We start from the raw sequence: 55,984 nt of genomic DNA, 5'->3' as shown, positions 1-55,984 counted from the left end.
CGCTCCTGAATCGCAGGATTGCAAAGTGCCCAGTAATTGCGCTTCAGCGGCGACGCGTCGGAGAATGCCGGGTCATCGGCCTCGTCGACAAGACACGACCATTCGGGCCGGCCCAGTACGGCCACGAAAGCGCGTTTGAGCGTATCGGCGCTCGACATCTGGCTTAGGTTCAGAAACTCGAGGGCAAGGCCTTCCGCCTTAGCGCGGCCGTTGTTGAGCAGTTCCTCGATGTCGCTTGCGAGCGATTTGGCATATGTGCCCTCGGGCAGGCTGTCGAACGCCTGCACCAACCGCCCGTCGTTGGCCGCAAGGATGAAATATTCCTGCGGGTCCGGCTCCTGAACCGACCGCGCGAACCGGTTGATGAGGTCGAGCTTTTCTTCACTCCATTCCTGATCGGGCGCCGGGCACCAGCCGCTGAACTCGAAGATGAAATGGATACGCCGGGTGCCATTGGGTGTGTCCACGTCGAGCGGCAGATAACTATGGCGGTTCTTGCCCGTCGCGCGCTCGTCGCCGCCACCAAACCTCTGCCAAAGATCGTGACAGAGGGTCGTCTTGCCGTCACCGGCGGTCCCGGTCAGGATGACATTGGTGAGCCTCCCTTCGGCGGGCGCTAGAGCGCCTAGCAGTTTCTGCAGATACGGATGCTCGAACTGGATCGGCTCGAAGCCATATGCTTGCGCATGTTTTGGCAGCGACTCGGCGAACATGCCCTCTACCCGGTTGACCGGGCTATAGCCGCGCAGAAATCCTACCCAGCGTTCGCCAAGCGATTGGTCGGCCCTTTTGGCCGGCCGCGCGGGTTCAGCCTCCCTCACAGCTGACAGATGAGGCAGCCGTCGCGCGGGGTGTCGTCATACTCAAGGCCCCCCAACACGTTCGCTAGTGGACGATTGACCCGGCGCGCGCGCTTACGCTCCTGCGACTTTTGCCAATTTTTCTCGATCTCCGCCATGCGTTCGGGCTGCTCAAGTTCTTCGAGCGGCTCGTCACCCCAATAAAAGACCTGGCCATTGACCCGGTTTGGCTTTTCATAGGTTTTGGCTTCGTCAAAGCGTTCGGGGTAATGCTGCTTGAGGCGTACCCATTCGATCTTCTGCTGATAGAAGCAGAAGAAGCAGCCCGACCGGGTCCGACCCCATTCGGTGTAGGGTGGCATGCCGAGGCCGGCGTCTTCGAGAATCCGTACCACGCCTTCATAGTCGATGCCGTCTTCGCGAAACGGGAAGACCGCCTTGATGTTCGGCTTGTGGCTGACATAGCCCACACGGTCTTCGTCGGCGCGGATGCCGACATAATTGACGCAATATTCCTCGCCGATATAGGTCTCGAACGGCTTGAGCTTCAAAAGCTCGGTGCACCACCGGCGCTTGTTCGACGGCAGCATGCCGCCTTTGGTTCGCAGCACATCGTCGAAGCTCTCGCGCGTCGTGGTGCGAACGACGCGTTTGCCGAGATACGCCTCGAGCCGTTCGACATAATCGAGCGTGTCGGGGAGCTCCTTGCCGGTGTCATGGAAGATATATTCCATTTCGGGGACCCGGTCGCGCATGTAGATGGCGAGCGCGGTGCTGTCCTTGCCTCCCGAGAGGCTGAGGATGTGCCGGACCGGCTTGTCTGTCATGTCGTTCCCCTCCTTCACTTGATCCATTTTCGCGCCGCTCTCAATTTCCGTCTTCCGCCTCGGCTTCGCTGCGCGCCAGAATAGCGCGCGCAAAGGCGAGCAGCCCGGCCCTGCCGTGCGCATCGATCATCGCACCAATCTCCTGCTCGAGCGCGGCAACCGCCTCATCGTCGGTCGGCCCGCGGACCAGATCCTCCAGCTCGCGGCCGTCGCCCGATGTGATTACCATACGAAAAACCGATTCCCCGGCAATATTCTGGGGCTGAATCTCGCCTACTGTGGCTTCGACGCGAATGAGCCGCCGCGACAGCAGCTTCAGCCGGTGATGGAATTCGCGCTCGTCGGATTCGCCCCAACGCTCAGGCGGCTTGCGCGCAAGGAAACTCGCGATCGACTCCAGCCAGAGCTTGGGGCCGAGATTGTTGTCGGCAAGGCGCAGCACAAAACTCTTGAGTTCGGGTTCGGAGACCAAGTTCGAAAGCGGCAGCGCGCGCTGCGTCAACGTGTCCTGCAATCGCTCGGCGGGCCCGCCCGCTTCGGTCGCCTGCGCCAATGCGGCGCTGATCCGAACAAGAAGGTCCGGATACGCGTTCTGCAGTTCGCGCACCGCGTCGGCGATCGCTGAGACGAAAACGTCGAGCTGCTCTTCCTCCACCGCCTTCTCTGCGCTGAAGGGCTCGAGGCCGCACGCCTTTGGAAGATCCTTGAAGAGCATGGCGGAAGGGTCCTGCACCCGCAGAAGCACCGTGCGCACCGCCGCGGTCGTCACCTTGATGTTGCGCGTGCGGCGCGCATGATCGGGAAGCCGGGCTATGAACTGCATCAAGGGCCGGACCACGTCCAGCAGATCGGGTACGTCCGCACTCATCGGGACGCCCACCGCCTTGGCGAGGCGGGCGAAGACCGCCGTGCGAACCCCTTCCACTGCGCAATGCTGGAGCGTGAAATGCTCGGGCTCTTTCAGGATGCGCATGAATTCGGGGCCACCCACCTGCTCGAGGTAGGTGCCGTCTTCATAGACTGCGGTGTGATGCCAATAGGCCGCCAGATATACGGCGATCAGCAGCGGGATGAGCCCGTCGCGAATGCCATAGCCCGGGCCGCGGAGCGCGGCGGCCACTTCGAGATAGGGGACGCGGCGATCTTCCTCGGCGCGCAAGACCTCGCCGATCCGGTCGAGTGCGGGTGCGATATTCAGCCGGTCGACATCGGGTCGAACGATCTGCCAGCGGCCGCCGCGTTCCACATGGACATTGCCGGCTTTGAGGATCGAGAGATAGGCCGCCATTTCGGGGGGCATATGCTTGTCGTCGAGACCGAGCGCCGCTACTTCGGGGGCCTGCGCCAGCGCTTCGATCAGCGCCGAGCGCGCCCGCGCTGCCGCCGAACTGAGTTGGCGGCGATTGAGCAACTCATTTTTGATCTGCGGCGCCTTTTTATAGGCTTCCTCGCAGACATCGGAGAGCGCTTCGCTCAAATCACGGCCCGAGCGGATAGCGAGCGTCTCGCCGCGCCAGACCCAGCGCGTCGCCACCGAGCTGCCGCCGCGAAAGTCGATCAGCGTGACAAGCGCGCGGCGCAGACGCTCTTCGGCGGTCGCAATCTGACGCGCCACTTCTTCACGCGCCAACCGGTCGCCGGCGAGCGCAGGCGTCTCGTTCGCGACCCAGGTCCAGGCATCAAGATCGCGGAGCAGCGGCGCCACATCGCCCACGGAGGGCGGAATCCCCACCACGAGCGTATCGGGCCAGCTCGTCCGCGCGCCAATAATCTCCTGCGCACTGTCGCGCTCGCGCTCATTGCGGCTCAGCACCATCAGCAGCCGGCCATCGGCGCCTTCCTCGAGCTTCTGGTCAAGCACATCGGCCAGGGTGGCCACCGGGGCATAGAGCACCTCGAAATGGCGCATTGTGCCCGATTTGACATAATGACGGCGCGCAACGAGCGGCTCATTCGGAAGCACCGCGCGGACGGCGGTCAAGATATCGCGCCCTTGCGCCACCGCCTCCAGCGCATCGTCGAACGCTGCCTGGAGATCGACGCTCGTATGCGGCCAGAGACAAAGACCGCCGCCTGCTCCGCGGTCGTAGAGAATGCGCGCTTCGCCGCGCAAGCGCGCGATCGCTCCGCCTGCCTCTTTGGCGCCAGCGCCGAGCGCGGCGACGAGCAGGTCCGGCGTCAGCGCCAGGCCTGGGTCGTCAAGCAGATTGATCAGTCCGACGGTCTTGAGCGCATCGGTTTCGAGCGGCGACTGAACCGCCGCTGACCGAACGACGCCGTCAATGAGATGCCAGCGGACGCCGCTTGGTCCGCTCGCCAGCGTGGCGCTCAGATTCTGGGCGATATAATCGTAGAGGTCGGCAAGCCGGTAAGGGCGGTAACTGTCGAGGGACTGGCCGGCATGGCCAAGGAGGCCGCCGGGTTCTGCCGACGACAGGAAGCTGAACAGCGAGCGTTCATTCTGTCCCAAACGCCGCAGGATGCGCCCGAGGATAGGCAGCGTAAACGCATCGAACGGGGCTAGCGCCGGCGCAAGCTCCTCGAGATTAGCAAGGCTCGCGCCGGCGCCATACCAGCCTGCCTCCACCGCGCTGCGCATTTGCGCCGCGCTTGCCGACGCGAGCTTCTTCGGAAGCTTGCCGGTGTCGATCCCGAGCGCCGCCGCGATGAGCGCGGCCGATTGTTCGATTGGGGGCGCAAAGACGATTTCCTCGAAACGTCCGCTGACCTTTTCCCATTCCTTGCGCTCGAGGCTCGAGAGTTCGCTCGCGTAAGAGGTGAGCGCTTGGTGCAGAACCGCTACGGTGACGAGCGGTTTCGTGCCGCTGCGGGCCGCTGCTTCGGCGAGGTTCTGGAGGAGTTGGATATCGCCGTCGGCAGGGGTGGCGGCCGCATGCTCGAAATTCTTGCCGAGCTCGTCGAAGATGATGAGGAGACCCGAACCCACCTCTTTGGCGCGCACCCAGTCGCCAGCCGCCTCGACAAGCGCGAGCATTTCCGCGGCGCCGAGCGCCTCTGCGTCCGCAAGCGATTTTACAAGCGCGCGCGAAGGCGTGAGGCCCGTGCGCGCGATCGTCTGGCGCAAAGCGCGCAACAGGCTGCGGCCGAGCGGCTCGCGCTCGCCGACTACGAGCACAGGCTCCAGCCGGAACGGGGGCGCATCGTTCGCCAGCGCCGCCGGCAGCGATGCGTCGGCGCGCGCGGCATAGCGCGCGAATGCCAGCATGAAGCTCGACTTGCCCGAGCCATAGTCGCCGGTAAGGCGCCACGCGCGCGCGGTGCTGCAATATTGAAGGCCCTGCGCCAAGCGTTCGAACGTTGCGGCCACAAACGGCGTCACGACATAATGCGTCGATGATGCGGGATCGTTGTAGTCGCGCTCAATCTGGACCGAACGCAGATGCTGCGAGCGGACATGAAGGAGGTCGAGCATTGTCTTGCGCAGGCTGATCTTGTCGATGGTCATGCCGCTTCCGCCTGCTCACGCGCGTAAATGGCTGCAAGCCGCTCGCGTTCGGGAGGAAAAGGACGGATCCGCTGGACCTGCTGTTGGTTGAGGCTCTGCCGCAGATCGAATTCACTCTTCACCAAGGTCAGTTTCTCAAGCCGTTCGCGAACCTCGCTTTCGGGCATGCGAAATATTCGGCCCGGGCTTCCCGCGCCATTGACGACATCCTGAAACGGCACCGTCTCTTCGCTGGCAGACCGGCGCTCCCACCAGCTCATCAGCGTGTAGCGGAACAAGGCCTGGCTTATCGTGCGCTTGGGTCCAAGGTCGATGCCATAGACCTGTTCGCGCCGCCCGACATCTTCCACTTGCCCAAGAGGCCGAATGAGACCAAGCGAAACGAGCGGGCTGTCGAGCCCGTCTTCGCCCATGCGGCTTGCGCCGGGAACACAATAGGTGCGCAACCATACGTCGAAATGCTGTTTGAGACTGACATCGGCAAGATTGCGGCCGCTCCGTTCGGCTTCCCTGGCGAACGCCGCCAGCACCGCAGACGGCGTGAAGTTCGGTTCATTCCAGCGGTTGAAAATGAGCTCCCATGCAAAGAAGCGGTTTTCCGCCTGCGTCGCAATCTTCCAGTGAAGCCACCAGAGGGTCTGGCTGTCCTCCAGATAGCGATCGAAGCCGTCCTTGCCGAATATCTCCTCGCCCTCGGGGGTGAGGCGCCATCCGTCGGTACCGCGGGTGGCGACGCCATAGGCGTCGGCCCAGCAGCGAAGGGCTTCGACCATATTCTTGCCCAGCCCCAGACCCACCACGGCCTCGAGCATATCGCTCAAAATATCATGACCCTCGCTCAGTTTCTCAGCGGCTTTCGGGAGCCAGCTGATGCGCAGCGGGAATGTCTGATGGCCGCCAAAGCGGTAGTTTTCGGCGGTTTCATTTGCGGCGGGCATAGAATCTCTCAATCGTGAGCCGCGACGATAGGCGCTATGCCAACCGAGTTCCACAAGAGATAAAAATAGTCTAACTTCATGGCCTTAATCGGTGTCGCCTTTCTCGCGATCAAAGTTCGAAGCGGCGCCGGTGCCGCTCGCTTGGTGGTTCGGAGCACGCCCAATTGTACGCGGGAGGCGCATGGCGGCCGAGCCGATCCGTCCCGAGATTTTCCGGAAAGGCATGCAAGCCTTCATCTCCCCTCGTCCCGGCGTAATTGCTATCCGCAAAGCATAGGACGTGGCAAGTGGGCGTGCAGATCACATCCATATTGGAAGCTATTAAGTTTCCGGCGTTCGGTTAGTCGATCTTGCGAAATAGATAAGCGCGCCAAATGAAATCCGGGCGTGCCAACTGATCGGGGTTTTCGCTCCGATGGACCAGGTCAAGATTTGCCCGTCTAGCAGCTTCGAGAATAGCCTTTTCCGAATGGTTGTGAAAGATGGCGGAGGGATCCTGCGAGCCGCGGTCGCGCACCGACATTGCGAAATGGCCGCGCGGCGTCAGAAGCGCCGATAGCGTGGCGACGCTTCGGTCGAGCGCGTCGGCAGCCACGTGCATGAGGACAGCAGAGCAAAGAATGAAGGCGTAGCGGCGCGGCATCGCGGTGACGACCGGCAGGTCTGGCAGTGCATCGTCGATCCATATTATCTCGTGATCGGGGTAATGAGCCCGTCCCCAGTCCGCGAGCGCCTGCGCGGGCTCTACGGCCACAACCCGATAACCGCGTGCCGCGAGCGCTGCGGCGTCGCGGCCGCTCCCGGCGCCAACGTCCAGAATGTCGGACCCGGTCGGTGGCAGATGGTCCAGAATGTCGGCGTGAATATCCTCAAAGCGTGCGCGGGCATAGCGCGCGCCGCGCTCTGCCGCATCGAGGTGATAATATTCGGCGCTGGCGAGGTGGGCTATCATGGGCCGGGCTTTGAAGCTGGCAGGGCATTCGCCGGAGGGGCGGCCGGCTTCGCGAGATGCAATACCGAGACCGGTCGGGGCGTGGTCGAGGCCGCGTTTGCCGATGCAGCGTCGTTTGTTTTGCGGATGAAATAGGCCGAAGGGTTGCAGCTCACCCACAAAGCACCCGCGGCCGCGACCAACAGGAGCCCCGAGAAAGCAATTTGGATGCTGCGCGCCCTTCCCGGCGCTTCAGTGCCCTGAAATCTATGAATGTCCTGAAGTAATCCCTGCATGACGTTCCGCAGACGGTGGAGGCCGTACGTCATGACAATATTGGCGACGACGGCAAAGCCGAGCACTCCCCGCTGTGCACTCTCTGAAAGATCGAGGCTTGCAACCGAGAACCAAAGGCCGCCGTTCAGCGTCATCATGATCAACGGCACCTGCCAGAAAAACCCGTTGAGCGATCGAAATTGCTCACAATTTTGGGTATATATGAGAGCTTCCTTATCGGTCACCTTTGCCTCCTGGCCACGAGATTGAGGGGCGGAGATTTGCGCGTTGTCCCAGTTCTCACCACGATTGTTTGGCCTTTGGTACTCGAGTTGAGTTAAGGCGGTAGCAGTCCTTGGCGGAGGGGCATAGTGACGGCCTGCTTGTCACGATTGAACGCCAGAAGCCGACTGTCTTCTATCAGCAGCTCCCGATGCGATTGCGATTATTTCGAACTGGCGGAAGCGGTAACGGCCGGTGAGCCTCCAGGCGCGCTTCACAAGGTCAGTTGCAACTGATCCGGATCGATCTCAGCAAACAGCCGCGTGATCGTCAGCGCAAGCTCGTGCGCTGCCGCCTGACGCACACTTTCCTTCGGTGCGGTAATGCCAATGCGTGCCCAACCGGGAGCGGCGAGGAGGGCGTCTGCGACTCGGTCGGGGTTCATTTCGGTCATTCGGCCTATGGAACATAATGAGAACATGATCGCAAGCGTGTCGAGGCGGGATGCTGCGCTATCGGCGATGAGAATTTGCAATTCAGGATTGGGCGTGCGCCATCGAAGCACGCCGGTGCGTCGTGGCGACAATGTAAGTTTGAGGCTTCCGGCGCGAATTTGAGGGCTCGAAGCTCGCGGCGCATCCGCCCGGGCGGGAGCCCCGGCATGACCCCCACCAGATTGCTTGTCGGCCAGATATTGATCGTATTCGCGATCATGATGCTCGGCGTCTGGGCGGCGACGCAGTGGGCGGCGGCAATGCTCGGCTATCAGGCGGCGCTCGGAGCGCCCTGGTTTATGGTTTGGGGCGTTCCCGTCTATCGGCCGTGGGCGCTGTTCGGCTGGTGGTATCATTATGAGGCCTATGCGCCGCATGTCTTCGACCGGGCGGGGGCGCTTGCCGGCGCGAGCGGCTTTCTCGGCTGCGCGTCGGCGATCGGCGGTTCGCTCTGGCGCGCGCGGCAGCGCGGGACCGTCACCACCTATGGTTCGGCGCGCTGGGCGCGTGAGCGCGAAATCGCGTCGGCGGGCCTGCGCGGCGACGGCGGCGTCTTCCTTGGCCGGCTGCGCGGGCGTTATCTCCGCCACGCCGGACCCGAGCATGTCATGGCCTTCGCGCCGACGCGTTCGGGCAAGGGTGTCGGGCTCGTCGTGCCGACCCTGCTTTCCTGGACCGGCTCGGCGGTGGTTCACGACATCAAGGGCGAGAATTGGGCGCTGACCGCGGGCTGGCGTTCGCGCTTCTCGCACTGCCTCTATTTCAACCCGACCGATGCGCGTTCGGCGCGCTATAATCCTTTGCTCGAGGTGCGCCGCGGCGTCCACGAGGTGCGCGACGTCCAGAATATCGCCGACATCCTCGTCGATCCCGAAGGCGCGCTCGAGAAGCGCAATCACTGGGAGAAGACGAGCCACGCGCTGCTCGTCGGCGCGATCCTGCATATCCTCTACGCCGAGGAGGAGAAGACGCTCGCGCGCGTCGCGACCTTCCTGTCGGACCCTTCGCGCAGCTTCGTCTCGACGCTCGCCGCGATGATGCGCACCAATCATCTGGGGACCGACGAGGCGCCGCTCGTGCATCCGGTGGTCGCGTCGGCGGGGCGCGAGCTCCTCAACAAGAGCGAGAATGAGCGCTCGGGCGTGCTCTCGACCGCCATGTCCTTCCTCGGGCTCTACCGCGATCCCACCGTCGCCGCGGTGACGTCGGGCTGCGACTGGCGGATTTGCGATCTTGTGTCCGCAGAGCGGCCCTGCTCGCTCTATCTCGTCATCCCGCCGTCGGACATCTCGCGGACCAAGCCGCTCGTCCGGCTGATCCTCAACCAGATCGGCCGCCGGCTCACCGAGAAACTCGACGATCGTTCGTCGACGGTACGCCGTCACGAGCTGCTGCTGATGCTCGACGAGTTTCCGGCATTGGGGCGGCTCGATTTCTTCGAGACCGCGCTCGCCTTCATGGCGGGCTACGGCATCCGCGCCTTTCTGATCGCCCAGTCCCTCAACCAGATTTCGAAGGCCTATGGCGAGAATAATGCGATTCTCGACAATTGCCATGTCCGCATCGCTTTCGCGACCAACGACGAGCGCACCGCGAAGCGCATTTCGGACGCTTTGGGGACCGCGACCGAACAGCGCGCGATGCGCAACTATGCCGGGCACAGGCTCGCGCCCTGGCTCGCGCATGTCATGGTCAGCCGGCAGGAGACGGCGCGCGCGCTGCTGACCCCGGGCGAGGTGATGCAGCTTCCCGCCGATGAGGAGCTTGTCCTCGTCTCGGGTCTCGCGCCGATCCGGGCGAAGAAGCTTCGCTATTATGAGGACGGCAATTTCAAGACCCGGCTCGATGCCGCGCCGCCGCTCCTGGAAGGCGATTTTGCCGACCGTCCGCCGGCGCAGGGCCATGACTGGCATGACATACTCGCGCCGGTCGACGCGCGGCTGGGCGCAGGCGAGGAGGAAGAGGGCGAGGGGGCGGGCGGCGGCGTCCAGCAGGCGCGCGAGCCCGAGCTTCCCGATGCCACGCGCGCCGAGCCGACGGTGGCCCCCGCGAGCGACCCGCTCGGTCTCGACGAGGATGTCGACCCCGCCGCCGACAAGCGGCTGATCGACGCCGCGCGGCCGCTCGCGCCGGTGCTCGCGGGCCATGCGATCGACGAGGCGCTGCACCGCAGCGGCAGCCAGTTGGATCTCGGGCTGTGAGCGGCGAAACGAAGCTCCGTAAGGGCGAGCGTTCCGGCGCGCGCCCAGTCGCGTCCTCGAGTGCGCCCTTGCGTGCGCGCTCGGCGCTGCGGAGCGAGGCGGTCCGGCACCAGCTTTTCCTCGCCGCCGACCTCAGCGAGCGGCTCGAAGCGCTCGCGCGCCGGCCCGGCGTCACCAAATCGTCGATCCTCGCCGAGGCGCTCGCCGCCTGGCTCGACCGCGAGGCGGTCAACGACCTCGATGCGCGCTTCGCGCCGCGCCTCGATCGGATGGGGCGCCAGCAGGCGCGGATAGAGCGCAACAGCCAGATCGGTATCGAGGTGCTCGCGCTCTTCGTGCGCTATATGCTCGCCGCGGTGCCGCCCGCCGCCGACGGCGACGCGGTCGCGCGTGCCGAAGGCCGCGCACGCTTCGAGCATTTCACGATGAAAGTCGCCGAAGCCTTTGCGCGCGGCGCGGGCAGCTTCGGGGTCGAGGTGACGCCATGAGCGTGCCGGTTTCTGGTGTGCCGGCTGGCGGCGTCCGGTCGGATGATGGCGTGCGTGTCGGCGCGAGCGGGGACGTCGGCATAACCGAAAGCGAAGACCGCCGCCGCACGATGCTGCGCTCGGCGATGGGGCCAGCGATCGCAAAGGCGCTCGCCGATCCGGCGGTGATCGAGGTGATGGTCAATCCCGACGGGGCGCTACGCCTCGATATTCTCGGGGAAGGCCGCGTCGATACCGGCGAGCGGCTCGCGGCGGCGCAGGTCGAGCGCATCGTCCGCCTCGTCGCGAGCCATGCGCGGACCGAGGTGCACGGCGCCGCGCCGATCGTCTCGGCCGAACTGCCGCCGCACGGGCAGGGCGCGGGCGAGCGGTTCGAGGGGCTGCTGCCTCCCGTCTCGACCGCGCCCTGTTTCGCGATCCGCAAGCCCGCGGCGCGCGTCTTCACGCTCGCCGATTATGTCGCGGCGGGCATCTGCAGCGCCGAATGCGCGAGGGCGCTTGCGCTCGCGGTCGCCGAGCGGCGCAACATTCTCGTCGCGGGCGGCACCTCGTCGGGCAAGACGACGCTCGCCAACGCGCTGCTCGCCGAAATGGCGTCGCACGACGAGCGGGTGATCCTGATCGAGGATACGCGCGAGCTGCAATGCCCCGCGCCCGACCGCGTCGAGCTTCGGACTCGCGCGGGATGTGTGTCGATGGCCGACCTCGTGCGCTCGACGCTCCGCCTCCGCCCCGACCGCATCATCGTCGGCGAGGTGCGCGGACCCGAGGCGCTCGACATGCTGAAAGCGTGGAACACGGGGCACCCCGGCGGGATCGCGACGATCCATGCGAACAGTGCACCCGCAGCGCTCACCCGCGTCGAGCAACTCGTCGAGGAGAGCGTCGCGACCGTGCCGCGGCAGCTGATCGCCGAGGCGATCGACCTCGTCGTCTTCATCGCCGGGCGCGGGCTCGCGCGCCGCATCGCCGCGGTGGCGCGCATCGAGGGCGTCGCCGCCGACGGCACCTATGCGCTCGCCGAGCTTCCCATCGATCCGATCGATCCCGCCTGAAGGAGAAGAACCATGTCATCCGGTCGTCCATCTTTGCGTTCCGTTGTTCATCGCGAAGGGGCTTTCGCGCGCGGTGGATTGCGCCTCGCTGCCGGCGTGTCCGCCGCGCTCTGCCTTGCCGCATCGGCGCTCGCGGCGGGGTCGGGCATGCCGTGGGAGGAGCCGCTCCAGCAGGTGCTCGAGTCGGTGCAGGGGCCGGTCGCCAAGATCGTCGCGGTGATCATCATCATCACCACCGGGCTGACGCTCGCCTTCGGCGAGACCGCGGGCGGCTTCCGGCGGCTGATCCAGATCGTCTTCGGCCTCTCGATCGCCTTTGCCGCCTCGAGCTTCTTCCTCTCCTTCTTCAGCTTCGGCGGCGGGGCGCTCGTCGCATGAACCGGCACATCGAAGGCTATGAGGTGCCGGTGCACCGCGCGCTGGTCGAGCCGATCCTGCTCGGCGGCGCGCCGCGCGGGCTCGCGATCGTCAATGGCACGCTCGCCGCGGCGATGGGGCTTGGGCTCCAGCTCTGGATCGCTGGCCTCCTGCTCTGGGCGCTCGGGCACACGGGGCTGGTCTTTGCGGCAAAGCGCGACCCCGATTTCGCGGCGGTGCTCGCGCGCCATCTGAGGCAGCGCGGCGAGCTTGGATGCTGAAGGAGCGGTCATGCTGAATCTCGCCGAATATAAGCGCCGCACCGACCGGCTTGCCGATCATCTCCCTTGGGCGGCGCTCGTCGCGCCGGGGATTGTTCTCAACAAGGACGGGAGCTTCCAGCGCAGCTTCGCCTTTCGCGGTCCCGACCTCGACAGCGCGACCGAGGCCGAACTCGTCGGCGCCGCGGCGCGTGCGAACAATATGCTCCGCCGTTTCGGGTCGGGCTGGGCGCTCTTCTTCGAGGCGGCGCGCACGCCGGCGCCCGGCTACCCCGCCTCGCGTTTTCCCGACGCCGCCTCGTGGCTCGTCGACGAGGAGCGCCGCGCCGCCTTCGAGGGCAGCGAGGCGGCGCATTTCGAGAGCCGCTTCCACCTGACCTTCGTCTGGATGCCGTCCGCCGACCAGTCCGACCGCGCAGGGCGGGCGCTCGTCGAGCGGCCCGAGGCGGCAGAGGGCACGCGTGACTGGCGCGCGGCGCTCGCCGCCTTCGCGGCCGAGACCGAGCGCGCGGCCGATCTGCTCGCGGCTTTCATGCCCGAGGTGCGCGCGCTCGACGACCGCGAAACGCTGACCTTCCTTTACCGGACGGTCTCGACGAGGCGCCATGCGCTGCGCGTGCCCGAGACGCCGATCTATCTCGACGCCATTTTGGCCGACACGGTGCTTGTCGGCGGGCTCGAGCCGATGCTCGGGGGCGAGCATCTTCGCACCCTGACGATCCTTGGCTTTCCATCGCTCAGCCGCCCCGGCGTCCTCGATGCGCTCAATCGGCAGGATTTCGCCTATCGCTGGGCGAGCCGTTTCATCGCGCTCGACAAGACCGAGGCGACGTCGACGCTCACGAGGCTCCGCCGCCAATGGTTCAACAAAAGAAAGTCGGTGACCGCGCTGCTGCGCGAGGTGATGTACAACCAGCCCGCAGAGTTGCTCGACAGCGACGCCGACAACAAGGTCGTCGACGCCGATGCCGCGCTCCAGGCGCTCGGCGGCGATCATGTCGCCTTCGGCTATTTCACCGCGACGGTGACCGTGTCCGATCCGGACCGCGCGCGCTGCGAGGAGAAATTGCGCATCGCCGAGCGCGTGATCCACGGGCTCGGCTTCACCTGCATCCGCGAGAGCGTCAACGCCGTCGAAGCCTGGCTCTCGAGCCTGCCCGGGCATCTCTACGCCAATGTCCGCCAGCCGCTCATCCATAGCCTCAATCTCGCGCATCTCGTCCCGCTCTCGTCGGTGTGGGCGGGACCGGCGCGCAACGAGCATCTCGGCGGTCCGCCGCTGCTCCATGCCGAGACGAGCGGTTCGACCCCGTTCCGCCTTTCGACGCATGTCGGCGACGTCGGCCATATGATGGTCGCGGGGCCGACCGGCGCAGGGAAATCGGTCCTGCTCGCGCTGATCGCGATGCAGTTCCGCCGCTATCCGGCTTCGCAAATCTATATCTTCGACAAGGGCTGGTCGGCGCGCGCCGCGGTGCTAGCGATGGGTGGGCGGCATCATCCGCTCGGGAGCGGTGATGGCGCGCTCGCGTTCCAGCCGCTGCGCCACATCGACGATCCCGCCGAGCGGGCGTGGGCGGCCGACTGGATCGCCGCGCTGCTCGCGCACGAGAAGGTCGCGGTCACCCCCGAGGTCAAGGACGCGATCTGGTCGGCGCTCGGCAGCCTCGCGAGCGCGCCCGCCGCCGAGCGAACGCTCACCGGCCTTTCGCTTCTTCTCCAGTCGAACGCGCTCAAGACCGCCTTGCTCGCCTACACTTTGGAAGGGCCGCACGGGCGCCTGCTCGACGCCGCCGAGGACGGGCTCGCGCTCGGCGATATCGAATGTTTCGAGACCGAGGCGCTGATGGGACAGGCGGGGGTCGTCGAGCCCGTGCTCACCTATCTCTTCCACCGGCTCGACGCGCGCTTCGACGGGCGCCCGACCCTGCTTATCCTCGACGAGGCGTGGGTGTTCCTCGACAATCCGCTGTTCGCGGCGCGCATCCGCGAATGGCTGAAGGTCCTGCGCAAGCGCAATGTCGCGGTGATCTTCGCGACGCAGAGCCTCGCCGATATCGCGTCGAGCAGCATCGCGCCCGCGATCATCGAAAGCTGCCCGCAGCGCATCCTGCTCCCCAACGATCGCGCGGTCGAACCGCAGAGCGAGGCGGCCTATAAGGCGTTCGGGCTCAACGAAGCGCAGATCGAGATCGTCGCAAGAGCGACCCCCAAGCATCACTATTATCTGCAGTCTTCGCGCGGCAACCGCCTCTTCGAACTCGGGCTCGGCCCCGTCGCACTCGCGCTCTGCGGCGCGTCGGGACCCGCCGCGCAGGCGCGCATCGACGCAGTGCTTGCGGGCGGTGCCGGCGCGGGCTCCGGTGAGGGGGCAGGCGATTTCGCGCGCGCCTTCCTCGCGGCGTCGGGGCTCGACTGGGCCGCCGACCTGCTTGCCGCCTTTCCGGTTTTTGACGCCCCCCATGAAGGAGAAGGATGATGACGAAGACGAAGACGAAGATTCTGGCGACGCGGCTCCGCTTCGCGCTTGCGATCGGGCTGGCCGCGGCGGGCACCGCCTTGCCCGCGGCGCCGGCGCTCGCGGTGCCCGTGTTCGACAGCGCCAATTATTCGCAGAATCTGCTCACCGCGGCGCGCACCCTCCAGCAGATCAACCAGCAGGTCCAGTCGCTCCAGAACGAGGCGCAGATGCTGATGGCGATGGACAAGAATCTGAAGCGCTTCGACTTTCCCGAACTCGAGGCGCTCAAGGCCAACCTGCAGGAGGTCGAGGCGCTGATGAAGCAGGCCGACGGCATCGGCTTCGGCGTGGACGAGATGGAAGCGCGGCTCGGCGCGCTCTTCCCCAGGGATATTGCGGCTGGAAGCCGCGGGTCGCGCGTCGCCGACGCCAAGGCGCGCCTCGAGGCGGCGATGGCGAGTTTCCGCCGGTCGATGGCGGTCCAGTCGCGGATCGCCACCAATGTCGAGGGCGACGCGCGGCTGCTCGGCGTGCTCTCGGCGCGCGCGAACGGCGCCGAAGGCAGCCTCCAGTCGCAGCAGGCGACGAACCAGTTGCTCGCGCTCGCCGCGAAACAGCAGCTCCAGCTCCAGTCGATGATGGCCGCCGAATATCGCGCCGCGAGCCTCGATCGCGCCCGCGCCGCGCAGATCGAGGCCGAATCGCGCGAAGCGACGCGGCGCTTTCTCGGCGACGGCAAGGCTTACTCGCCGCCGCGCTGACGCCTTGGCTTGCGACACGGACGGCGCGCGCTGCCTCTCTCATGCGCGCCGTTCGCCGCGGGGTCCCGCCCGCTCCCTCGGGGCCCCGCGGATCGTGCCGGTCAATCTTTCGGCGATCCGTTTCTCGGCGTCGCATTTTCCGGCGCCCTAGTTTTCGCCGACCTGCTTTTCGCCAATCCGCGTGTCGTCGACCCGCCTTTCGAAGCGAGTGCTGCCTTATGGACGAGCTCAACATCATCGACCGCTTCATGGATGTGTTCATCCGCTACATCGACAGCGGCTTCGGGCTGCTCGGCGGCGACATCGCCTTCCTGACCTCCATTCTCATCGGGATCGACATCACGCTTGCCGGGCTGTTCTGGGCGATGGGCGGCGAGAATGACGTGATCGCAAAGCTTCTGAAGAAAATCCTCTATGTCGGTGTTTTCGCGTTCATCATCGGCAATTTCTCCGCGCTTGCCGACATCATCTTCCGCTCCTTCGCGGGGCTCGGGCTGACCGCGGGCGGCGGCGGGATCAGCGCCGACGATCTGCTGAGACCGGGGCGGCTCGCCGGCGCGGGGTTTGCGGCCGCGCACCCGCTGATCGAGCAGATCGAAAATCTCGTCGGGCCGATCGGCTTCTTCACCAATTTCCTCCAGATCGCCGTGCTGCTGATCGCCTGGGTGATTATCATTCTCGCCTTCTTCATCCTCGCGGTGCAGCTCTTCATCACGATCATCGAGTTCAAGCTCGTGAGCCTCGCGGGCTTTACCCTCGTGCCTTTCGCGCTCTGGGGCCGCACTGCCTTCCTCGCCGAGCGGGTGCTCGGCAGCATCGTCACCTCGGGCGTCAAGGTGATGGTGCTCGGCGTCATCGTCGGTATCGGCTCGGGACTCTTCTCCGAGATGCTCGGCGGGGCGGCGGGGTCCGACCTCGACGTCGAGCAGGCGATGGCGCTCGCGCTCGCGGCGCTGGCGCTGCTCGGTCTCGGCATTTTCGGCCCCGGCATCGCATCGGGGCTCGTCGCCGGCGCGCCGCAGCTCGGCGCGGGCGCGGCGGTCGGCACGGTGGCCGCGGCGGCGGGCACGATGGTCGTCGCGGGCGGCGCCGGCATGGCGGCGGCGCGGGCGGGCGGCGGCGCGGCGCTCGGCGCGGTGCGCGCGGGAACCGCGATGGGCAGCGCCACAAGCACCGCCTGGTCCTTGGGGCAGGAGGTGCGCGGTTCGAAATCGGTGGGCGCCGGGCTCGCGGGTCTCGGCACCGCCGCCGGCGGCGCGGCGGGCGCGGCGATGCGCGGCGCCGCCGCGCGCACCGGGCTTGGCGCGGCGGCGGCGCGTGGCCGCGACGCGGCATGGAATGCCGGGACGAGCCGGACGGCTGGCGGGCAGGCGAGTGCGACGCAAGCCGGACCCGCAGCCGAGACGCCTGCCTGGGCAAGCGCGATGAAAGCCGACCAGCGGCGCCGTTCGGCGCGCCAGGCTGCGATCCACACCCTCTCGAGCGGCGATCGCGGCGGCAGCGGCGCCAACCCCGAAATCAGCGAAAAGGAGGATTGAGGTCATGCGGTTCAAACGATCGGTCGAGCGCTACGGGCACACGCCCGAGCCGGTGACCCCCTATCAGCGCGCGGCGCAGGTCTGGGACGAGCGGATCGGCTCGGCGCGCGTCCAGGCGCGAAACTGGCGGATCATGGCGCTCGGCGGGCTGTTGCTCTCGGCGGGGCTTGCGAGCGGGCTCGTCTGGCAGTCGGTGCAGAGCCGCGTCACTCCCTATGTGGTCGAGGTCGACCGCCTGGGCGAAGCGCGCAGCGTCGCCCCTGCGACAGAGGCGTATCGCCCGACCGATCCGCAGATCGCCTGGCACCTTGGCAGGTTCATCACGCACGTCCGCGCGCGTTCGCTCGACCCGGTGCTGATGCGCGAGAACTGGCTCGCGGCCTATGATTTCGCGACGCCGCGCGCCGCGCTCTTTCTCGGCGAATATGCACGGAGCGCCGATCCGTTCGCCGAGGTCGGCCGCCGCACCGTGTCGGTGCAGGTGACGAGCGTCGTGCGCGCGTCGGAGCGCAGTTTCCAGGTCAAATGGACCGAGCAGGCCTATGAGCGCGGTAGCCTTGCCGGAACGTCGCGCTGGACCGCGATGCTGACCGTCAAGCTGCAGCCACCGCGGTCGGCCGATGTGCTGCGGAAGAACCCGCTCGGTCTTTATGTCGATGCGATCGACTGGAGCCGCGAGCTCGAAACCCCCGCGGATCGCGTGGGCCCCGCGCAGGCGATGCCGGCGCCGGGCGAAATCCTGCCGCCCGGCCCGCCGGCCGATGCCGGTCGCATTCCGTCTACCCTCCTCGATCCGCTCGAAAGGAGCCAGCCATGATCCGCATCCTTCTCCTGTCGGCGAGCGTGCTGTCGCTTGTCCTTCCTGCTTCGGCCCAGCCCCCCGGGGCCGTGGCGGCCGCGAACAAGGCCGCGCTGCGCGAGCCGTCGCGCGCGGGCTATGTCGATGCGGTGCAGGTCTATCCCTATGCCGAGGGCGCGCTTTACCGGCTCTATGCCGCGCCCGGGCGCGTCACCGATATCGCGTTGCAGCCCGGCGAGGCGCTGACGTCGGTCGCCGCCGGCGACACGCTGCGCTGGACCGTCGGCGACACGACGAGCGGGAGCGGCGAGGAAAAGCGCACGCATATATTGGTGAAACCCTATTCCGCCGGGCTTCGCACCAACCTGATCATCACGACCGACCGCCGCGTCTATCGTCTCGAACTCGAAAGCCGCGCCAGCGGCGCGATGGCGGCGCTCCAATGGCGCTATCCGCACGACGAGTTGATTGCGCTGCAGCGCCGGGAGGCCGCTGCCATGGCGGCGCGCCCGATTGCGTCGGGGCTCGCGGTCGAACATCTCAATTTCGATTACGCGATTACGGGCGACAAGCCGGCATGGCGGCCCTTGCGCGCTTTCGATGACGGACGGCAGACCTTCATCGAGTTCGCGCCGTCGATTGCGGTGGGCGAGGCGCCGCCCTTGTTCGTGATCGGCGACGAGGGCGAAGCCCAACTCGTCAACTACCGCGTCGCGGGGCGCTATTATGTCGTCGACCGGCTGTTCGGCGCTGCCGAACTGCGCCTCGGCGGCAAGAAGCAGCAGGTCGTGCGGATAGCGAGCGTCCGGCCCAAGCGGAGGAAGGGCCAATGACCGAGCCTCTGCATCCGCCTGCCGGCGCACCGCCCGCCAAGGTCGACCCCGAGACGCTGGTGCTGCGCGGCGCGCCGGGGCGCGTGACCCGCTTCCGCCGCGGCGCGATCGTCGGCGTCGCCGCCGCCGGATCGGTCGCGATCGCCGGGGCCGCGTGGCTGGCACTCAAACCCGCGTCGCTCGCGCTCGTCGCGGCGAGCGACGACAAGGTGCTGAACGCGAAGGCGCCGCCCGACGCGCTGGCGGGTGCTCCGGCGAGCTATGGCGATGTTCCGCTGCTCGGGCCGCCGCTCCCCGGCGACCTTGGAAGACCGATCCTCGATCATCAGCGCCGGACGGGAATGGCGCTAGGCGAGCCGGCCGACGAGGCGGCGCGGCGCGCGGCGCAGGAAGCCGAAACCGAGCGCCAGCGCCTTGTTGCCGAAGCGCGCGCGGCGCGGGAATCAGGCGTCATGATGCGAGCAGGCGGCGAGGCGGGGAGGTCGCCGACCGCGACGGCTTCGGTGGCGGCGGCTACCCCTGAGGGGCTGCCGCCGCCACCGGCGGGGACGGCGCCCGGCGCCGACGGACAGATAGCCAGGGCGGCACCGATCGGGGGCGCCAATGACGGCGCCGACACCAATCCGCACAGGTTGACCACGCCCGCTTCGCCCTGGACCTTGCAGGCGGGCAGCATCATCGCCGCGAGTCTGGTCACCGGCCTTAACTCCGACCTGCCGGGGCTGGTCACTGCGCAGGTCACCGAAAATGTCTACGACAGCGTCACGGGGCAGTCGCTGCTGATCCCGCAAGGGTCGCGGCTGATCGGCCGCTACGACAGCGATATCGCGTTCGGGCAAAGCCGCGCGCTTGTCTTGTGGCAGCGGATCATTCTCCCCGACGGATCGTCGATCCGCATCGACAATGTGCCCGCGACCGATGCCGGGGGCTATGCCGGTCTCGCGGACCGCGTCGACCGGCATGGCTGGCAGCTCCTGAAGGGCGTCGCGCTGTCGACGCTGCTCGGCGTCGGCAGCGAGCTGAGTTTTGGCAGCAGCGAAAGCGATCTCGTCCGCGCGGTTCGCGAATCCGCGCAGCAGGGCGGCGCGCGCGCCGGCGACCAGCTTGTCGCGCGCAATCTCGAGATTCCGCCGACCTTGCGCGTGCGTCCCGGCTGGCCGCTTCGCGTCGTCGTTCACAGCGATATCATATTGCGGCCCTGGCAGGCGCGGGGGGATCGACGATGACCGGTATCAGCCTCAGGCAATTGCCCGATCGAACGCCGGTCAAGCTCATAATCCACCTCATGCCCGACCTTAACGCGTGCATCGCCGAATATGCCGCCTTCTATCGCGAGCAATATGGCCGCGAAGAATCCGTCGCCGACCTGATCCCGGCGATACTGGCGGCCTTTCTCGACAATGACCGCGCGTTCCAGCGGTTGCGCCGCGAACGGAGCGGAAAGGGGGGATGATGATAGCTTATGCTTCGCGTACCGGTACGCGCCGCAACCTCGATGCGCCGCGCCGCGCCGGGTGGAGGCTGATGGTATCGGCGCGTGGTGCGCTACGGACGGAAGGTTTCCGCTACGCTCTCGACAACGGCGCGTGGACCTCGTTCCAGCGCGGCGAGCCGTTCGACGAAGCCGCGTTCGAGCGCGCTATTGCCCGGCTCGGCGCCGACGCGGATTGGATCGTCGTGCCCGACATCGTCATGGGCGGCATGGCATCGCTGAAATTCTCGCGAACCTGGCTCGCCCGGCTCTGCAATCGTCGTTCCCTTGCCGAGGCGCGCTTCATGGTTGCCGTCCAGAACGGCATCGTGCCAGGGCATGTCCGCGACCTGGTGGGGCCGCGCGTCGGAATCTTCGTCGGCGGCAATACCGAATGGAAGCTGGCGACGATGGCGGGGTGGGCACGGTTCGCACACGCGCGCGGCGCAACATGTCACGTCGGCCGGGTCAACAGCGCGCGGCGTATCCGTCTTTGCGCGGCAGCCGGCGCCGACAGCTTCGACGGATCGGGCGTGTCGCGGTTTGCCGAGGCGCTACCGCCGCTCGATCTCGCGAGGCGGCAAGCCGATGTCGAAGGCTGGCTCTCGCGAGACGAAATCGCGAGCCTTGCTCCCCGTTCCTCGATGCCGAAACGCTGCAGGTAATGAGCATAGAGGAGCGCGGACGGCCTTCGAATGTCACCGCTATGGTGTCATTCTGACCGCCTTTTTGGACGTCCCTTCTAATCCGGTGTCCGAGACGGCATGCTATCATGTCCTCGCTTTTGGTCGCGATGGTGCGATGGGCGGAAGTCAATTACTGCCAGTTTGGCTGCGATCGCGGTCCGGTTCGGACGATTAATAAGCAGTAACCACATTCAAACTGGGGCATGTTGATGCCGTCGTTGCAAGCACGGGGGGTAGACTAATGCATGCAATCATGGGCGGAGCTTCGGGGGACTCGGGCGCACAAGACAAGCTTCAGATGATCGAGGCCGAAGTGGCCCGGCTGACCAGCCTCGTGTCGCAAATGGCGGCGCGAGATGGCGTCGCGCATGGCGGCATAAATTCCGTCGTGGAACGATGGTCTCATGTGCCGCCTGTTGCCATGCCGCAACCGGGGCCGGTGTCGTTCGACCGCGCGCGTGCGCGAATGGTCCGGCAGATCATCCGGGATCGCCGCAAGCGCGAGCGGCAGTTTCCTTCCTACCTCCTCGCCGATCCCGGCTGGGATATGCTCCTCGACCTCTATGCGGCACATTATGAAAGGCAGAAGGTTTCGGTCTCGAGCCTGTGCATTGCCGCGGCGGTTCCGGCGACCACGGCGCTGCGCTGGATAAAGACGCTGGAGGAGGAAGGCCATCTCGTGCGATCGCAGGATCCGCATGACGGCCGGAGGATATTTCTCGCCATGAGCGATACGGCGCGCGCAAAGATGGACGAATATTTCGACGATATCGAAGACTAGTTGGAAAAGTGGCGGTGCTGCAGCCGCTCGATGTCGGCCGGATCGGTGTGTTCGCCGAGACGGTCGTTCAGGACCTCGATCGCGGCATTGACCTCATTGCCCGCCATCCGGATTTCCAGCCGGTCGAGTTCGGCGAGCGCGACCCGCAACTGGTCCCTGACGGCACGGATGGCAATCTTGTCTTGCTCGCTGTCAGCCATGGTTTCCCCTCGCTGCCTCGCCCTCCTTCGCGGAAGAGGCGCAGCCGCTTAACAGATGCAAGCGGGCGGGGAAACCGGATTTAGGTCCCAGGTTGGGGCAGCGGTCCGCGGCGGATAAACGACAGCTCTACATCGCTTCCGACAAGGGTCGCTTTGATGATGCGGTCATCGGCCAGGATGGCCGCGGTCCGGATGACGGTGGTCACCGGCAGCGCCGTCGCATGGGATATCTCCGAAATGAGGTTCGCGCCCGCATCCATACTCTTCATGATCGCCATTGCGCGCAACAAATAGTCCGCCGACGGCTTCTCTCTATCAGGGTCAAACATTGTGAATTCCGTCCTTTGACGGTCTGCGGCTGCGCATCCATTCCCGAAGGAGTCTTCGGCGCGTCCTGTGCATATGGGCTGCCATCACGATCAGGATGATCTGGTAATAGGACCAATGGCCCTGACCGGCCACATAGGCGCGCGGGAGGATGTCCGGCGCGAGGAATTTGGCAATATGAGTGAGGCAGACAATCAGTTGAAGAGCGGGAAGGCAAAGTGTCCAGTAGCGGCGACTGGCCAGCGCCAGCCACAAAAACGCTCCGAAGAGGAGGAAGTCCACCAAAGCGACCAGACCGTTCGCCGTCTCATAATATTGGCCCGAGATATAGACCGTCAGGACAGTGAGCGCTGAAGCGCCGACCAGCGTGAGTATGGCAAGCCGGGCGTCCCGGTCGCCTGCGTAGAGAACATAACCGGTGGCGGCGAAAATCAGCGCTATGAAGATATAGCCCCAGATCATGGACGATCGTCCTTCTTATAATGTCGCACGACCTGGGGATATGTCGGGTCAGGCCGCCTGCGCGTCGGAGGCGGCGACGGCGTCGTCGTTGCGCCCTTGCGGCTCGAGAATCTTCACGGCGTCGCCCGCGGCCCTGACCCGGAAATTGCGAAGCCCGAGATGATTCTTGATGCCGTCCATTTCATGATGAAAGGCGACCAGCTTGGACCTGGCGGCGAAAAGCGACGCCACCGTGCCTTGGATATGGTCATAAGCAGTGTCGCCGACCACCGGCGAGAGTTTGACGGCCGCCTGGGCGTTGGGCAGCGAATTGACCAAAGCGCCGATCCTGGCGATCGCAAGATCGACCGCAGCTTCGGCTTCGGAGAGTTCGGTTGCGACCTTGTTCGCCGCAGCGAGACGTTCCTTGAGCATATTTTTACTCCCTCGACCGTCCCGCTCGGAGACGGCCCCCTCCGGGGCGTCAAGCATATCGGAAAGAAGGCTCAAACCGTTGACTACCGTGCCGAGCGCCACGACAAAGCCGAATGCGATGGCAAGAATGACGAGAATGCGCCGTCCCGCGTGAAGCTTGTTGGTGCCCCAAAAGAATGTAGCGATCGGATGGCTATCCTTCGACCGCATCTTCCCCCGGCGGGAATCTGCAAGAGAAACCAGCCTGCGAAGTCGTTCGCGGTCATATTCGTCGGAGCCGTCGCTTTCCCCCGTCGACGGCTTCTTGTTGCGTGAATTCGCAGCGTCCGGAATCCCCGAATTTTCATACCTCAATTTTGAGGTCTCACCATAAGATGCTGTATTATCTGTTGAAACTTCGGACCAATAGATTTTGGCCGCCTCGGCGCGATTACTTGCTCCCAGCTTTTCGCAAGCGGAGCGCACTCGGTCGTCGATTGTATGAGGCGAGAGATCGAGCGCGCGTCCGATCTGTTTGGAGGATTTGCCTTCGCCGACCAGCTTGAGGCACGCGCGTTCACCGGCGTTGAGTCGTTGCAGTCCACTGCCGGGTTGGTCCCGGTCTTCATATTCTCTAGGCATATCGTCCGACCCCCACAAACAGTCTCCCGTTCCTATACGGTGGTCCCTCAAGTCACTTAGGCTGTAGTTAAGTTGGTCGAAACCATTTTTTCTCGCGGCTGGCGCAGCATAGATTTACAGCATTGTTATCTATTGCGTATTTAAGGATTCCGTAGCGGAAAAATGACGTTCCCCGCCTAATCTCGGCTGCAGACGCGACGCGACAGGGGCGGGCGCTTGCGAATGCCCAAAGCGTGATTTGCAGGGCAGGATTCTCGATCTCCACCTCGACACTCGCACTCATATCCCTGTGGACACATGAGCGCGGCGGGCCAAGTCGGGACATCTGCCTTTGTGTGACCTGGCTCAAAGCCGGCCTGCTGTTATCGGCCGATGGGTCGCGAGACGTAGCCGTCGCAAAGGGGCGTTGATCAGTCTGCGCTATGGATTTTCACGCGCTCAGCTCTCGTCCTGAACGAGTTTGTTAGCCCCAAGGAGGGGCGGCGGTTCGGGAGCCCGGCGCATAGATGCCGACGACTCTGCCGATGAGGATATTCCGCACATATTCGTCTTCATAGGGGCCATCCATAAACCGAATTCGGTCGCCGCATGGCTTGCCTTCCAGCGTGATGAGCTGCTGGCCTGCGATGGATCCAACGAACCAGAGTTCTCTGGGCGTGGTCGAGCGATCCGGATTGCAGATATTCACCCACCTCTTGGTGAGTCCCGCAAGCGTTGCGCGCGAGCTGGTCTGCCATTGGATGAGATACATCTCCCCTTCATCCAGTTCGCGGTCGCGCGTATCTACGACCGCGAGTTCGCCTTTCCGGATGTGCGGAAAGCTCTCGCCCTCAATGTCTTCAAAGGCAATGCAACCGGGAGGGAGTTCGTCGTAAATGACGAACGAGCGCAGCCCCGGTTGTTGAGCATCGTGCGAAAATTCACCGGTCGTCATAGTGCCTCACTTTCGCCGCTCGAACTTTCAATCAGCGCACCCAACAACAGACATGGGATTTCCCGGCGGATCATCCGGGGGAAGCTGAGGTTGCTCGTACGGGGCGTGTCATTCAATATTGCACGATCCCGTTGGTAATCGTCCCGAAAACTGCCTTCCCTTTCCTCGGCCTTCCATTTCGTCGGCCTCTTCGATTGAGACGTCGTTGCCGAATGCCAGGAAGGACGTTTCCGAACGGTTGGTCGGCGAGGGGCGGCATTGGCGTGCCGCTGCTGTCGACACGCCAATGCCCCTTCGGCCGGGATATGGCGCCCGGCCTCGGTGGGCTCACTGCGGGTTCGCCGCCATTCCCACCTCCGCGCTTGATCCGCCCCAGCGTGCGGCGTCTCCCGCGGTCCCCGCGCTTTCGGGTCCGGGTCCCCATCGTTTACGGCAGGACCAGCTCGGTCCCCGCAGCGAGCGTGTCGATCTCGGCGATGCGCTGAAATTCCGCGAGATACTCCTGCCGATTGTGCGAGAGCCAGCGTACAACGCCTGCGTTTCCGAGGAGCTTCGCGACATAGCCGCGCGCGAGGGTCAGGTGCAGATTGTCGATGCCATAGCTGTCCTCGACCGACTTTATTCGCGTTTGCAGCACAGCCAGTTCGCGTTCCATGCGCGCGAGCTGCTGGCTGTTCGGACTCGCGTTCGCCTTGCCGTTCCTGCTCTTCGGTGGTTTTGCGAGCTGGTCGTGGGGCGTGGCGGCGAGGAGCGCCTTGGCAAAGGCCGCGGTGAAAACATTCTGTCCGATCATGAGGTCGGCGGCCTCGACTTGGCGCAGCGACGACATGCGGCGCAGCGTGTCGAAAACGGCCATCGGGCAGTTCGTCTCTTTCAGCATCTCGGCGGCGTCGGGGCTGATACCGTCGAGGAGCCGCGAGCGCCGTTTGACGGTCTGGATTTCGAGGCCGAGCGCATCGGCAATCTGGGCCGGGGCGACGCCGCGCTCGATCGCCCGGACGATCATCCGATGTTCCTGGACGGGAGGCAGGCGGTTGATGCGCTTGTTATAGCTGTAGGTATCCTCGTCCGTGGCGACGAGGCATTCGACCGATGCGATCGAAAGCTGCTTGAGGACCTCGATCCTCAAATGGCCGTCGAGCAGATAATATCGGCCGCAATCTCCCGGAGCCGCGATCACCACGGGCGCCTCGACGAGGCCGATGGCCTTGATCGAGCTCACGATCTGGGCATATTTCTTGCTCTCGTGGACGCCGTCGCGGAGCGTCTTCAGGGGGATGATCGATGCGATGTCCACGGTGACATAGTCGCGCTCGAAGGCGGCGCGCACCTGGCCTTCCGCTCCTGGTTCGGGGGCTTGAGGCCAGTCAGTCGAGGACATGGCCGGTCATCCGCAGTTCGAGCGCGCGCGGAATCTGCTCAAGCCCTTCGGCGCGAAGCAGCGTCGTAAATCCTTCGTCGGCGAGCAGGTCTTTGATCGCCTCGACGACGAACAGGAGCCGGGTCTGCGCGAAATCGGACTTTTTCACGAGGAGGCGCTGCTTTTCCGCTTCGCGCTGGTAAATATCCATGAGATCCGCTGCCGTCAGTTTGCGGCTGCTGCCTCGTCGCCCGAGGCGCCCCGGGTGCATGCCCTTATGTCCGCTTCTGAGGCGCATATCGAGGAGCCGGCGCGCGGCCGCGAGCTTCTTTCCGCGCAATTTGCCCGACTCATAGGCATCGAGCAGCAGGTTTTGCGCTTCGTCGCTTTCGGCGCGCGAAATCTCGACCGCGAGGCTCACCGGCAGGAGCCCGGTCTCGACCGCGGCGAGCAGCCGTTCTTCGCCGCGCTCGAGCAGTGTCAGGACGAGACCGACCCACGATACGCTGACACCGATCTTCCGGCTGATCTCCTGGTCGCTGTGCCCGCGCGCGTGGAGCGCCCCGATCTCCTTCATGATGTCGATCGGGCGATGGATGCGCCGCGCGATATTTTCCACGAGGCTCATCACGAGACATTCGCTTTCGGACGCCTCGATCACGACGGCGGGAATGTCGCTCTGTCCAAGCATCTGGAAAGCCTCGAGCCGCCCCTCGCCGCAAACGAGGTCGTAGCGCGGACCGCCGGGACCCTCGCGGCGGCTGACGGTGATCGGTCGTTTGAGCCCGATGGCCTCGATATTGTTCGCGATCTCGCGGTGCTGACGCTTGTTGCGCGCCCTTGGATTGAGGACGGTGATCCGCGAAATGGGCACCATCTCGATATGCTGAGGCGTCACGGCGTTCATCAGGCGGCCATCGCAAATCGGACCGGCGCCGCGATCTCGTAGAAATAGTCGAGACTCTCGAACCGGTAAGCGTCGAGGCCGAGGCCATTGTCTTCCGCGAGCCGCAAACGCCCGGCGGCAAGGTCAAGGTGCGGAAACAGATAATAGTCCAGCGGGACCTTGTTGGACTGGTCCATTCGCACCACGACCGTGATGTCGGGCGCCAAGGATGTATCGAAGCGCAGCTTCCAGCGCAGCAGCCCGGTGGGTGTCGGGTCGCAGCGCACGATCACCACGGAAAGGCTGAATTCGCCGTTGACCGTGACGTGGTCGGTCGCGGCGCCTTCGCCGACATCGCTCCCCAGGGAGCGCAGCCCATCGAGGACCTCTCGCAGAACATCGGGATGGAGCCGGCGCAGGGACCGGTTGATCTCGATGTAGCGATAGTCCCGGTCGGGCCTGAACCCGACCAGGCTGTAAGCGCGCAGCAGGCTTCCGAAACGCGAGCTGTAGGCGCTGCTCGAGGGCAGCGCATCGCTTTCGTCGATGATCAACCCCGAAAGAAGTCCGCGGTTTTCATACAGGCTGCGAAGCTCTGCGAGCATTTGCGCGTCGGACAAGCGGAACGAACGCGCGTTGATAATCGTGCGCGCGGCCTCGAAGATATCTCGCTCGACAATGGCGCGGAACACGCCGGGCGCGCGGATCCAGGTCTCGGGATCGTTCCGGACGCGCTTCTGTTTGAGCTTGAACGACTGCCGGTTCCAGACATTGTCGCCCACATATTTTTCGTTGATCAGAAGTTGATGAATGGTCCCCCGGGTCCAGGGACGACCAAGGTCGGTCTTGATTCCGCGAGCGTTCAGGTCATCGGCAATCTGATGCTCGGCGCGGCCGTCGTGAACGAATGCCTGATATATTTCGCGAACGATGGAAATCTCTTCGCCTGGACCCGGCGTCAGGATGACGCGATCGGTCTGAATGCTCTTCTGCTCGCCGCGTTTGAGCAGGCCTTTTTCGGTGCCATGTTCGTCGACGAGGGCTCGGCGTAAGCCAAAGCCGGCCGGCCCGCCCTGGCGAAATCCCTTCTCGATGAGGCGGCCCTGGCCTGCAAAAACCTTTGCTGACAACTCGCGACTATATTCACCCGCCATCGCGCGTTTGACGCCCTTGACGATCGTGGCGATGGGACTGCCATCATTGTCGAACTGCTCGGCACAATATTCGACGCTGATCCCGGCGCGTCGGCAAATATATTCATAATAGGCGCTCTCGTCGGCGTCCTGGAACCGCCCCCAGCGACTGACGTCATAGACCAGCACCATGGTGAAATCACTGGCTCCAGCCTGGACGTCCTCGATGAGCCGCTTGAGCGCATCGCGACCATGGATTTTGAGGCCGCTCTTTCCTTCGTCGGCATAGGTCTTAACGACCTCGATGCCGCGGGCTGCGGCATAGTGGCGGATCGCGTCGGCCTGGTTTTCGGTCGAATATTTCTGATGGTCCGTAGACATGCGGACATATTCCGCAGCGCGTATGATCGGGGACTTGCCTCGGTCTGGATCAGGATGATCGTGCCAGCTCGGCATTGTCGTCAGCTCCGTATCGGGGCGTCGGAATTGAACCAACCTCGACCCGTCGCAGCGCGTATTTCTTCGAGTCGATGTCGAGGAGCATCAACAAGTATAGGCTTGAAGGAGCAGCAACATGTTGCCGAAAACGGGCAGGAACCTGCACCAGGATAAGGACGAATTGGCGTTCGCAGCGATCATGTCTGAGGCGCTGACCGAAGGTCTCGGGTCAACGCACCAAGCCGTAAAAACCGCTATGCGCTGGACTGGCGCTAGCGAACGAAGCGTCAAGCACTGGCTCGCCGGCACGCATGCGCCGCGGGCCATACATCTATTGGGGCTGATCAGGCATTCCGATGAGGTGTTGAGGCGACTGCTGATCGCGTCTGGCCGCCGCGACGCGCTGATCGGCCTTGAGGTCTCAGCCCTGCGGTCGCGGCTTATTGACACGCTTGCCTTTCTCGACAAGCTGTTTCCTAATCTTCCGATCGCGACAGTTGGCGTTTCTGAAAGCCATGTTTCCGACGCGGCTGAAAACTAGATGCTTATGATTTCATCGCTTGCCAGAAGAGCGAGTCACTGCTGCGCTTCCTCTGACAATCCTGGAGGCGAAGCCATGTAGGTCTTGTCGACCTCGTCTTCGATAACGCGTGAATCTTCAAAGCTGTCGTTTGATTTCAGATGAGATCGCTGCCGAACGAACAAAAGGGAACAGGATGGCTAACATCTTGTTCTGTCATCGGGCGATCGTCCATCAATGTGCGGGCTTGGGTTCAAGAGGCCTCTCGACGGAAACGCGTTGGCAACACGCTTCACGACGTCAAGTTCGACGCGTTTCAGGTCGGCGAGCCGGGCTTCTGCGACGGGAATCGCCGCTTCGGCGGCGAGTGCGTCGACCCACGCCGCCTGCACGCGCGCGAGCCGGTCGAGCAGTCGAACACGGTTCTGCGCGCCAACGACCGCCACGTCGGCGCGCGCGGCGCCGATGCGCGCCTCGCGCTTGCCGCCGCGCTCCCAGGTTCGCTCGTACCAGCTGGTGGTTTGCGAGCGATTGAGCGGAGAATAGGGACCGGTGCCCGCAAAATCCTCGAAGTCGACCCCGACGACATCGCGCGGTCGGACGTCGGCCTGCAATATGGCGGAGTCCGCGGCCTCAAGGCGCGCGGCGTTCGCGGCAATGGCGGGATCGCTGAGCTCCACCCGCGCATGGCTGTGGGACTGAACAAGAAAGGGCCGGAGCCGCTGTGCGGTTCCGGCCCTTTCCTTTGAGCGTCGAGGCGTCAGGCGACGCGCTTGATGTCGCTGTGTGCGCCGCGAACCTTGAGGATCACGACGACATCGGCATCGCCGCGGTTGCGCCAGAACCAGCCATGGTTGCCGTCGAAGGCGGCCGTGACCGTTCCCTGGTCCTTGGAGAGGCCGCGCTTCTTCTCATAGCTGATCGAATTGCCGCCGCCGTCGCCGTGGAGGTCGGAGTTCACGGCGCCGCCGACGACTGTCCACACGAAGTCGGTCTTCTGGCCTTTCTTCATGACGAGCTTCACCTCGGCGCCTTCGCCGGGCTTCAGCGTGATGCGCGTCTCGTCCTCGCGGCCGGTGGCCGCGCCCGGAACCCCTGATGTCCCGGCTGCGTCCGGAGCTGCGCCTGCCTCGGCGACCTCGGCTTCGGCAGCGGGCTCGGGGAGCGTGGCACCCGATGCGGCCGCCTCGATGGCGGCCGACCGGTCCGCCGAGCGATCCGCATCGGCTTCGGCGGCGAGCTGGACCTTGATTTCGCCCTGCTCGGTAAAGCCGAGCATTTTGCCGATACCGGTGGGGTCGATGGCATATTCGGCGGGGAGCACGACGGTGACGAGCAGCGCGCCCGCGGTGACGATGGCGATGACGGTCGAGCGGATGAGCTGCGCCGTCGAGGGAAGTTCCGACTTGGACGGAATATTGGCATTATACATGGAGATTATCCTTCAATCAGGAGACGGCGTAGCCAGCGATCTGGTAGCCCATGAGACCGAAGCCCGCGGTCATCATCACGACGTTCGCGGTGTAGGCGTGCTTCCAGAAGCTCGCCGAACGGCGCCAGAAGCCCATCACGATCAGGATGGCGCCAAGCGCCAGCAACTGGCCGATTTCGACGCCCACGTTGAAGGCGAGGAGGTTCGGCAGCAGCCCGTCGGGCGAGATGTCATATTCGATGATCTTCGTCGCGAGACCGAAGCCATGGCAGAAGCCGAAGATCAACGTCGCGGCCTTGGTGTTCGGCTGGAAGCCGAACCAGCGCTGGTAGGCGCCCATATTGTCGAGCGCCTTATAGACGATCGAGAAGCCGATGATCGCGTCGATGATATAGCTGTTGATCCCGAAGTCGAAGAAGACCCCGAGCAGCATCGTCGTCGAGTGGCCGATCGCGAACAGGCTGACGTAGAGCGCGATATGCTTCATCCGGTAGAGGAAGAAGATGATGCCGAAGAGGAAGAGGATATGGTCGTATCCCGTCACCATATGCTTGGCGCCGAGATAGAGAAACGCGAGGATGTTCACCCCGCTGATCTCCTGGATATAGCCCTTATCGCCCTCGGCAACGGCATGCGCCATCGCCTCGCCGGTGGCGGCGAAGAGGCTGAGCGCGAGCAATGTGAATAATAGCGAGAGCCGTCCGCGCGCGGGTGTCCCGCGCGACGGCTCGGTGAAAGCCTGAATCATAAAATATCCTGTCTAGGTGAAACGGCCGCCTAAGAGGGCGGCATAAGGTCACGCGTCGGACAGGAGGTCGGGTGGGCGGTCGAGGCGGCCGCCGCGGCGGCCGTCCATTGCCGCATGACCCGCGGCGCTCCAGAGCGCGCGCGGATGGTCTGCGGCGAGCTTGAAGGTCGCAAGTTCGAGCGGCGGGTCATGATTATGATCGCCGGGATTATGCCCGTGCATATGGCCCGCGGTCCGCTCGCTATCCTCGTCGCTGTCGTGCGAATGGCCGCCGGGGCCATGCTCGGTCTCGAGGACGAGGTGTCGCTCGGCTTCCGCCGCCATCAGGGTCGCCGGGTTATGGCGCACGATGTTCAAAGTCGCCGAAAGCAGCAGCGCGAAGGCCGTCAGGCCCAGCAGCAGCCGGTGCAAGCCGAAGCGTCGCGATGCGGACGACGAGGAGACCATGGCGAGCCGTCTATCCTCGAACTATAAATATTTCGAGATGGCGCGAAACTCGGCCATCGCTTCGGCTCCGGCGGAGATCTCGCTGCCGATGCAATGTTCGACATGATCCTCGATCAGCGTGCGCTTGGCGCTCGCGACCGCGCGTTCGACCGCGCGCAGCTGGAGCGCGATCTCGGCGCAGGGCTTCCCGGCCTCGATCATCCCGACGATGCTGCTCAAATGACCCGCGGCGCGGTTGAGGCGCTTGATGATCGCCGGGTGCGTGGTGTGGACGTGCGGATGGGCGTGTGAATGGTCGTGCGGCTCTGACATGGGTTCAGTTTCCCCGCGGCGCGCGGCGATGTCCAGCCGCAATCTCGCGGTTCTGTCGCGAGGAAAGTCGGGATGCGACCGACAGGGTGGTTGACGAAATCATCATGGCGCCCCTATAGGCGCATATCCCCCCGGGGGGATAGTGGAAAATTGGAACCATGCTCGCCGTTCTCGCCAACCGTACATACCGGCACCTGCTCTTTGCGCAGATCATCGCCCTGGTCGGGACCGGGTTGGCGACGATTGCGCTCGGGCTGCTGGCCTATGACATCGCGGGCGGCAATGCGGGCGAAGTCCTCGGAACGGCACTTGCGATCAAGATGATTGCCTATGTCGGGATCGCGCCGATCGCTGGCGCCTTCGCCGACCGCGTTCCGCGCCGCGCCTTGCTCGTGACCCTCGATCTCGTGCGCGCCAGCGTCGCGATCTGCCTGCCGTTCGTGACCGAAATCTGGCAAATCTATGGCCTGATCTTCGTCCTCCAGTCGGCCTCGGCGGCTTTCACGCCGACCTTCCAGGCGACGATCCCCGACGTGTTGCCCGACGAGCGCGACTATACGCGCGCGCTCTCGCTCTCGCGCCTCGCCTATGACATGGAGACTATCACCAGCCCGCTGCTCGCGGCGGCGCTTCTGACGGTGATCAACTTCCACTGGCTCTTCTCGGGAACCGCTGTCGGCTTCGTCGCCTCGGCCCTGCTCGTCCTCTCGGTCACGCTGCCGCGCCCCGAGGCATCGGCGAAGCGCGACGCGGGCATCTACGACAAGACAACACGCGGCATTCGCATCTATTTGAAGACCCCGCGCCTTCGTGGCCTGCTCGCCATCACCCTTTCGGCGGCGGCTGCAAGCTCGATGGTTATCGTGAACACCGTCGTTCTCGTGCGTGGCGCGCTCGGCCTCTCGCAGCAGGACGTCGCGCTCACCATGGCCGCCTATGGCCTCGGGTCGATGGCAGCCGCTTTTGCGCTTCCGGCGATCCTCGACCGTATGCCTGACCGGCCGGTGATGCTCGGCGCAGCGACGATGCTCTCGGTCGGGCTTGGCGTAATGGCCTGGATCAGCGCCTCCGTACCGGCGGGGCCAGCCTTCTGGTATCTGCTGCTCGGCGGCTGGCTCATCCTCGGGGTCGCCTATTCGATGAGCCTGACGCCATCGGGCCGCCTGCTCAAGCGCTCGGCCAATGCCGACGACCGGCCCGCCCTGTTCGCGGCGCAGTTTGCGCTCAGCCATGTCTGCTGGCTGATCTGCTATCCGCTAGTCGGCAAGCTTGGCGCCAGCGTTTCGATGACGGCCGCTTTTGCCGCGATGAGCGCCATCGCCTTCGTCGGCACGCTTGCTGCCGTCCTGCTCTGGCCGTCGCGCGACCCCGACGTCGTGCCGCACGACCATCCGGAACTCGGCGGCGATCATGAGCATGTCCGCTCGCAACACGGGGCGGGCACGACATCGCACGCCTATGTGATCGACGATCTGCACCCCGAATGGACAAAAGCGGGATGAGGGGTGTCACTCTTACCCCGGCGGCCTCGCTCCGCCACGCGCCTTGGGTGCGCGGGCGCTCTGTCCGGCCGTCGCTGCGCTTCGTGCTGTTCGGCGCGCTGCTCGCCATGCTCGCGCTCACCAATATCGTCGGTATGAGCGGCTGGCACGGCGCGCTCGTCGGACATGACGATCAGGTGGTGATGACCGATATCATCGAGCATGACGATAGCGAACCATCGATGCCCGCTGTCGATCTCCACAAGACGACCCATGCCGTCATGCACGGCATGACCGACGCCGATCCCGGCATCACCCCGGTCGCGCCCATCCTGTTCGCTCCGATCATCTGGTCGCTGCCGATGGACATGAGCCGGCGCGGCATCGCGCCCGAAGGCCTTTTGCGACCGCCTAGAATCTGATGCTCCGCACGCCGTTCGGCGTGCCCTTTCTGCATCAATTCTAGGAGTTTTTTCCCATGACCGATCCGTTCGGCCGGCGACGCGTGCGAAACGTGTTGCTGAGCCTGCTCGGCGCCGCTGGCACAATGGCCAGCGCTGCCGCGATGGCGCAAACCGCGCCGCCTTTCGCTGAGCTTTTTCGGGAGACCGAGGATGCGCCGCGACAGGAAATCATCGAAGCCGACATCGCGCGCGCCGAAGGCCTTGCTCAGCAAGCCCGTGTGCGTCCCAACCCGAGCGTCAGCGCGCTCACTGAGAATATCGGCGGCCAGAGCCCCTACAAGGGCTTCAACCGCTCCGAGACGACGATCCAGTTCAACCAGCCGATCGAGCTGGGTGGCAAGCGCTCGGCGCGCATCGCAGCCGGCGTTGCCGGTGTCGAGGCGGCCAAGGCGCGCGGCGTCGATGGGCGGCTGGCCTATGCCTATGACCTCGCCCGCGCCTATGGTGCGGCCGAGATCGCCGATCGCCGTGTCCTGCTCGCGGAGGACGAGCTCGAAGAGGCCGAAGAGGATTTTCGCGTCGCGCGGGCTCTGGTGGAAGCGGGTAAGGAAGCCCGGCTCCGTAGCCTTCAGGCCGAGACCGAGACGAATTCGCTCCGCGCGGCGCTGAGTGCGGCGGTGGCCGAGAGGGTGGCGGCTTACGCCCGGCTCTCGGCACTCTCTGGCCAGGGAATGCAGTTCACTTCGCTCGCCGAGCCGCTCTTGAAGCGTCTCGATCCGGCGCCGCGCTATGGTCCGCTCGATCCGCTCCAGACGGCACCCTATCTCGCCGCGAAAGCGGAGCGAGAGGCTGCGGTCTTCCGGGTCGCGGTCGCGAAACGAGCGGCCACACCCGACGTCACCGTATCGGTCGGCGCGCGCCGTCTCGAAGGCGACAAGGCCAATGCGCTGCTCGTTGGTATCAGCGTGCCGCTGCCGCTCTTCGATCGCAATCGCGGCAACATCGCTGCGGCGCGGGCCGATTTGCGCGGCGCCGACGCCCGCGTCGAGGCTGCCCGGCTCGAGGCCGCGTCGAACATCGAAGCGGCCATGACGCTGAATGAAGCGGCGAACGTTCGCGTCACCGCGGCACAGCAGACGCTCGCTACCGCCGAGGAAGGTTATCGCCTCGCGCGCATCGCATATGAAAGCGGCAAATCACCGCTGATCGAACTGCTCGCGGCGCGGCGCGGCCTCGGCCTCGCGCGCGGCGTCGTTCTCGAAGCCGAAGCGGCGCGGCTCGATGCGCGCGCCGCCCTTGCCCGTCTCCAGGGCACCACCATCACGGGGGAAACCATCCAATGACTGAGAAGAACCGCCTTTACGCGGGCGCGGCCGTCGCGCTCGCTATCGCCGCCACGCTCGGCTTCGGCGTTGCGCGCATGACGCAGACTGATGTCGCGCCGATCGAAGCTGCTGCCGAGAAGAGCGCAGCGACGAGCAACAATATCGCCATCACACCGGAGGGGATCGAATCCTCGCAGATCAAGGTCGCCGCAGCAGCGGGAGGCGAACTCGATGCCGCTATCCCCGCTTCGGCGACGGTCGAGGCGACCCCCGATGCCGAGGCTGTGCTCACCGCACGCGCCGGCGGAACGGTCACGCGCATCTTCAAGCGCATCGGCGATCCGGTGCGGGCAGGCGAGACGATCGCGCTGGTCGAAAGCCGCGATGCCTCGGCGATCGTCGCCGATCGCAGCGCGGCCGCAGCCCGCGTCCAGCTCGCGCAGCGCCAGCTCGAACGCGAACGCACGCTGATGAAGCAGGGCGTGTCGCCGCGCGCCGACTATGAAACGGCGCAGGCCAATCTCGCGGTCGCGCAGGCCGACGCGCAGCGCGCCGCGGCGGCTGCCGGCGCCACCAGGGTAGCGTCCGATGGCCGGTCGGTGTCGGTGGTCAGCCCGGTGTCGGGCCGGATCACCGCGGCGCCGGCGAGCCTTGGCCAGTTCGTCGCCGCCGAAACCGAGCTGTTCCGGGTCGCCGATGGCAGCCGGCTCCAGATCACCGCGAGCCTGCCGCCGACCGACGCCGCGCGCGTTCGCGCCGGCGACCGGGTCGAGCTGACCACCGCCGACGGCATGGTCATCGAAGGCCGGGTTCGTTCGGAAACCGGCGTCGTCGATCCGACGACGCGTGCCGCTACGGTTGTGGTGACGCCCACCGGGGGCGTGTCGCAGATGGTTCCAGGCCAGCTTATCCAGGCGCGGATCTTCGCCAGCGGCGGCGCGGTCAGCGACGGTGTGATGGTGCCGCAGGATGCCGTGCAGACGATCGGTGATCGCACTGTCGTCTTCATCCGCACCAAGACGGGCTTCCGCGCCCAGACGGTGCGCGTCGGCAGCCGCAGCGGCGGGATGGTGGCGATCGCGTCGGGGCTGAAAGCCGGAACGCCGATCGCGACTGTCAATGCCTTCCTGCTGAAGGCTGAGCTTGAGAAGGAGTCGGCGGAATGATCAGCCGCATATTGAGCTTATCGGTCAGGTGGCGATGGGCCGTCGTCGCGCTGACCCTGCTCGTCGTCGCGATCGGCGGCTGGCAAATCACCAAGCTGCCGATCGACGCCGTGCCGGATGTGACTAACCGGCAGGTCCAGATCAACACCTTCAACCCGACGCTCGGTCCCGTCGACATGGAAAAGCAGGTCACGTTCCAGATCGAGACCGCGCTTGCCGGTGTGCCGGGCCTCACCATGACCCGTTCGCTGACGCGCAACGGCTTCAGCCAGGTGACGGCGGTCTTCACCGACGACACCGACATCTTCTTCGCCCGCCAGCAGGTCACCGAACGGCTGGCGCAGGCGAAGGACAGCCTGCCAGCCGGCGTCCAGCCCAATCTGGCGCCGCTCAGCACCGGTCTTGGCGAGATCTTCTTCTACTCGGTCGCTTTCCGTCATCCCGACGGCAAGGGCGTGAAGATCGTCGACGGCAAGCCCGGCTGGCAGTCGGATGGAGCCTATCTCACCCCCGAGGGTGAGCGGCTGACGACCGATCTCGCCAAGGCGGCCTATCTTCGGACCGTCCAGGACTGGGTCATCCGGCCGCAGATGCGCACCGTCGAGGGCGTCGCCGGCGTCGACTCGAACGGCGGCTATGTGAAGCAATATCTCGTCCAGCCGAACCTCAATGCGCTGGCGACTTATGGCCTCTCGGTCACCGAACTCGCCGACGCCCTCGAACGGGCGAACCTCTCGGCGGGGTCCAACTATGTCCGGCGCGCGGGCGAGAGCTTTCTCGTGCGCGCCGACGCACGGTTGAAGTCGATCGCCGAAATCGAGGAAGCCGTCGTCGCGACGCGTGGCGGCACGCCCGTTCGCGTGAAGGATGTGGGGGAAGTGGTGATCGGCGGTGCGGTCCGCACCGGTTCGGGCAGCCGCATGGGCTCGGAGGCGGTCATTTCGACCGTGCTGATGCTCATCGGCAGCAACAGCCGCATCGTTGCCAACAGCGCGGCCGACAAGCTGACCGAGATCAACAAGAACCTGCCGCCCGACGTGTTTGCGGAACCGGTCTATAATCGCTCGAAGCTCGTCAATGCGACGATCGCGACGGTCGAGAAGAATCTGGTCGAGGGCGCGCTGCTCGTCATCGCAATCCTGTTCATGCTGCTCGGAAACATCCGCGCCGCGCTCATCACCGCCGCGGTCATTCCGATCACGATGCTGATGACCGCGACCGGCATGAACCGGCTCGGGGTCTCGGGCAATCTGATGAGCCTCGGCGCCTTGGACTTCGGTCTGATCGTCGATGGTGCGGTGATCATCGTCGAAAATGCCCTGCGGCGGCTTGCCGAACGTCAGGAGCATGAAGGGCGCCTGCTGACCCGCGCCGAACGAATGGAGGAAACCACAATCGCCGCCCAGGAAATGATCCGTCCGACCGTTTATGGTCAGGCGATCATCTTCCTCGTCTTCGTGCCCCTGCTTACCTTCCAGGGTGTCGAGGGCAAGACCTTCTCGCCGATGGCCGTGACCTTGATGGTCGCGCTCGCTTCGGCCTTCGTCCTCTCGCTCACCTTCATCCCCGCGATGATCGCGATCGTCGTGAAAGGCAAGGTCAGCGAGACCGAGGTCAAGCCGATCCGCTGGTTCAAGGAAAAATATGCGCCGCTGCTCGACAAGGCGGTGGCACGTCCGTTGCCGTTCGTGGCGTCGGGCGCGGGGGTTTTCCTCGCGGCCGTCTTCGCCTTCGGCTTCCTCGGCCAGGAGTTCATGCCGCAGCTCGACGAGAAGGACATCACGGTCACCAACTTCCGCGTGCCCTCGGCGTCGATCGACCAGTCGACGCAGATGCAGCTTCGCATCGAGGATGCGCTGAAGACGCTGCCCGAGGTGGCGCTGGTCTTCTCGAAGAACGGCAACGCCGACCTCGGTACGGATCCCATGCCGCCCAATGCCTCGGACACCTATGTGATCCCGAAGCCCGAAAGCGAATGGCCCGACGAGGTGAAGAGCAAGGAGGATATCCTGAAGCGGATCGAGGAACGGATGAAACCGCTCATCGGTAACCGCACCGAAATCCAGCAGCCGATCCAGATGCGCTTCAACGAGCTGATCGCCGGCGTCCGCGCCGATGTCGCGGTCAAGCTCTATGGGGACGATCTCGACGCGATGAGCGCCGAGGCCACCCGCATCGCGTCCGTCCTCCGGAAAATCCCGGGAGCAGGCGATGTGAGCGCCGAGCAGACGTCGGGGGCGCCGACCTTCGATGTGAAGATCGACCGGCTCGCAGCGGCCCGTTACGGGCTGTCGGTCGAGGAGGTCGCGAACACCGTCGCGGCCGCACTCGGCGGACGCGAGGCGGGGCTGCTCTTCGAGGGCGATCGCCGCTTCTCGGTCGTGGTCCGTCTCCCCGACGCCCAGCGCGACGATCTCGAAACGCTCGGCTCGATCCCGGTCATGTTGCCGGCCGGGGAAGGGCAGATCGCGAGTTCGGTGCCGCTGCGCGAGGTGGCGCGGTTCAGCTACACGCAGGGCCTCAACCAGATCAGCCGCGAAAATGGCAAGCGGATGGTCGTCGTCCAGGTCAACGTTCGCGGACGCGACCTTGGCGGGTTCGTGACCGAGGCGCAGGAGAAGATCGGCGAGCTGACGCTGCCGGCCGGCATGTACACCGACTGGGGCGGCACGTTCGAAAGCCTGCAATCGGCACGCCTCAGGCTGCTGATCGTGGTGCCGATCTGCTTCCTCGCCATCTACGCTCTGCTCTACATGGCGCTCGGCGGCTTCCGGCCGGCGGCGATCGTGTTCAGCGCGGTGCCGATGGCGCTGGCAGGCGGGGTGTTCGCACTCCTGCTGCGCGGCATTCCCTTCTCGATTACCGCCGCGGTGGGCTTCATCGCCCTCTCCGGCGTCGCCGTGCTGAACGGGCTCGTGATGATGAGCGCGATCCGGCAGCGGCGCGAGAACGGGATGGGCGATGACGCGGCAATCGTCGGCGGCGCGATGGAGCGTGTCCGTCCGGTGCTGATGACCGCGCTCGTCGCCAGCCTCGGCTTCGTGCCGATGGCGCTCGCGACGGGCACCGGCGCGGAGGTCCAAAGGCCGCTCGCGACCGTGGTCATCGGGGGGCTCATCACCTGTACGGTGCTGACCCTGCTCGTCCTGCCGGCGATCACGGCCTGGATGTACCGCCGCGACACCCGCCGCCCGCAGCACGACCCCGTGCCGCTGGCTCCAGCAATGTGATGAACCGGTCCGGCGGCGCGGGACGCCGCCGGACCCACCCTTGTTCCAAGACATGAAGAGGTGGATCATGACTCAGATACAATATGCACAGCTACGCATCTTCACCGACGAACTGGCGCCGAGCGGCGACATCCCGCTCTGGGAAGATATCCTCAATCATGCGAAGTCGCACGGTCTTCTGGGGTTGACGGTCATACGCGGGTGGCTGGGATACGGCCCGCGCAAGCTCAATCACGAGCTGCATCTACCCGATCCCAAATATCCGCTGATCATCGAGATCATCGACGAAGAAAGCCTTCTTCGCACTTTTGCCGAAGAGGTCGGGCCGATGCACGGGATTGGCCTCGTGACCCTGTCGCCCGTCGACGTGCTGCACGGCAAGCGCCAGGTTGAGAGTTGACGGCGCCCTAACCCCTGACGGGAGAAGAACTATGGCCTCGGTCACCAATGAAACCCTGCTCAAAGAGCCTCCGGCGCGGATATGGACCGCGCTGACCCGCTTCGACGACTATGATCGATGGCATCCGTTCGTCCGCATCAGCGGCGAGGCCCGCGCGGGTGCGAAGATCAACATCAGCTTCATCGGGAGTGACGGGAAGCAGATATTGCGTCCGATGCTCGCACGCATCCTCGTGGCCGAAATGCATCTGCAACTCGCAATCCGCTTCGGGTTCGGCCGCTTCATCTCGTTCGATGAGCGCTATGAATTGGTGCCGCAGCCGGCCGGAACCTTCCTGATCCATAGCCTCACCTGCCGGGGATATCTTGCGCCGCTCGTGCCGAGCAAGGTCTTGCTCGGAAATTTCAGGAAGTTCCTCGAGGCGAGCGACCGCAATCTCGCACAGCTTCTGTCGGTGGAACGGCGCGGCGGCGTCAATCCGCCCCAAGCCAGGCGTCCGCGAACGCGGCGCTGAGCTTCAATCTTTGGCGGGGACGTCCCTGGGCCCCGTCACGCCGCGGGCGCAACATCCCCCCTGTGCCCGCGGCGGCAAACAAGGGACGGGCCGCCGGTCCCGGCGGTCCGGACGGAGCAAATTCAAGAAGGATTTCGCGATGCTCGCGCCAGAACGGAAATTATCGCTATGCCGGGCCGTCTTCGGCGTTCCGGTCTTCGCCCTGTTTCTGCTGGGTGGCTGCTCGCAGGGGCCGGAGGAAGAGACCTATCGTGACATCAACCGCAAGTCCGATATCGTCCGGCGCATCTATGCCTGTCCCGATGACCTGCGCCTGTCCGCCGAATTCTCCGATGGCGGCACGCGCGCGCGCATTCTCTATCGCGACCGGGCGCACGAGATGTCGGCCCCGGCCCCTCAGCTCACCTTCGTGGGCGACAATATCAATGTGCTTTTCAACGAGGATTGGGCGAATATCGAGGAAGTAGGGCAGCCGGCGCGCCGCTGCCGGCGCCTTTGATCTGCCCCGCTCTGAGCGTTGCGTCTCGATGGGGCGACCATCGAGGTGCACGGCCTGTCCAATAGTCTTGTCCCGCCGACCGCTTCCCAATTGCCGCTCTTCCTCACGCGTCGGCCGGCGACAGCCTGCCGATCATCGTACATCGCGGCCATCCCGGGCGTGCCAAAGGAAGCGAAAAGTTCGAACCTGCCCGGACATAACAATTTTTGTCCGGGCAGGTCGCTCCATGGGGTCCTGGGGACGATGCGTCAGAGCATGCGTTTGACGTCGCTATATTCGCCCTTGATGCGCAGCGTAATCGTCACTGGCCCCTCCGAACGATTGCGCCAGAACCAGCCATGCTTGCCGTCGAAGGCGGCGACGAGTTCGCCCTTGTCGCCGGTAGACTCCTTGCCCTTGCCATAGCCATGATAGGATATGCCAGGTGCGTCGGCGTGGGTGTCGAAATTGACGTGGCCGCCCTCGACCGACCAGTCGAACGATAGTTTCGCCCCGCTTGTCATCGTCGCCTTGATCTCGGTGGATTCGCCGGGGGCAAGGGTAAGCTTCATCGTGTCGGATCGCTGACTGGGGGCTGCCGGCGGTGTGGCGGTTTTGGCAACCGCTGCCACCACAGGGGCCGGTGCGGTCGTTTCGGCCGCGACCTCCTTCACGGCTTCCTCGACCGGGGGAGCGACCACGGGCGGCGCAGCGGTATCGGTGGCCGCCACCGCGGCGGGCGCCGGGACGGCCGCTCCGGCGGCGGCGTCGCGTGCAGCCTCCTCGGCAAGCTGCGCCTTGATCTCGCCCATATCGGTGAGGCCGAGCTGGCGGCCGATGCCCGTCGGGTCGATCGCATATTCGCTGGGGAGGACAACCGTGACGAGGATCGCACCGGCGGCGGCGATCGCCAGCGCGGTGGCGCGGAGGAGCTGGCCGGTCGTCGGCAGATCCTCGATTTGGGGACGCTGGGAATTGAACATGATGATTATCCTTTGGATTAGCTGATGGCGAGGCCGGCGAGCTGGTAGCCGACGAGCACGAAGCCCGCGGTCATAAGCAGCACATTGGCGGTGAAGGCGTGGCGCATGAAACTTGGCGTGCGGCGCCAATATCCCATGAGGATGAGGATGGCGCCGAGCGCGAGCAGCTGCCCGATCTCGACCCCAAGATTGAACGCAAGAAGGTTCGGGATCAGCCCCTCATTGGCGATCTCGAACTCGATGATCTTGGTCGCGAGCCCGAAGCCGTGAAAGAAACCGAAGATCAATGTCGCGGCCTTGGTATTCGGCTGGAACCCGAACCAGCGCTGATAGGCGCCGAGATTGTCGAGCGCCTTGTAGACGACCGAGAGGCCGATGATCGCGTCGATGACATAGGCGTTGGCGCTGATGCCGGTGAGCACCCCGAAGAGCATCGTGGTCGAATGGCCGATCGCGAACAATGTCACATAAAGGCCGATGTCCTTCATCCGATAAAGGAAGAAGATGACGCCGAAGAGGAAGAGCAGATGGTCGTAACCGGTGACCATATGCTTGGCGCCGAGATAGACGAAGGGCCAGAAGAGGATGCCGCTGCTTTCCTGGATATAGCCCTTGTCGCCCTCGGCGACATTATGCGCCCAGGCTTCGGTGCCGGCCGTGAGCAGGACAAGAAGAACGAGGCTTGCGGCGAGCAGGAGCTTTCGACTGGTCGCCCCGGGTGGGGCGATCGTGCGGATAAACATAGGGAGCATCTCCTGAAAACGAAGAAAAGAAGGACGCCCGCACAGCTCGCTGCGTGCGGGGAATGGCAGTCAGGCCGGGGACGGTTCGGGCGTCGCGGCGCGCGGGGGGCGCGTTCGGACCCGGAATCCGGCCCCGGACAGGCCGCGCGTTGGCAACCGGCCAAGGTGCGCGCTGGATGGGATGCATGGGACAAAGGCCCCGCTGAAAGGTGGAAAACACCCCGCGCGCCGGTAGCCAGCTCAGGCGATCAGCGAGAAACGTCTGGGCGGTCTTTCGGGGCCGACGGGTCGGAGGCCCGTGATCGATCGCTCTTTGCCAACGCCGTAAAGGTCGTCCGCGAGCAAGAGGGAGGAGGGCATGGGGGTTTCGCAAACGAGCATATTGGGGCCGGCATCGCCATGATGATGATGTCCGTCCGCCATCTCGCCGTCCGTCGGCTCGCCGGTATCCGCCCCATCGTCATGATGCGCGGATTGGTGATCGTGGTCGTCATGCACCGCATCGACCGAAAAACCGCCAAGACCATCGTGCGCATGCGGGACCATCAGCGCCGAGGAATGCTGGAGTTGGTCGGCCGCCTTGGCCGGCATCGTTGCCGCATAGAACAGCATCAATGCACCGCATATCGCAGCATGAATTCTTTCACGAGCCGAGAAGATGGTCCGGAGCACAGCCAATTCCTATCGGGCGCGCGGCGACTTGACAACGAACGTCGCGATCTTCCGGCCCCGACTGCGGCCAGGGACCGTCAGCCGCCGGTTCATGCGCGCAGCGCTCTCCTGAATGGCTGAGAAGGACGGTCTCATGCCGATACCCCCTGCCGCTGGCCTTGCGTGAGGCCCGGCAAGCCATGGTCGGGCCGCGCGCCGAACGGCGAGGCGGAATCCGGCGTCGGGGCGACATACTGACGACAGCGAGCAGGCACCTGCTTCAGAACGTCGCAACCTGCGGACGCCCGGCCTGCCCCCGGGGAGAGGGCCGGCCGAACGCCCGCATAGTCACTGCGGCTCTCCGGGGGACTGCTCCGCAGAAGCCGGACGGCGGATACAAATCCGCTTACCAATTGGGGTCCATGCTCGACTGGCCCGGGAAGTGGACGACCTTGTCGCCATAGAGCGGGTCATAATAATGCCCGCCGTCCTTATAGTCGGGGTTCCATTTCTTGCTTCCGTCGCTGCCGAGCACATAGAGGAAGGGCGACATGCGCAGCCGCTCGAGGTGCCAGCGTCCTGCGGCGCCCGACGGAATGTCTTCGCCCGAACCGTAGAGCATCAGGCCGCCGTCCGCGAAAATTTCGTGGGCTGGGCTGGTCTCCTTATATTCGTGGCTGACATTCATCACCTTGTGACCGAGTTCGTGCGCGATCGTCCGCCGCTGGCGGCTCGGCGTCGACAGGTTGGTGATGGTGATGACGCCCCGAAACTGGTCGGGGAGGCTCGTGTAGTACGAATAGGTCGGGAAGGAGAGGCCGCCCGTCCGCACCATCTTGACCGTCCAGTTGCGCTTGTCCGACGGATCGAGGAAGGGCATGACCACATCCTGGAGCGCAACGAGGTAGATCGTCCGTTTGTTATTCTTGTCCGGCTCGATGATCGACCCGAAGGCGTCGCGGGCCTGGGCCGTCAGTTCGGTCGGATGCCGCTTCGATGCCTCGTAGGAGTTCACATATTCGGTGTCGGGAATGCGCGGAATCTCGTTTGCCTGGAGTGCCAGGAAACGCGGATCGATCGCGCCCGTCTTGACCCAGAGCAGATTGATCTGGACGCCCGCCGGGCGGTAGATTTCCTTCGCAGCCCGAAGCCCTTCGAGCATTTTCGGCAGGTTCAGCTTGTTGAAGGAAGGGTCGAAGTTGGACGGCATGTAGATGGCGACGTCCATCGTCAGCTTGCCGGGCACGATATCCTTGTTGAACTCGGCAAGATCGACTGACGAAACCTGCTGCCAGGCGACGGGCTTCTGCTTCGCAGGGGCGGCGGGCGCCCCTGCGGATGCCGGAATGGCCTGATAAAGCGGCAGCGCAAGAAGCGCTGCCGCCAGGGCGAATTTACGGTACATGGGCGGTCCCCCGGTTCAATATTTGATGTTCTTCAGCACCGTGTCGAAGTCGGGGTTGACGCTGCGCGCGAAAACGATCGCAGGATGATTGGGCGCCAGCGCGTTATAATAGAATGCGGTGCCTTCCTTGCGCTCCTTGTCGACCGCCGCCTGCATCGACAGGATGCCCTTGTTGAAGGTTTCATAGCCGTCGTTGGGCGCCTTGCCCTTGACGACCAGGAGCAGCGCGCCTTCGCCGAACGGCGCTTCCCAGCCCGTCGGCATCTGGTCGCCGAAACGGAACAGCGAGCCGGCTTCCATCACCTGGCGCTTGCCTTCGCTCGCGAGCACCCATTTGCCGCGCACCGTATAGATAATGCTGCCTGTCGGGTGGGGATGCTCGGCGAGGAACATGCCCGGCTTGAGCTCGATGAAGAAGGCGCGGTTCTGCTCGGCAAACAGAAGCGGCCCGAACAGGCCTTCGTGCGTCAGGAGCGCAGAGGGCGAGGCGACCGCCTTTTCGATGTCGGGGATAATCTCGATGTTCGTCGCGAACTGGACATATTCGGGCGAAATCGATGTGGCGGGGACCGTTTTCTTCGGAAGGACAGGGGCATTTGCTTGCGCATGATTATCGTTTTCGTCGTGCGAATGATCACCATGATGGGCCTGTGCGAACGCGGTTGCCGGCAGCAGCGCGGCGGCCAGAATAATGGCAAGCTTCATCGTCGTCTTCCTTTCAGTTCAGTTGCAGTCGAAATCCTCACAATCGGTCGTAAGCTTACAAGAATGGTGCGTGCGGCCGGCGCGGAGCCGGCGGTGCCGTGGGGCGCGAACGGCGTCGCCCGGAATATTGGATAGAGCAGGGGCGAGATCGCCCGGCATGTCGGCACGGCAGGTCATGGTGCGTCCCCTTGTCCGAGTCATCGCCCGGATATGACGCTACATGTCTATACAAGATCGACTCTGTCAATAGGTAAACCGATGCGGTCCGCTGATGATGTCCTCACATATGCATAAACGTATATACAGGTATTGACGTTTAGTTGCGAATCATGTCACTCATTCGCTGCACAGAGCCGCGCGCCGCTACCGCTACGCCGGTTGTCATCACAAAATATCGAACGTGCGCAGGAGCGAAACAGACCTATCCAGCCGAAAAAGGGGACGCTTATGAAACCGTCGAATCTCACATATCTTTTCGCAGGCACGGCCTTGCTGAGTCTCTTGAGTGCACCGGCCTTCGCGCAGTCGGTCGAGGACGGCGCCAGCGCCCCGAAGGACGGCGGAGACATCATCGTCACCGGCAGCCGCATCCCCCGCGCGAACGTCGCCGCCGCCAACCCGATCTCGGTCGTCGGCGCCGAGGAAATCGAGAACACCGGCGCGGTTAATCTCGACTCCATTCTTCAGCGCCTTCCCGCATCTGCCGGTTTCGCCGGGAACCAGGGCAATGCCTATTGGACCGGCAGGGGCTGGGGGACTTCGCAGGTCAACCTGCGCGGACTCGGGATCAATCGCACCCTGACCCTTCTCAATGGCCGCCGGCTCGTTTCGGGCGGCACGGGCGCGAACACGTCACCCGACCTTAACATGATCCCGACGCAGGCGCTCGAGCGGGTCGATGTGCTCAAGGATGGCGCGTCGGCCATTTACGGGACCGATGCCGTCGCAGGCGTCGTCAATCTCATCACCAAGCGCAATTTCGAAGGGCTGGGGCTCGCGGCCCGTCAGGGGATCACCGAGCGCGGAGACGGGCGCAGCACGACGATCGACCTGTCGCTCGGGCTCCGCAACGATCGTGGTGGAATTTCCTTCTACGCGACCTTCCAGGACACCTCGCCGATCAACATGGCGAGCCGGGCGCCCTGCGGGCTCGGCGAAGTGGGCGGCGCGCTCGTTTGCGTGGACAGCGCATCGACGGCGGGCGGACGCGCAGCGCTGCCCGACGGTAGCCAGATCAACTTCAACAATGATCCGAACGGCAACGGAAATTTCTACGAGCCCTATGTGGCGTCGAAGCATAACTTCAACGGCAATCCCTATATCAACGCGGTGAGCCCGATCCAGCGGATCAGCACGGCGATGTTCGCCGACTATGAAATCAGCGACGACATCGATTTCTTCGCCGAATTTCTGTACACGCACCGCGAGTCGAAGCAGATTGCGACGCCCGGTACGATCCGCAATTTTGCGATATCGGCAACGAACCCGACCAATCCCACCGGCCAGAATATCACGCTCATCCAGCGCCGGCTTGCCGAAGCCGGCCCGCGCGTCGCTTTCCAGGATACCAATACGATCCAGGCGACCGCCGGGTTCAAGGGCGGAATCGCCGGCGACTGGCGTTACGAAGTGTCGGCCGGCTATGGCCGCAACACCGGCATCGACGGCTTCACGAATATTGCGAACCTCGAACGGGTGCGCAATTCGCTCAACCCTTCGGTTTGCAGCTTTGCCACCGGCGCAGCGATCCCGTGCGGCGACTATCTCGGCGCCAATCTCACGCCCGAGGTGCTCAAATATATCCTCTTCACGTCGCGGGACACCGGCGGCAACGAATTGGTGACGGCGAGCGCCGATATTCATGGCTCGCTGTTCGAATTGCCCGGCGGGCCGCTCGGAATCGCCGCCGGCGTCACCTACCGGCAGGACAAGGGCTGGCGCGATCCCGATCCGCTGACCGTGCTTGGCATTGCCAACACCAACCAGCAGGATCCCATTTCCGGCAAGCTCGTCAGCCGCGAGGCCTATCTGGAAGTCTCGGCTCCCATTCTGGCCGACCTTCCGTTCATCGAGGAGCTGACGCTCAACGGCGCGGTTCGCTACTCCAAATATGACCTGTTCGGCGGAAGCTGGAACTACAAGTTCGGCGGCGACTGGCTCTTCGGCGCAGGTCTGCGCATTCGCGGCACCTACGGCACGGCCTTCCGCGCGCCGACCGTGCCGGAGCTCTTCGCCGGCGTCGTCCAGGGTAACCTGACGACCACCGACCCGTGCAGCAATTATTCGACCAGCAGCAATGCGGTGCTCGTCGCCAATTGCCGCGCAGCCGGCGTCCCGGCTGGCTATGTCCAGCTTGGCAACTCGATCCTCACCAACACCGGTGGCAATCGGAACCTGAAGCCCGAAACCGCGAAGACGCTGACAGCCGGTGTCGTTTACGAGCCGACCTTCGCGCCGGGCCTGACGCTCACCGCAGACTATTATGACATCAAGATCCGCGGCGGAATCCGGTCGCTCGCGGGCTCGACCAAGCTCGCGCTCTGCTATAACACGCCGGGCCTCGGCCTGTCTTTCTGCGGGCCTTCGGATATCGCGCGCAGCACGGTCACCGGCGAGGTTTCGCTCTTGTCGTCGCAACTGATCAATGTCGGCCGTGAGGATATGCGCGGTATCGACTTCGGCGCGCTTTACGCGGGCCGGATCGGGTCGCTCGATGCCTCGCTCAATCTCAATGTCACCTATCTCGATAAATATGAGATCACGCCTTATGAAAGCGCCCCTCCGATCATCTACGATGGTCGTATTGGCGGCGGCAACGGAGGCTTTCCGCATTGGCGCGGCTATGGTGTCTTGAGCCTCGGCAAGGGAGGCTTCACCGGCACCTATTCGGTCCAGTGGACGGGCAAGGCGCAGGACTTCAACGCCGCTCCGGCTAACATCGGCTACAAGACCAAGGATATTCTCTACAATAATCTTCAGCTGGCCTATGAATTCGACAACGAAGCGCGGATCGCATTCGGTGTCGACAATCTGTTCGATACAAAGGCGCCGTACATTCGCAGCTATACCGACGGTAATACCGATACGATGACATATGATCTGTCGTATCGGCGCTACTATGTAAGCATGAGCTACAAGTTCAAATGATCCTGTGAACACGTCGCATTTCTTTCGGCCCGGTTTGCAGATATGCAGGCCGGGCCTTTCTTCTCTGAGGCCGGAAACCTTGTGCCCTATTGCCGCCCCGCGGCCAGCCACTATCTATGGTGCAGGGAGAGCATCACGCTATGAACATGACGTTTGATCTGAAACCGCGCGCCTCAATGCGAGATGGCAGGCCCGGCCTTGGGGCCGAGCCGCTCTATGCGGTGATTAAACAGTCGGTGACCGAAGGAATACAGAGCGGTGCGCTCAAGCCCGGCGACCGGCTTCCCTCGGAAGCCGAACTCGTCGACCGATTCGGTGTCTCGCGAATGACTGCCAACCGCGCATTGCGCGAGTTGCAGAAGGAAGGCGTGATCATTCGCCACGCGGGCGTCGGATCCTTCATCGCCGAGCAACAGCCGATCGGCCACATGATCGAGATCCGCAATATCGCCGACGAAATCCGTGGGCGCGGTCATGAATATCACGCCGAGGTGGTGGAGAATGCAGCGCTCAAGAGCGATGCCGATTCGGCGCCGCTTCTGGGCGTAGCGATCGGAACCTCGGTCTTTCATTCGATCATCGTTCATTATGAGGCTGGCGAGCCGCTCCAGCTCGAAGACCGCTATGTTCTGGCCGCGATCGCGCCCGGCTACTGCAATTTGGACTTCTCGGAACATACGCCCAACGAATATCTGACGCAGGTCGCGCCGATCGAACGCTTCGAGCATCGGGTACGTTCGGTCATGCCTGAGCCGCGTGTTCGCAAGCTCCTTCATATGCGCGCGGGAGAGCCCGCGCTCGTCATGACACGCCGAACCTGGAGCCAGGGAAGAGTCGCGTCCTTTGCGACGCTGACGCATCCGGGGAACCGCTTCGAGCTTACCGCCGCCTTGTAGGACGTATTTCCAGATCCGCTGCTTGCGACGGCGGCCTGCATTTCCTTGACGAGTTCGGTCTTGGGTTTGCGCGGATCGGGCCAGTCCTTGCGGTCCTTCCGCTTGCCGGTCACGACATCCGGGCCACGATATGATTCCGGATGTAGCCTTTCTCGCGGATATCTTTTTATTTGCCGTGCGACAAGCGAAGCGTTCACGGCCCGGCATCGGTTCGCTCGCCTTGGTCGCGGCTTCCCGGCATTTGCCGATTCCTGCCCCAAACTGGATTGCGCGGATCGCCTGCCGGACAAGTGCAGGCATGTTGTCGAACACGGCTTTGGACTGCTCCGCCCGCAACCATTGCAAGCAGAGCGATCACATCGCCGAGAAGGCGGGCGGCAAGGGTATGCGGCGTCAGTTGGCCCGTTCGAGTTCCATCTCGACAGCCTGGAGCCATCTCTGCATTGGCTTTTCCGGGACCGGCATACAGGAGAGCGAGCCGACCTGGACGCTCCTCAATGCAGAATCTGGCTAAGAAAGGCTCTCGTACGCTCGTGCTCCGGATCGGCAAAGAATTTCTCTGGCGTCGCGGACTCCAGAATACGGCCCTCGTCCATGAAGATGATTCGATCCGCCGCCTGACGGGCGAATCCCATTTCATGGGTCACCACGAGCATGGTCATTCCATCCTCGGCGAGGCCCAGCATCACGTCCAGAACTTCCTTGACCATTTCGGGATCGAGCGCGGAAGTGGGCTCGTCGAACAACATGATGCTCGGTTCCATGCACAGGGCGCGTGCGATCGCAACGCGTTGCTGCTGGCCACCGGAAAGCTGACCCGGCTTCTTGTGGGCCTGATCGGGTATACGAACGCGCTCCAGCAGCGCCATCGCCTTTTCGTCGGCCTCTCTCTTGGAAAGCTTCCTGACCCATATCGGCGCCAATGTGCAATTCTCGAGAATGGTCAGATGGGGAAAAAGATTGAAGCTCTGAAAGACCATCCCGACTTCCCGGCGGATGGCTTCAAGCTGCTTGGGTTCGGAGCCCACCTTGCGCCCGTTGACCAAAATGTCCCCGGCTTCATGCCGTTCGAGCTGGTTGATGCACCGGATCAGCGTTGATTTGCCAGATCCCGACGGGCCGCAGATTACGATCCGTTCGCCGCGTGCAACCTCGAGATTCACCGAGCGGAGAGCCTGAAAGGCCCCAAAATGCTTTTCCACATTCGACAGAGTGACGACGGGAACCTGATCGGACTCATTCATTTTGTGGGGACTTTCGTTCGTCGCTCGAGCCGGTCAGCAAAGCGGCTGAATCCGAAACAGAGCAGGAAATAGATCAGCGTGATGAACAGATAGGTTTCGATCGACGGCGAACTCCACGCCGGATCGGCGAGGGCGGCCTTGCCCGAACTGATCAGGTCGAACAGGCCAACGACCAGCACGAGGCTCGTATTTTTGATCATCACGATAACGGTATTGGTCAGCGCCGGAATCACGACGACGATCGCCTGGGGCAGGATGATTTTGAGATGCAGCTGCCAATATGGGAGCCCGAGCGCTTCGCCCGCTTCATATTGCCCCCTCGGGATAGCCTGCAGGCCGCCTCTGACCACTTCGGCGAGATAAGCCGATGCAAAGAGGTATAGCGCAATGAGCGCCCGAAAGAATTTGTCCGGCAGAATTTCTTCGGGGAGCAGCAGAGGAAGCATGATCGATGCGATGAAGAGAATGCTCAACAGGGGGAGCGCGCGCGTCGTCTCGATGAACAAGGTCGCCAGTAGCCTTATAACCGGCAGGGTCGATCGCCGCGCAAGCGCGAGAAGAACGCCGGTCGGGAAGCCGAGGCCGATCGCGACGACAGTGAGGATGAGGGTCACGGGCAAACCGCCCCAGAGATCCGATCCGACGGGAACCAGACCCGCGCCTCCGGCCATCAACCACCACGAGAGACCCAGGGCGGCGAACCACACAATGGCCAGCCGGGGTTGCCAGGCGCGAGGCCTCACCGAAAAGACCAGCAGGCCGAGAAGGACGACGCAAACGACAAGCGGGCGCCACCGCTGTGCATCGGGATAGATGCCGAACAGAATCTGGCTGTGCTTGGCGACGATGAAGCTCCAGCATGCGCCGGAGACGGCCCGGCAACTTTCCGGCACCGCCGGAAAAAGCGCGGCGTCGGTGATGGCCCAGCGAACGAGCGGAGGCAGTATCACGACCATTGATGCCGCGAGCAAGAGCGTGATGAGAGCGTTGCCGGGAGACCCGACCAGACGCCGCGCGAGGGATGGCGTTCCGGCCATCGTTACGATGCGTGCCCTGGCGATCATCGTTCCGCCACCTGTACGAGACGATTGACCCGGCTCATCAGCGCTGACAGCGACAGGTTGATCAGCAGATAGGTCGCGATGATGATCAGCGTCCCCTCGATCGCGTGGCTCGTCTTGTTGATCATCGTTCCCATCACCACCATGAAGTCGGCGTAGCCGATAGCGATGACCAGCGTGCTGTTCTTGACGATGTTGATATACTGGCTGGTCATTGGCGGAATGATCACGCGCAACATTTGCGGAATGACCACCAGCCGGAGTGTGCGCCACCGCGAGAGTCCAATCGAATATCCCGCTTCCCACTGGCCTCGGGGAACGGAGAGAAGACCCGTGCGGATGATTTCCGCGACAAAACCGGTGGTGTAAAATGTCAGGCCGACAATCAGGGAAAAGAACTCCGGCGACACCACGATCCCGCCGCTGATGTCCGGACCGTTCGCAACGGGCAGATCCGCTTTGATATCCTGCCATGTGAACAGCACCAGCGCCAGGAAGATGCTACCAAGCGCAAGCGAAACGAGCTTCAGCCAGGGAGGCCTCCGCCCGGTTCGCTGCTGGGCCCGCGTTACGGCCCGGTTCGTCCAAAGGAGCAGTGCGATAGCCGCCGCGGCACCGAGTGCGATCGACAGAGCGGATGCCGGATGCGAAAACCAGGGGAGCGCGAACCCGCGCTGCGACACGAGGATATGCGGCAGTAATGTTACCGTGTCGACCACGGGAAGCACCTTGCCGATCGCGCTGTAGAGGAAGAGCAGGATCAGGATCGGCGGAGAATTGCGCGCGACTTCGACCCATGCCTTCGACAGGCCGGCGGCAAGCGGGTTGTCACTGATCCTGGCGATGCCGAGAAACAGGCCAAGGATCGTCGAGTAGAGCGAGACGAGACCGGCGACCACCAGCGTGTTGCCGATACCGACGAGAATAGCCCACAGATTGCTGTCGTCCGGCGAATAGGGAAGCCAGGTTTCAGAAAGGCTGAATCCCGCCCGATCACCGAGGAATTCCGTTCCCGCCTCGATTCCGCGCTCGGCGAGATTATTCGACGCGGTCGCAACGATCAGCGCCGCGAAACCGAATACCGCCAGCAGCGACAATGTCTGATAGGCGAGGTCGCGCCGACGCCGCGTCCAAAAGACGCTGCTCGCCCTTTCCCCTGCGGTCACGCTCCTCACTCCCAAGGCAAGGGAAACATGAGGCCGCCGTCCGAGTACAGCTTGTTCAAGCGGCGGTCGGCCTTGATCGGCGTGTCGGCACCAAGATTCCGGTCCCAGATTTCCTGATAATTTCCGACCTGTTTGATGACGTTATAGGCCCATTTGGGATCGAGTCCCATGGCTCGGCCGAAACTGGGGTCACCGCCAAGTATCCTTTTGGTGAGTTCGTCGCCGTTGCGTGCCATTTCGTCGACATTGGCCTGGGTGATACCGTTTTTCTCCGCCCAGATCAGGGCGTTGACGGTCCATCGGGCAACGTCGAACAGCTTGTCGTCGCCGCGCCGGATCGCAACGCCATTCGGCTCGATCGCGTCGCCGGTGTACATGGTGTTGTGATCCGCGGGATTTTTAGCGACGGTTGCGATCTGGCTCTGCGCCGCAAGACCATCGGTGACATAAGCGTCGCAGCGACCGGCGAAATAGGTGTCGCGGGCGGTAATGGTAGAATCGAAATAGACCCGTTTCATCTGGAACTTGTATTTTTCTTCCAGTTCATTGAGCGCGCCCTCGACCAGGCTTCCGCCTCCTTGCATGCAAATCGTTCGCCCGGCCAGTTTCCCGGGCTCGTCAATGCCATCGGCCTTGCGGGTAATGATCACGTCGCCATCGTAGAGGGTTGTCGATACGAACCGGATCGTCATGTCGCGGGTGAAAGTCAGTGTCGACGTACGCGACAGCACATCGATTTCGCCGGTCTGCACCGCAGGCAGCCGCTGGGCGGCATTTAGCGGAACGAAGCGAACCCTTTTGGAATCGCCGAGGATCGCCGCCGCTATGGCCCGGCAGATATCGCTGTCGAAACCGCGCCAGACGCCTTTTTCGTCCGGCCGGGAGAGCCCGGGGACACCCTGGCTGCCGCTGCAATAGAGTTCGTTTCTGGCCTTGATCTTGTCGACGAGGCTCGTGCGCTTTTCTTTGCCCGAACAGCCGGCAAGTGCCAGGGCTGCGGCCGAGACGATAAGAAGGTTTTTCGAGATCATATTCATTATGCGGCCCCATTTTTTTGTGATGACGAAGAGGTAGGCAGTTTGCTGTCTGCCGCGATCATATCCAGTGCCGGCAACAGCGACGCGAGGAGGTCCTCGACGTTTTCGAGACCGATGCTCAGCCGTACGAGCGGTCCGTCATGAGGGGTGGCCGTTGCGGTCCGTAGCGGTGGGCGATCCAGCACGGCAACGATGCTCTTGGTCCCGCCCCAACTCGCCCCGATGGCAAACTGATCCATGGATTCGATTGCCGCCGCGAGCACATTGGCTGCCACGGGCTTCAGAAAGAGCGTGATCAGTCCGGTGGAGCCGCAAAAGTCACGCTTCCAATATTCGTGTCCGGGATTTGTTTCGAGCGCCGGATGGCGGATTTCTTCTATGGCGGGGTGGCCGGCGATCGCATCGAGAACTCGCAGTGTCGTCAATTCGGTGCGATCCAGTCGAACGGCCATTGTCTCCATGCCGCGAAGCACAAGGCTCGCGTCGTCGGCGGACACGCCCATTCCCATGAAGCGGGCATAATCCTTCAACCGCCGGAATAGCTGTTCGTCATCGACCGCGATCGAACCCATAACGACGTCGGAATGTCCCGAGACATATTTCGACACGGCACAAATCGAGACATCGACGCCGAGCGCCAACGGTTTGCAGCGGAGTGGCGTTGCATAGGTGTTGTCGGCTGCCACCTTGATACCGCGATCCCGGCAGGCATTGGCGATAGCCGGAATATCTTGAACCTCCAGCGTCATGGAGCCGGGAGATTCAACCCAGACCAGGCCGATATCGGGTTTGAGCATCGAACCGATCGCCGCTCCAGCCATGGGATCATAGTAGGTCGACTTGATTCCCATTCCGCCGAGGAAACGCTCGGCGAAAGGACGCACCGTATCATAAGCGGTATCGGGAAACAGCACGCGCCGCCCCGCGGCGGTGCAGGCGAGCGTGGTAACGACGATTGCTGCGAATCCCGACGGCAGCGCTATGGCGCGGGTCGCATCCTCAATCGCCGCGATTGCATTTTCGAGCGTGCGCGAGGTGGGCGTACCATAAAGGCCGTAGGAATATCCGTCATACATTGCAGCACGGCGATTTTGATAATCCTCGACGCTTTCGAATGCGATCGTCGATGCGCGGTGAACGGGGACGACCAGGCTTGCGAAGGAACCTTCCGCCGGAGGAGGTCTGAGACATTTCGTATCGTCGTGCATGCGAGAATTACTCCTTGGCCACAAGGCTAAGCGGTAGGAATTCTTCGTTCAAATCGAAGTATGGCGCATCATTATGCGTTCATGTAATAGTAGGACGATGAACCTCAGTCTGATCGAAGCATTCAATGCCGTCATGCGCACGGGATCGACGACGCGCGGAGCGGAGTTGATCGGCGTCTCCCAACCTGCCATCAGTCGCTCGCTCAAGAGGCTGGAGGATGTCACGCGTCTCAGGCTGTTCGAACGGTCGGGGCCCCGGCTGATTCCGACGTCCGAGGCGCATTTGCTTCACCAGGAGATCATCGACACATATGTGGGCCTCGACCGGCTGAAGCAGGCCGTCGCGAGAATTCGGGCCGTCGGCGCCGGGTCACTCAGAATCGCGACCTCCGCGGCAATCGGCCTGTCGATGATGCCGCGTGTTATCAAGCGATTCCTCGAGGACCAGCCCGGTGTCACGGTTACATTCGAAATCGCCAATTCCAGTATCGTCCGAAATCTGGTCGCGAGCGGATCGCACGATATCGGCCTTTGCGCCGACGAGATCGACACCGCGAACCTGATTGCGGAACCCTTCCTCACCACGCAGGGCATCTGTGTCATGCGGGCGGAGCATCCCCTTGCGAGCCACGAGGTCATCGGACCGGCGGATCTTCACGATATTCCATTGGTGTCACTCTCGCCGGACGACACGGCCCGAAAGCAGCTCGACGCCGCCCTCGCCTCCGCGGGAGCAGAACCCAACGTTGTGGTGGAAACCCAGTTTGCGGCCTCTGTGTGCCAGTTGGTCGCAGACGGCGTCGGTGTCGGCCTCACCAATGCGATGGCATTTGTGTCGAG

57 protein-coding genes (2 of these 57 cut by a window edge) are annotated in these 55,984 nt (G+C 64.0%); 28 read left to right on the top strand and 29 right to left on the bottom strand.

The features are described 5' to 3' along the window. The 7 genes from AC58D2_RS13670 to AC58D2_RS13640 all read right to left on the bottom strand — a co-directional run. Positions 1-713, bottom strand: partial view of a hypothetical protein gene (locus AC58D2_RS13670; protein ID WP_497391225.1) — the 5' portion only. 1,063 nt of this gene lie to the left of the window's left edge; 713 of the gene's 1,776 nt are visible here — the first part of the coding sequence; it begins with the start codon at positions 711-713; its stop codon lies beyond the left edge, outside the window. 104 nt (positions 714-817) lie between these two features. After that, positions 818-1,627: a phosphoadenosine phosphosulfate reductase family protein gene (locus AC58D2_RS13665; RefSeq protein WP_497391223.1), complete on the bottom strand. Its 810-nt coding sequence runs from the start codon at positions 1,625-1,627 to the stop codon at positions 818-820. A 40-nt stretch (positions 1,628-1,667) separates the two neighbouring features. Continuing rightward, complete coding sequence (locus AC58D2_RS13660) at positions 1,668-5,093, bottom strand: P-loop NTPase family protein (protein ID WP_497391221.1); 3,426 nt, start codon at positions 5,091-5,093, stop codon at positions 1,668-1,670. Further along, entirely contained in the window at positions 5,090-6,031 is a 942-nt protein-coding gene (locus AC58D2_RS13655) for a DUF4007 family protein (RefSeq protein ID WP_497391219.1), read from the bottom strand. Before AC58D2_RS13655 ends, AC58D2_RS13660 begins: the two co-directional genes overlap by 4 nt. A 340-nt stretch (positions 6,032-6,371) precedes the next feature. Beyond that, on the bottom strand, positions 6,372-6,983 hold the full coding sequence (locus AC58D2_RS13650; RefSeq protein WP_497391408.1) for a class I SAM-dependent methyltransferase: 612 nt from the start codon (positions 6,981-6,983) through the stop codon (positions 6,372-6,374). Continuing rightward, a complete protein-coding gene (locus AC58D2_RS13645; protein WP_497391217.1) occupies positions 6,980-7,483 on the bottom strand; it encodes a hypothetical protein in 504 nt (167 codons plus the stop codon). Before AC58D2_RS13645 ends, AC58D2_RS13650 begins: the two co-directional genes overlap by 4 nt. A gap of 251 nt (positions 7,484-7,734) precedes the next feature. Beyond that, positions 7,735-7,914 carry a DUF6771 family protein gene (locus AC58D2_RS13640; protein WP_497391215.1) on the bottom strand — a complete coding sequence of 60 codons (180 nt, stop codon included), beginning with the start codon at positions 7,912-7,914 and terminating at the stop codon, positions 7,735-7,737. A 207-nt stretch (positions 7,915-8,121) separates the two neighbouring features. Here AC58D2_RS13640 and AC58D2_RS13635 point away from each other — a divergent pair, with 207 nt between their 5' ends. The 14 genes from AC58D2_RS13635 (at position 8,122) to AC58D2_RS13570 (ending at position 21,666) form a co-directional block, all read left to right on the top strand. After that, positions 8,122-10,155 carry a conjugal transfer protein TraG gene (locus tag AC58D2_RS13635; RefSeq protein WP_497391213.1) on the top strand — a complete coding sequence of 678 codons (2,034 nt, stop codon included), beginning with the start codon at positions 8,122-8,124 and terminating at the stop codon, positions 10,153-10,155. 68 nt (positions 10,156-10,223) lie between these two features. After that, the gene (locus AC58D2_RS13630) at positions 10,224-10,643 is read left to right on the top strand and encodes a CopG family transcriptional regulator (RefSeq protein ID WP_497391211.1); all 420 of its coding nucleotides are present in this window, start codon (positions 10,224-10,226) and stop codon (positions 10,641-10,643) included. Positions 10,644-10,753: 110 nt separating this feature from the next. Then, entirely contained in the window at positions 10,754-11,698 is a 945-nt protein-coding gene (gene trbB, locus AC58D2_RS13625; protein ID WP_497391406.1) for a P-type conjugative transfer ATPase TrbB, read from the top strand. Between the two features lie 12 nt (positions 11,699-11,710). Then, positions 11,711-12,076: a TrbC/VirB2 family type IV secretion system protein gene (locus AC58D2_RS13620; protein WP_497391209.1), complete on the top strand. Its 366-nt coding sequence runs from the start codon at positions 11,711-11,713 to the stop codon at positions 12,074-12,076. Beyond that, a complete protein-coding gene (locus AC58D2_RS13615; protein WP_497391207.1) occupies positions 12,073-12,336 on the top strand; it encodes a VirB3 family type IV secretion system protein in 264 nt (87 codons plus the stop codon). Before AC58D2_RS13620 ends, AC58D2_RS13615 begins: the two co-directional genes overlap by 4 nt. A 10-nt stretch (positions 12,337-12,346) precedes the next feature. Beyond that, a complete protein-coding gene (trbE, locus tag AC58D2_RS13610) occupies positions 12,347-14,815 on the top strand; it encodes a conjugal transfer protein TrbE (RefSeq protein ID WP_497391205.1) in 2,469 nt (822 codons plus the stop codon). Next, positions 14,815-15,558, top strand: coding sequence for a P-type conjugative transfer protein TrbJ (gene trbJ / locus AC58D2_RS13605; RefSeq protein WP_497391203.1), 744 nt, complete (start codon positions 14,815-14,817; stop codon positions 15,556-15,558). Before trbE ends, trbJ begins: the two co-directional genes overlap by 1 nt. Before the next feature lie 218 nt (positions 15,559-15,776). Next, positions 15,777-17,096 carry a P-type conjugative transfer protein TrbL gene (gene trbL / locus AC58D2_RS13600; RefSeq protein ID WP_497391202.1) on the top strand — a complete coding sequence of 440 codons (1,320 nt, stop codon included), beginning with the start codon at positions 15,777-15,779 and terminating at the stop codon, positions 17,094-17,096. A gap of 4 nt (positions 17,097-17,100) precedes the next feature. Beyond that, positions 17,101-17,913 (top strand): conjugal transfer protein TrbF, encoded by an 813-nt coding sequence (gene trbF / locus AC58D2_RS13595; RefSeq protein WP_497391200.1) that lies wholly within the window; start codon positions 17,101-17,103, stop codon positions 17,911-17,913. Next, a complete protein-coding gene (trbG, locus tag AC58D2_RS13590) occupies positions 17,910-18,728 on the top strand; it encodes a P-type conjugative transfer protein TrbG (protein ID WP_497391198.1) in 819 nt (272 codons plus the stop codon). The genes trbF and trbG overlap by 4 nt, the downstream gene beginning before the upstream one ends. Continuing rightward, a complete protein-coding gene (locus tag AC58D2_RS13585; protein WP_497391196.1) occupies positions 18,725-19,954 on the top strand; it encodes a TraB/TrbI/VirB10 family type IV secretion system protein in 1,230 nt (409 codons plus the stop codon). The genes trbG and AC58D2_RS13585 overlap by 4 nt, the downstream gene beginning before the upstream one ends. Further along, positions 19,951-20,181 carry a DUF2274 domain-containing protein gene (locus AC58D2_RS13580; RefSeq protein WP_497391194.1) on the top strand — a complete coding sequence of 77 codons (231 nt, stop codon included), beginning with the start codon at positions 19,951-19,953 and terminating at the stop codon, positions 20,179-20,181. The genes AC58D2_RS13585 and AC58D2_RS13580 overlap by 4 nt, the downstream gene beginning before the upstream one ends. Beyond that, a complete protein-coding gene (locus AC58D2_RS13575) occupies positions 20,181-20,864 on the top strand; it encodes a hypothetical protein (RefSeq protein ID WP_497391192.1) in 684 nt (227 codons plus the stop codon). The genes AC58D2_RS13580 and AC58D2_RS13575 overlap by 1 nt, the downstream gene beginning before the upstream one ends. 274 nt (positions 20,865-21,138) lie before the next feature. After that, positions 21,139-21,666, top strand: coding sequence for a winged helix DNA-binding protein (locus tag AC58D2_RS13570; protein WP_497391190.1), 528 nt, complete (start codon positions 21,139-21,141; stop codon positions 21,664-21,666). Here AC58D2_RS13570 and AC58D2_RS13565 read toward each other — a convergent pair. From AC58D2_RS13565 to AC58D2_RS13530, 8 genes are all read right to left on the bottom strand, one after another. After that, positions 21,663-21,866, bottom strand: coding sequence for a hypothetical protein (locus tag AC58D2_RS13565; protein WP_497391188.1), 204 nt, complete (start codon positions 21,864-21,866; stop codon positions 21,663-21,665). The genes AC58D2_RS13570 and AC58D2_RS13565 overlap by 4 nt on opposite strands. An 80-nt stretch (positions 21,867-21,946) precedes the next feature. Next, the gene (locus AC58D2_RS13560) at positions 21,947-22,195 is read right to left on the bottom strand and encodes a hypothetical protein (protein ID WP_497391186.1); all 249 of its coding nucleotides are present in this window, start codon (positions 22,193-22,195) and stop codon (positions 21,947-21,949) included. Then, entirely contained in the window at positions 22,188-22,655 is a 468-nt protein-coding gene (locus AC58D2_RS13555) for a hypothetical protein (protein WP_497391184.1), read from the bottom strand. The genes AC58D2_RS13560 and AC58D2_RS13555 overlap by 8 nt, the downstream gene beginning before the upstream one ends. Before the next feature lie 48 nt (positions 22,656-22,703). Continuing rightward, positions 22,704-23,690: a response regulator transcription factor gene (locus AC58D2_RS13550; protein ID WP_497391182.1), complete on the bottom strand. Its 987-nt coding sequence runs from the start codon at positions 23,688-23,690 to the stop codon at positions 22,704-22,706. Between the two features lie 463 nt (positions 23,691-24,153). Then, complete coding sequence (locus tag AC58D2_RS13545; protein WP_497391180.1) at positions 24,154-24,624, bottom strand: hypothetical protein; 471 nt, start codon at positions 24,622-24,624, stop codon at positions 24,154-24,156. Between the two features lie 427 nt (positions 24,625-25,051). Continuing rightward, positions 25,052-25,954, bottom strand: a complete 903-nt coding sequence (locus AC58D2_RS13540; protein WP_497391178.1) for a plasmid partitioning protein RepB C-terminal domain-containing protein — start codon at positions 25,952-25,954, stop codon at positions 25,052-25,054. Positions 25,955-25,991: 37 nt separating this feature from the next. Beyond that, positions 25,992-26,891 (bottom strand): plasmid partitioning protein RepB C-terminal domain-containing protein, encoded by a 900-nt coding sequence (locus AC58D2_RS13535; RefSeq protein ID WP_497391176.1) that lies wholly within the window; start codon positions 26,889-26,891, stop codon positions 25,992-25,994. Then, positions 26,891-28,459: a recombinase family protein gene (locus AC58D2_RS13530; protein ID WP_497391174.1), complete on the bottom strand. Its 1,569-nt coding sequence runs from the start codon at positions 28,457-28,459 to the stop codon at positions 26,891-26,893. Before AC58D2_RS13530 ends, AC58D2_RS13535 begins: the two co-directional genes overlap by 1 nt. A gap of 118 nt (positions 28,460-28,577) precedes the next feature. Between AC58D2_RS13530 and AC58D2_RS13525 the strand changes: the two genes are divergently transcribed. Both AC58D2_RS13525 and AC58D2_RS13520 read left to right on the top strand, forming a co-directional pair. Beyond that, positions 28,578-28,982, top strand: a complete 405-nt coding sequence (locus AC58D2_RS13525) for a hypothetical protein (protein WP_497391172.1) — start codon at positions 28,578-28,580, stop codon at positions 28,980-28,982. 140 nt (positions 28,983-29,122) lie between these two features. Continuing rightward, complete coding sequence (locus AC58D2_RS13520) at positions 29,123-29,710, top strand: hypothetical protein (protein ID WP_497391170.1); 588 nt, start codon at positions 29,123-29,125, stop codon at positions 29,708-29,710. Positions 29,711-29,721: 11 nt separating this feature from the next. On the opposite strand, the gene AC58D2_RS13515 is transcribed toward AC58D2_RS13520, so the two are convergent. From AC58D2_RS13515 to AC58D2_RS13500, 4 genes are read right to left on the bottom strand one after another with little or no spacing between them, the layout of a single operon-like run. Then, entirely contained in the window at positions 29,722-30,393 is a 672-nt protein-coding gene (locus AC58D2_RS13515) for a transmembrane anchor protein (RefSeq protein WP_497391168.1), read from the bottom strand. Between the two features lie 16 nt (positions 30,394-30,409). Continuing rightward, entirely contained in the window at positions 30,410-31,141 is a 732-nt protein-coding gene (locus AC58D2_RS13510) for a HupE/UreJ family protein (RefSeq protein WP_497391166.1), read from the bottom strand. A 48-nt stretch (positions 31,142-31,189) separates the two neighbouring features. Further along, entirely contained in the window at positions 31,190-31,588 is a 399-nt protein-coding gene (locus AC58D2_RS13505) for a hypothetical protein (protein WP_497391164.1), read from the bottom strand. Between the two features lie 21 nt (positions 31,589-31,609). Beyond that, complete coding sequence (locus AC58D2_RS13500; protein WP_497391162.1) at positions 31,610-31,900, bottom strand: metal-sensing transcriptional repressor; 291 nt, start codon at positions 31,898-31,900, stop codon at positions 31,610-31,612. 158 nt (positions 31,901-32,058) lie between these two features. Between AC58D2_RS13500 and AC58D2_RS13495 the strand changes: the two genes are divergently transcribed. From AC58D2_RS13495 to AC58D2_RS13460, 8 genes are all read left to right on the top strand, one after another. Then, positions 32,059-33,402 carry an MFS transporter gene (locus AC58D2_RS13495; protein ID WP_497391160.1) on the top strand — a complete coding sequence of 448 codons (1,344 nt, stop codon included), beginning with the start codon at positions 32,059-32,061 and terminating at the stop codon, positions 33,400-33,402. Further along, a complete protein-coding gene (locus AC58D2_RS13490) occupies positions 33,399-33,803 on the top strand; it encodes a hypothetical protein (protein WP_497391158.1) in 405 nt (134 codons plus the stop codon). Before AC58D2_RS13495 ends, AC58D2_RS13490 begins: the two co-directional genes overlap by 4 nt. Positions 33,804-33,859: 56 nt before the next feature. Then, positions 33,860-35,128, top strand: coding sequence for a TolC family protein (locus AC58D2_RS13485; RefSeq protein WP_497391156.1), 1,269 nt, complete (start codon positions 33,860-33,862; stop codon positions 35,126-35,128). Further along, the gene (locus tag AC58D2_RS13480; RefSeq protein WP_497391154.1) at positions 35,125-36,276 is read left to right on the top strand and encodes an efflux RND transporter periplasmic adaptor subunit; all 1,152 of its coding nucleotides are present in this window, start codon (positions 35,125-35,127) and stop codon (positions 36,274-36,276) included. Before AC58D2_RS13485 ends, AC58D2_RS13480 begins: the two co-directional genes overlap by 4 nt. After that, the gene (locus AC58D2_RS13475; protein ID WP_497391152.1) at positions 36,273-39,506 is read left to right on the top strand and encodes an efflux RND transporter permease subunit; all 3,234 of its coding nucleotides are present in this window, start codon (positions 36,273-36,275) and stop codon (positions 39,504-39,506) included. Before AC58D2_RS13480 ends, AC58D2_RS13475 begins: the two co-directional genes overlap by 4 nt. A 67-nt stretch (positions 39,507-39,573) precedes the next feature. Further along, the gene (locus AC58D2_RS13470; protein ID WP_497391150.1) at positions 39,574-39,906 is read left to right on the top strand and encodes a DUF190 domain-containing protein; all 333 of its coding nucleotides are present in this window, start codon (positions 39,574-39,576) and stop codon (positions 39,904-39,906) included. Positions 39,907-39,937: 31 nt separating this feature from the next. Beyond that, positions 39,938-40,420, top strand: coding sequence for an SRPBCC family protein (locus AC58D2_RS13465; RefSeq protein ID WP_497391148.1), 483 nt, complete (start codon positions 39,938-39,940; stop codon positions 40,418-40,420). Between the two features lie 139 nt (positions 40,421-40,559). Continuing rightward, positions 40,560-40,919 carry a hypothetical protein gene (locus AC58D2_RS13460; RefSeq protein WP_497391146.1) on the top strand — a complete coding sequence of 120 codons (360 nt, stop codon included), beginning with the start codon at positions 40,560-40,562 and terminating at the stop codon, positions 40,917-40,919. 248 nt (positions 40,920-41,167) lie between these two features. Here the strand turns inward: AC58D2_RS13460 and AC58D2_RS13455 are convergent, their stop codons facing one another. The 5 genes from AC58D2_RS13455 to AC58D2_RS13435 all read right to left on the bottom strand — a co-directional run bounded on the left by AC58D2_RS13455 (position 41,168) and on the right by AC58D2_RS13435 (position 45,385). Next, a complete protein-coding gene (locus AC58D2_RS13455) occupies positions 41,168-41,881 on the bottom strand; it encodes a transmembrane anchor protein (RefSeq protein WP_497391144.1) in 714 nt (237 codons plus the stop codon). Between the two features lie 17 nt (positions 41,882-41,898). Continuing rightward, positions 41,899-42,624, bottom strand: a complete 726-nt coding sequence (locus AC58D2_RS13450) for a HupE/UreJ family protein (RefSeq protein WP_497391142.1) — start codon at positions 42,622-42,624, stop codon at positions 41,899-41,901. 240 nt (positions 42,625-42,864) lie between these two features. Further along, positions 42,865-43,296, bottom strand: coding sequence for a hypothetical protein (locus tag AC58D2_RS13445; RefSeq protein ID WP_497391140.1), 432 nt, complete (start codon positions 43,294-43,296; stop codon positions 42,865-42,867). Positions 43,297-43,681: 385 nt separating this feature from the next. Beyond that, positions 43,682-44,680 carry an ImmA/IrrE family metallo-endopeptidase gene (locus AC58D2_RS13440; protein WP_497391138.1) on the bottom strand — a complete coding sequence of 333 codons (999 nt, stop codon included), beginning with the start codon at positions 44,678-44,680 and terminating at the stop codon, positions 43,682-43,684. A 15-nt stretch (positions 44,681-44,695) separates the two neighbouring features. Beyond that, positions 44,696-45,385, bottom strand: coding sequence for a cupin domain-containing protein (locus tag AC58D2_RS13435; protein WP_497391136.1), 690 nt, complete (start codon positions 45,383-45,385; stop codon positions 44,696-44,698). Between the two features lie 447 nt (positions 45,386-45,832). Between AC58D2_RS13435 and AC58D2_RS13430 the strand changes: the two genes are divergently transcribed. The 3 genes from AC58D2_RS13430 (at position 45,833) to AC58D2_RS13420 (ending at position 49,942) form a co-directional block, all read left to right on the top strand. Further along, complete coding sequence (locus tag AC58D2_RS13430; protein WP_497391134.1) at positions 45,833-48,532, top strand: TonB-dependent receptor; 2,700 nt, start codon at positions 45,833-45,835, stop codon at positions 48,530-48,532. Between the two features lie 116 nt (positions 48,533-48,648). Continuing rightward, a complete protein-coding gene (hutC, locus tag AC58D2_RS13425) occupies positions 48,649-49,428 on the top strand; it encodes a histidine utilization transcriptional repressor HutC (protein WP_494227929.1) in 780 nt (259 codons plus the stop codon). Between the two features lie 130 nt (positions 49,429-49,558). Next, positions 49,559-49,942, top strand: a complete 384-nt coding sequence (locus AC58D2_RS13420; protein ID WP_494227928.1) for a hypothetical protein — start codon at positions 49,559-49,561, stop codon at positions 49,940-49,942. On the opposite strand, the gene AC58D2_RS13415 is transcribed toward AC58D2_RS13420, so the two are convergent. The 5 genes from AC58D2_RS13415 to AC58D2_RS13395 are packed head-to-tail and all read right to left on the bottom strand — an operon-like array spanning position 49,923 to position 55,144. Continuing rightward, positions 49,923-50,672, bottom strand: coding sequence for an amino acid ABC transporter ATP-binding protein (locus AC58D2_RS13415; RefSeq protein ID WP_497391131.1), 750 nt, complete (start codon positions 50,670-50,672; stop codon positions 49,923-49,925). The two genes, AC58D2_RS13420 and AC58D2_RS13415, sit on opposite strands and share 20 nt — an antisense overlap. After that, complete coding sequence (locus AC58D2_RS13410) at positions 50,669-51,736, bottom strand: ABC transporter permease subunit (RefSeq protein WP_494227926.1); 1,068 nt, start codon at positions 51,734-51,736, stop codon at positions 50,669-50,671. Before AC58D2_RS13410 ends, AC58D2_RS13415 begins: the two co-directional genes overlap by 4 nt. Beyond that, the gene (locus tag AC58D2_RS13405) at positions 51,733-52,899 is read right to left on the bottom strand and encodes an ABC transporter permease subunit (protein ID WP_494227925.1); all 1,167 of its coding nucleotides are present in this window, start codon (positions 52,897-52,899) and stop codon (positions 51,733-51,735) included. Before AC58D2_RS13405 ends, AC58D2_RS13410 begins: the two co-directional genes overlap by 4 nt. 5 nt (positions 52,900-52,904) lie before the next feature. Then, positions 52,905-53,936 (bottom strand): transporter substrate-binding domain-containing protein, encoded by a 1,032-nt coding sequence (locus AC58D2_RS13400; protein ID WP_497391128.1) that lies wholly within the window; start codon positions 53,934-53,936, stop codon positions 52,905-52,907. Then, entirely contained in the window at positions 53,936-55,144 is a 1,209-nt protein-coding gene (locus AC58D2_RS13395) for a trans-sulfuration enzyme family protein (protein ID WP_497391126.1), read from the bottom strand. Before AC58D2_RS13395 ends, AC58D2_RS13400 begins: the two co-directional genes overlap by 1 nt. 97 nt (positions 55,145-55,241) lie before the next feature. Between AC58D2_RS13395 and AC58D2_RS13390 the strand changes: the two genes are divergently transcribed. Further along, positions 55,242-55,984: the 5' portion of a LysR substrate-binding domain-containing protein gene (locus AC58D2_RS13390; protein WP_497391124.1), read on the top strand. The gene runs 199 nt beyond the window's last position; only the first 743 of its 942 coding nucleotides appear in the window; it begins with the start codon at positions 55,242-55,244; its stop codon lies off the right edge, out of view.

The organism is Sphingopyxis sp. CR5 (genome assembly GCF_059693785.1).
This window is presented reverse-complemented; position numbering and strand designations above follow the sequence as displayed.

Bases quoted from the DNA above. Each gene is read 5' to 3' on its own strand.
- AC58D2_RS13635 (WP_497391213.1), top strand. From the start codon at position 8,122: ATGACCCCCACCAGATTGCTTGTCGGCCAGATATTGATCGTATTCGCG.
- AC58D2_RS13465 (WP_497391148.1), top strand. From the start codon at position 39,938: ATGGCCTCGGTCACCAATGAAACCCTGCTCAAAGAGCCTCCGGCGCGG.
- AC58D2_RS13525 (WP_497391172.1), top strand. From the start codon at position 28,578: ATGTTGCCGAAAACGGGCAGGAACCTGCACCAGGATAAGGACGAATTG.
- AC58D2_RS13520 (WP_497391170.1), top strand. From the start codon at position 29,123: ATGAGATCGCTGCCGAACGAACAAAAGGGAACAGGATGGCTAACATCT.
- AC58D2_RS13660 (WP_497391221.1), bottom strand. From the start codon at position 5,093: ATGACCATCGACAAGATCAGCCTGCGCAAGACAATGCTCGACCTCCTT.
- AC58D2_RS13650 (WP_497391408.1), bottom strand. From the start codon at position 6,983: ATGATAGCCCACCTCGCCAGCGCCGAATATTATCACCTCGATGCGGCA.
- AC58D2_RS13665 (WP_497391223.1), bottom strand. From the start codon at position 1,627: ATGACAGACAAGCCGGTCCGGCACATCCTCAGCCTCTCGGGAGGCAAG.
- AC58D2_RS13550 (WP_497391182.1), bottom strand. From the start codon at position 23,690: ATGCCTAGAGAATATGAAGACCGGGACCAACCCGGCAGTGGACTGCAA.
- AC58D2_RS13545 (WP_497391180.1), bottom strand. From the start codon at position 24,624: ATGACGACCGGTGAATTTTCGCACGATGCTCAACAACCGGGGCTGCGC.
- trbF (WP_497391200.1), top strand. From the start codon at position 17,101: ATGCGGTTCAAACGATCGGTCGAGCGCTACGGGCACACGCCCGAGCCG.
- AC58D2_RS13620 (WP_497391209.1), top strand. From the start codon at position 11,711: ATGTCATCCGGTCGTCCATCTTTGCGTTCCGTTGTTCATCGCGAAGGG.
- AC58D2_RS13435 (WP_497391136.1), bottom strand. From the start codon at position 45,385: ATGAAGCTTGCCATTATTCTGGCCGCCGCGCTGCTGCCGGCAACCGCG.
- AC58D2_RS13515 (WP_497391168.1), bottom strand. From the start codon at position 30,393: ATGTATAATGCCAATATTCCGTCCAAGTCGGAACTTCCCTCGACGGCG.
- AC58D2_RS13485 (WP_497391156.1), top strand. From the start codon at position 33,860: ATGACCGATCCGTTCGGCCGGCGACGCGTGCGAAACGTGTTGCTGAGC.
- AC58D2_RS13420 (WP_494227928.1), top strand. From the start codon at position 49,559: ATGATTCCGGATGTAGCCTTTCTCGCGGATATCTTTTTATTTGCCGTG.
- AC58D2_RS13580 (WP_497391194.1), top strand. From the start codon at position 19,951: ATGACCGGTATCAGCCTCAGGCAATTGCCCGATCGAACGCCGGTCAAG.
- AC58D2_RS13475 (WP_497391152.1), top strand. From the start codon at position 36,273: ATGATCAGCCGCATATTGAGCTTATCGGTCAGGTGGCGATGGGCCGTC.
- AC58D2_RS13455 (WP_497391144.1), bottom strand. From the start codon at position 41,881: ATGTTCAATTCCCAGCGTCCCCAAATCGAGGATCTGCCGACGACCGGC.
- AC58D2_RS13500 (WP_497391162.1), bottom strand. From the start codon at position 31,900: ATGTCAGAGCCGCACGACCATTCACACGCCCATCCGCACGTCCACACC.
- AC58D2_RS13430 (WP_497391134.1), top strand. From the start codon at position 45,833: ATGAAACCGTCGAATCTCACATATCTTTTCGCAGGCACGGCCTTGCTG.
- AC58D2_RS13560 (WP_497391186.1), bottom strand. From the start codon at position 22,195: ATGTTTGACCCTGATAGAGAGAAGCCGTCGGCGGACTATTTGTTGCGC.
- AC58D2_RS13615 (WP_497391207.1), top strand. From the start codon at position 12,073: ATGAACCGGCACATCGAAGGCTATGAGGTGCCGGTGCACCGCGCGCTG.
- AC58D2_RS13575 (WP_497391192.1), top strand. From the start codon at position 20,181: ATGATAGCTTATGCTTCGCGTACCGGTACGCGCCGCAACCTCGATGCG.
- AC58D2_RS13510 (WP_497391166.1), bottom strand. From the start codon at position 31,141: ATGATTCAGGCTTTCACCGAGCCGTCGCGCGGGACACCCGCGCGCGGA.
- AC58D2_RS13460 (WP_497391146.1), top strand. From the start codon at position 40,560: ATGCTCGCGCCAGAACGGAAATTATCGCTATGCCGGGCCGTCTTCGGC.
- AC58D2_RS13565 (WP_497391188.1), bottom strand. From the start codon at position 21,866: ATGGCTGACAGCGAGCAAGACAAGATTGCCATCCGTGCCGTCAGGGAC.
- trbE (WP_497391205.1), top strand. From the start codon at position 12,347: ATGCTGAATCTCGCCGAATATAAGCGCCGCACCGACCGGCTTGCCGAT.
- AC58D2_RS13555 (WP_497391184.1), bottom strand. From the start codon at position 22,655: ATGATCTGGGGCTATATCTTCATAGCGCTGATTTTCGCCGCCACCGGT.
- trbL (WP_497391202.1), top strand. From the start codon at position 15,777: ATGGACGAGCTCAACATCATCGACCGCTTCATGGATGTGTTCATCCGC.
- AC58D2_RS13505 (WP_497391164.1), bottom strand. From the start codon at position 31,588: ATGGTCTCCTCGTCGTCCGCATCGCGACGCTTCGGCTTGCACCGGCTG.
- AC58D2_RS13480 (WP_497391154.1), top strand. From the start codon at position 35,125: ATGACTGAGAAGAACCGCCTTTACGCGGGCGCGGCCGTCGCGCTCGCT.
- AC58D2_RS13655 (WP_497391219.1), bottom strand. From the start codon at position 6,031: ATGCCCGCCGCAAATGAAACCGCCGAAAACTACCGCTTTGGCGGCCAT.
- AC58D2_RS13395 (WP_497391126.1), bottom strand. From the start codon at position 55,144: ATGCACGACGATACGAAATGTCTCAGACCTCCTCCGGCGGAAGGTTCC.
- AC58D2_RS13495 (WP_497391160.1), top strand. From the start codon at position 32,059: ATGCTCGCCGTTCTCGCCAACCGTACATACCGGCACCTGCTCTTTGCG.
- AC58D2_RS13585 (WP_497391196.1), top strand. From the start codon at position 18,725: ATGACCGAGCCTCTGCATCCGCCTGCCGGCGCACCGCCCGCCAAGGTC.
- AC58D2_RS13530 (WP_497391174.1), bottom strand. From the start codon at position 28,459: ATGCCGAGCTGGCACGATCATCCTGATCCAGACCGAGGCAAGTCCCCG.
- AC58D2_RS13400 (WP_497391128.1), bottom strand. From the start codon at position 53,936: ATGAATATGATCTCGAAAAACCTTCTTATCGTCTCGGCCGCAGCCCTG.
- AC58D2_RS13640 (WP_497391215.1), bottom strand. From the start codon at position 7,914: ATGACCGAAATGAACCCCGACCGAGTCGCAGACGCCCTCCTCGCCGCT.
- AC58D2_RS13470 (WP_497391150.1), top strand. From the start codon at position 39,574: ATGACTCAGATACAATATGCACAGCTACGCATCTTCACCGACGAACTG.
- AC58D2_RS13450 (WP_497391142.1), bottom strand. From the start codon at position 42,624: ATGTTTATCCGCACGATCGCCCCACCCGGGGCGACCAGTCGAAAGCTC.
- trbG (WP_497391198.1), top strand. From the start codon at position 17,910: ATGATCCGCATCCTTCTCCTGTCGGCGAGCGTGCTGTCGCTTGTCCTT.
- AC58D2_RS13490 (WP_497391158.1), top strand. From the start codon at position 33,399: ATGAGGGGTGTCACTCTTACCCCGGCGGCCTCGCTCCGCCACGCGCCT.
- AC58D2_RS13415 (WP_497391131.1), bottom strand. From the start codon at position 50,672: ATGAATGAGTCCGATCAGGTTCCCGTCGTCACTCTGTCGAATGTGGAA.
- trbB (WP_497391406.1), top strand. From the start codon at position 10,754: ATGCTGCGCTCGGCGATGGGGCCAGCGATCGCAAAGGCGCTCGCCGAT.
- AC58D2_RS13410 (WP_494227926.1), bottom strand. From the start codon at position 51,736: ATGATCGCCAGGGCACGCATCGTAACGATGGCCGGAACGCCATCCCTC.
- trbJ (WP_497391203.1), top strand. From the start codon at position 14,815: ATGACGAAGACGAAGACGAAGATTCTGGCGACGCGGCTCCGCTTCGCG.
- hutC (WP_494227929.1), top strand. From the start codon at position 48,649: ATGGTGCAGGGAGAGCATCACGCTATGAACATGACGTTTGATCTGAAA.
- AC58D2_RS13440 (WP_497391138.1), bottom strand. From the start codon at position 44,680: ATGTACCGTAAATTCGCCCTGGCGGCAGCGCTTCTTGCGCTGCCGCTT.
- AC58D2_RS13570 (WP_497391190.1), top strand. From the start codon at position 21,139: ATGGGCGGAGCTTCGGGGGACTCGGGCGCACAAGACAAGCTTCAGATG.
- AC58D2_RS13535 (WP_497391176.1), bottom strand. From the start codon at position 26,891: ATGAACGCCGTGACGCCTCAGCATATCGAGATGGTGCCCATTTCGCGG.